The organism is Bradyrhizobium liaoningense (assembly GCF_018130955.1).
Lineage (GTDB): Bacteria > Pseudomonadota > Alphaproteobacteria > Rhizobiales > Xanthobacteraceae > Bradyrhizobium > Bradyrhizobium liaoningense_C.
Genome location: NZ_JAFCJM010000022.1, coordinates 57672 through 102387, shown reverse-complemented (window position 1 = coordinate 102387; position 44716 = coordinate 57672). Strand labels below are relative to the sequence as shown.

44 protein-coding genes are annotated in these 44716 nt (G+C 63.5%); 13 read left to right on the top strand and 31 right to left on the bottom strand.

What is annotated here, in order from left to right; all coding sequences use genetic code 11:
• Positions 1–134: 134 nt before the first annotated feature.
• Both JQ632_RS19960 and JQ632_RS19955 read right to left on the bottom strand, forming a co-directional pair.
• Positions 135–890 carry an outer membrane protein gene (locus JQ632_RS19960; RefSeq protein WP_212404277.1) on the bottom strand — a complete coding sequence of 252 codons (756 nt, stop codon included), beginning with the start codon at positions 888–890 and terminating at the stop codon, positions 135–137.
• A gap of 163 nt (positions 891–1053) precedes the next feature.
• Positions 1054–1323, bottom strand: a complete 270-nt coding sequence (locus JQ632_RS19955; RefSeq protein ID WP_212404276.1) for a hypothetical protein — start codon at positions 1321–1323, stop codon at positions 1054–1056.
• Between the two features lie 504 nt (positions 1324–1827).
• On the opposite strand from JQ632_RS19955, the gene JQ632_RS19950 reads away from it, so the two are divergent.
• Positions 1828–2244 (top strand): hypothetical protein, encoded by a 417-nt coding sequence (locus JQ632_RS19950; RefSeq protein WP_212404275.1) that lies wholly within the window; start codon positions 1828–1830, stop codon positions 2242–2244.
• 113 nt (positions 2245–2357) lie between these two features.
• Positions 2358–3422, top strand: coding sequence for a transporter (locus tag JQ632_RS19945; RefSeq protein WP_212404274.1), 1065 nt, complete (start codon positions 2358–2360; stop codon positions 3420–3422).
• A 67-nt stretch (positions 3423–3489) separates the two neighbouring features.
• On the opposite strand, the gene JQ632_RS19940 is transcribed toward JQ632_RS19945, so the two are convergent.
• On the bottom strand, positions 3490–4431 hold the full coding sequence (locus JQ632_RS19940; protein WP_212404273.1) for a tetratricopeptide repeat protein: 942 nt from the start codon (positions 4429–4431) through the stop codon (positions 3490–3492).
• Between the two features lie 104 nt (positions 4432–4535).
• On the opposite strand from JQ632_RS19940, the gene JQ632_RS19935 reads away from it, so the two are divergent.
• Positions 4536–4811: a GNAT family N-acetyltransferase gene (locus JQ632_RS19935; protein ID WP_212404272.1), complete on the top strand. Its 276-nt coding sequence runs from the start codon at positions 4536–4538 to the stop codon at positions 4809–4811.
• 60 nt (positions 4812–4871) lie between these two features.
• Here the strand turns inward: JQ632_RS19935 and JQ632_RS19930 are convergent, their stop codons facing one another.
• Entirely contained in the window at positions 4872–5270 is a 399-nt protein-coding gene (locus JQ632_RS19930; protein ID WP_212404271.1) for a DUF3597 domain-containing protein, read from the bottom strand.
• Positions 5271–5587: 317 nt separating this feature from the next.
• On the opposite strand from JQ632_RS19930, the gene JQ632_RS19925 reads away from it, so the two are divergent.
• Together JQ632_RS19925 and JQ632_RS19920 are read left to right on the top strand one after the other, a co-directional pair.
• Complete coding sequence (locus JQ632_RS19925) at positions 5588–6496, top strand: DUF2189 domain-containing protein (RefSeq protein WP_212404270.1); 909 nt, start codon at positions 5588–5590, stop codon at positions 6494–6496.
• 177 nt (positions 6497–6673) lie between these two features.
• Positions 6674–7498 carry a lytic murein transglycosylase gene (locus JQ632_RS19920; protein ID WP_212404269.1) on the top strand — a complete coding sequence of 275 codons (825 nt, stop codon included), beginning with the start codon at positions 6674–6676 and terminating at the stop codon, positions 7496–7498.
• Positions 7499–7561: 63 nt separating this feature from the next.
• Here the strand turns inward: JQ632_RS19920 and JQ632_RS19915 are convergent, their stop codons facing one another.
• Positions 7562–7825: a hypothetical protein gene (locus tag JQ632_RS19915; protein WP_212404284.1), complete on the bottom strand. Its 264-nt coding sequence runs from the start codon at positions 7823–7825 to the stop codon at positions 7562–7564.
• Positions 7826–8523: 698 nt separating this feature from the next.
• Here JQ632_RS19915 and JQ632_RS19910 point away from each other — a divergent pair.
• The 4 genes from JQ632_RS19910 to JQ632_RS19895 all read left to right on the top strand — a co-directional run bounded on the left by JQ632_RS19910 (position 8524) and on the right by JQ632_RS19895 (position 11985).
• The gene (locus JQ632_RS19910; RefSeq protein WP_140979519.1) at positions 8524–8676 is read left to right on the top strand and encodes a DUF1127 domain-containing protein; all 153 of its coding nucleotides are present in this window, start codon (positions 8524–8526) and stop codon (positions 8674–8676) included.
• Between the two features lie 127 nt (positions 8677–8803).
• Entirely contained in the window at positions 8804–10243 is a 1440-nt protein-coding gene (trmFO, locus tag JQ632_RS19905) for a methylenetetrahydrofolate--tRNA-(uracil(54)-C(5))-methyltransferase (FADH(2)-oxidizing) TrmFO (protein ID WP_212404268.1), read from the top strand.
• Positions 10244–10250: 7 nt separating this feature from the next.
• Entirely contained in the window at positions 10251–11345 is a 1095-nt protein-coding gene (locus JQ632_RS19900) for a serine/threonine protein kinase (protein ID WP_212404267.1), read from the top strand.
• A gap of 82 nt (positions 11346–11427) precedes the next feature.
• Entirely contained in the window at positions 11428–11985 is a 558-nt protein-coding gene (locus JQ632_RS19895) for a CAP domain-containing protein (RefSeq protein WP_212404266.1), read from the top strand.
• A 19-nt stretch (positions 11986–12004) separates the two neighbouring features.
• Here the strand turns inward: JQ632_RS19895 and JQ632_RS19890 are convergent, their stop codons facing one another.
• Genes JQ632_RS19890 through yajC form a run of 6 tightly spaced genes read right to left on the bottom strand, consistent with a single transcriptional unit; the run spans position 12005 to position 17642 of the window.
• The gene (locus tag JQ632_RS19890; protein WP_212404265.1) at positions 12005–13270 is read right to left on the bottom strand and encodes a threonine ammonia-lyase; all 1266 of its coding nucleotides are present in this window, start codon (positions 13268–13270) and stop codon (positions 12005–12007) included.
• Between the two features lie 45 nt (positions 13271–13315).
• Entirely contained in the window at positions 13316–14179 is an 864-nt protein-coding gene (locus JQ632_RS19885) for a phytoene/squalene synthase family protein (RefSeq protein WP_212404264.1), read from the bottom strand.
• Complete coding sequence (locus tag JQ632_RS19880) at positions 14176–14559, bottom strand: Mth938-like domain-containing protein (protein ID WP_212404263.1); 384 nt, start codon at positions 14557–14559, stop codon at positions 14176–14178. Before JQ632_RS19880 ends, JQ632_RS19885 begins: the two co-directional genes overlap by 4 nt.
• Positions 14560–14619: 60 nt before the next feature.
• A complete protein-coding gene (gene secF, locus JQ632_RS19875; RefSeq protein WP_212404262.1) occupies positions 14620–15639 on the bottom strand; it encodes a protein translocase subunit SecF in 1020 nt (339 codons plus the stop codon).
• 10 nt (positions 15640–15649) lie between these two features.
• A complete protein-coding gene (gene secD, locus JQ632_RS19870) occupies positions 15650–17248 on the bottom strand; it encodes a protein translocase subunit SecD (RefSeq protein WP_212404261.1) in 1599 nt (532 codons plus the stop codon).
• Between the two features lie 37 nt (positions 17249–17285).
• Positions 17286–17642 carry a preprotein translocase subunit YajC gene (yajC, locus tag JQ632_RS19865; protein ID WP_212404260.1) on the bottom strand — a complete coding sequence of 119 codons (357 nt, stop codon included), beginning with the start codon at positions 17640–17642 and terminating at the stop codon, positions 17286–17288.
• A 181-nt stretch (positions 17643–17823) separates the two neighbouring features.
• Between yajC and JQ632_RS19860 the strand changes: the two genes are divergently transcribed.
• The gene (locus tag JQ632_RS19860) at positions 17824–18795 is read left to right on the top strand and encodes an ATP-binding protein (protein ID WP_212404259.1); all 972 of its coding nucleotides are present in this window, start codon (positions 17824–17826) and stop codon (positions 18793–18795) included.
• 49 nt (positions 18796–18844) lie between these two features.
• On the opposite strand, the gene JQ632_RS19855 is transcribed toward JQ632_RS19860, so the two are convergent.
• The 8 genes from JQ632_RS19855 to JQ632_RS19820 all read right to left on the bottom strand — a co-directional run bounded on the left by JQ632_RS19855 (position 18845) and on the right by JQ632_RS19820 (position 30371).
• Entirely contained in the window at positions 18845–20335 is a 1491-nt protein-coding gene (locus JQ632_RS19855; protein WP_212404258.1) for an arylsulfatase, read from the bottom strand.
• Between the two features lie 126 nt (positions 20336–20461).
• Entirely contained in the window at positions 20462–21724 is a 1263-nt protein-coding gene (locus JQ632_RS19850) for a cation:proton antiporter (protein WP_212404257.1), read from the bottom strand.
• A gap of 84 nt (positions 21725–21808) precedes the next feature.
• Positions 21809–22843, bottom strand: coding sequence for an HAD family phosphatase (locus tag JQ632_RS19845; protein WP_212404256.1), 1035 nt, complete (start codon positions 22841–22843; stop codon positions 21809–21811).
• 86 nt (positions 22844–22929) lie between these two features.
• The gene (locus JQ632_RS19840) at positions 22930–24705 is read right to left on the bottom strand and encodes an arylsulfatase (protein ID WP_409363500.1); all 1776 of its coding nucleotides are present in this window, start codon (positions 24703–24705) and stop codon (positions 22930–22932) included.
• Positions 24706–24886: 181 nt separating this feature from the next.
• Positions 24887–26557, bottom strand: coding sequence for an arylsulfatase (locus JQ632_RS19835; RefSeq protein WP_212404282.1), 1671 nt, complete (start codon positions 26555–26557; stop codon positions 24887–24889).
• A gap of 127 nt (positions 26558–26684) precedes the next feature.
• Entirely contained in the window at positions 26685–27680 is a 996-nt protein-coding gene (locus tag JQ632_RS19830) for a formylglycine-generating enzyme family protein (RefSeq protein ID WP_212404255.1), read from the bottom strand.
• 536 nt (positions 27681–28216) lie between these two features.
• A complete protein-coding gene (locus tag JQ632_RS19825; RefSeq protein ID WP_212404254.1) occupies positions 28217–29611 on the bottom strand; it encodes a LysM peptidoglycan-binding domain-containing M23 family metallopeptidase in 1395 nt (464 codons plus the stop codon).
• A gap of 109 nt (positions 29612–29720) precedes the next feature.
• Complete coding sequence (locus tag JQ632_RS19820) at positions 29721–30371, bottom strand: protein-L-isoaspartate(D-aspartate) O-methyltransferase (protein WP_212404253.1); 651 nt, start codon at positions 30369–30371, stop codon at positions 29721–29723.
• Positions 30372–30637: 266 nt separating this feature from the next.
• Between JQ632_RS19820 and JQ632_RS19815 the strand changes: the two genes are divergently transcribed.
• A complete protein-coding gene (locus JQ632_RS19815) occupies positions 30638–31000 on the top strand; it encodes a response regulator (protein ID WP_212404252.1) in 363 nt (120 codons plus the stop codon).
• 2 nt (positions 31001–31002) lie between these two features.
• Here the strand turns inward: JQ632_RS19815 and surE are convergent, their stop codons facing one another.
• The 12 genes from surE to JQ632_RS19755 form a co-directional block, all read right to left on the bottom strand.
• Positions 31003–31770 (bottom strand): 5'/3'-nucleotidase SurE, encoded by a 768-nt coding sequence (surE, locus tag JQ632_RS19810; RefSeq protein ID WP_212404251.1) that lies wholly within the window; start codon positions 31768–31770, stop codon positions 31003–31005.
• 104 nt (positions 31771–31874) lie between these two features.
• The gene (locus tag JQ632_RS19805; RefSeq protein ID WP_212404250.1) at positions 31875–32348 is read right to left on the bottom strand and encodes a hypothetical protein; all 474 of its coding nucleotides are present in this window, start codon (positions 32346–32348) and stop codon (positions 31875–31877) included.
• A gap of 76 nt (positions 32349–32424) precedes the next feature.
• On the bottom strand, positions 32425–33753 hold the full coding sequence (serS, locus tag JQ632_RS19800; protein ID WP_212404249.1) for a serine--tRNA ligase: 1329 nt from the start codon (positions 33751–33753) through the stop codon (positions 32425–32427).
• Between the two features lie 140 nt (positions 33754–33893).
• On the bottom strand, positions 33894–34700 hold the full coding sequence (tatC, locus tag JQ632_RS19795; protein ID WP_212404248.1) for a twin-arginine translocase subunit TatC: 807 nt from the start codon (positions 34698–34700) through the stop codon (positions 33894–33896).
• Positions 34697–35245, bottom strand: a complete 549-nt coding sequence (gene tatB, locus JQ632_RS19790; RefSeq protein WP_212404247.1) for a Sec-independent protein translocase protein TatB — start codon at positions 35243–35245, stop codon at positions 34697–34699. The genes tatC and tatB overlap by 4 nt, the downstream gene beginning before the upstream one ends.
• Before the next feature lie 85 nt (positions 35246–35330).
• A complete protein-coding gene (locus JQ632_RS19785; RefSeq protein WP_212404246.1) occupies positions 35331–35567 on the bottom strand; it encodes a twin-arginine translocase TatA/TatE family subunit in 237 nt (78 codons plus the stop codon).
• Positions 35568–35733: 166 nt separating this feature from the next.
• The gene (gene scpB / locus JQ632_RS19780; protein ID WP_212404245.1) at positions 35734–36468 is read right to left on the bottom strand and encodes an SMC-Scp complex subunit ScpB; all 735 of its coding nucleotides are present in this window, start codon (positions 36466–36468) and stop codon (positions 35734–35736) included.
• Positions 36469–36489: 21 nt separating this feature from the next.
• Entirely contained in the window at positions 36490–37329 is an 840-nt protein-coding gene (locus tag JQ632_RS19775; protein ID WP_212404244.1) for a ScpA family protein, read from the bottom strand.
• The gene (nagZ, locus tag JQ632_RS19770) at positions 37326–38354 is read right to left on the bottom strand and encodes a beta-N-acetylhexosaminidase (protein ID WP_212404243.1); all 1029 of its coding nucleotides are present in this window, start codon (positions 38352–38354) and stop codon (positions 37326–37328) included. Before nagZ ends, JQ632_RS19775 begins: the two co-directional genes overlap by 4 nt.
• Before the next feature lie 52 nt (positions 38355–38406).
• The gene (locus JQ632_RS19765; protein ID WP_212404242.1) at positions 38407–39927 is read right to left on the bottom strand and encodes an SPOR domain-containing protein; all 1521 of its coding nucleotides are present in this window, start codon (positions 39925–39927) and stop codon (positions 38407–38409) included.
• 150 nt (positions 39928–40077) lie between these two features.
• A complete protein-coding gene (gene argS / locus JQ632_RS19760; RefSeq protein ID WP_212404241.1) occupies positions 40078–41868 on the bottom strand; it encodes an arginine--tRNA ligase in 1791 nt (596 codons plus the stop codon).
• A 10-nt stretch (positions 41869–41878) separates the two neighbouring features.
• Positions 41879–43087: a deoxyguanosinetriphosphate triphosphohydrolase gene (locus JQ632_RS19755; RefSeq protein WP_212404240.1), complete on the bottom strand. Its 1209-nt coding sequence runs from the start codon at positions 43085–43087 to the stop codon at positions 41879–41881.
• A gap of 124 nt (positions 43088–43211) precedes the next feature.
• Here JQ632_RS19755 and JQ632_RS19750 point away from each other — a divergent pair, with 124 nt between their 5' ends.
• Together JQ632_RS19750 and pyrF are read left to right on the top strand one after the other, a co-directional pair.
• Positions 43212–43541: an iron-sulfur cluster assembly accessory protein gene (locus tag JQ632_RS19750; protein WP_212404239.1), complete on the top strand. Its 330-nt coding sequence runs from the start codon at positions 43212–43214 to the stop codon at positions 43539–43541.
• 186 nt (positions 43542–43727) lie between these two features.
• Positions 43728–44633: an orotidine-5'-phosphate decarboxylase gene (gene pyrF / locus JQ632_RS19745; RefSeq protein ID WP_212404238.1), complete on the top strand. Its 906-nt coding sequence runs from the start codon at positions 43728–43730 to the stop codon at positions 44631–44633.
• Positions 44634–44716 lie beyond the last annotated feature (83 nt).

Below are 44716 nucleotides of genomic sequence, written 5' to 3'. Positions count from 1 at the left end.
GCGCTTCGCTAATCCTTCGCCGTCATCAGGCTGGATAGAGGACTTCCACCTCCAAGCTGTCGTTCATACTCGGCACACACAAAAAAGGCCCCGGAGGGATCCCCGGGGCCAGGTTGCTGGGTACCGAGATTGAACTAATAGCGCGCTGCGATCGGGGCCGTGTAGCCGCCGAAGCGATAGTTGAAGCGCAGGGTGACCATGTCCACGTCCTGGCTGACCCCGGTGCCCACGAGGGTGGCCCCACCGGGAGTAACCACGCCTGCGAACGACCTGTTGTCATGCCCCATCCACAGATGGTCGTATTCGATACCGAAGGACCAGTTCGGTGCGAAGCCATATTCCCAGCCGACACCCAAGGCGCCACCCCAGCGCGTGTGACCTGCCGAGGCCAGACCGACGCCGGTGACGTTGTTGAATACATCAAAGCTATTGTGCGTGACGGCCGCGCCACCCTTCACGTAGAACAGTGACGCGTTCCACGCCCAACCGAGTTGGGCCGTGAAGAGGCCAATGCCATCGGTTTTCCCTGTGGTTGAAATCAGCGGATCGATCAGGCTGACGCGCGTATTCTTGATGTCGGCCCAATCGCCCTGTGCTTCCAAGCCGAACACAAACTGATTGGTTTGCCAGCGATACCCGATCTGTCCGCCGACAAGACCTCCGGAGCGATCAGCGCAACCACCCGCGACTGTTCCTGCGAGCGTTACAAAATCCAAGCACTGGCGGCTTTGGCCCCATCCGCCGTTACCGCCGATGTAGAACCCGCTCCAGTTATAGATTGCCACGACCGGGGCCGGCGGCGGCGCCTTGACCGCCATGTCGGCAGCCGATGCAGGGGCAGCCAGGCCCATGGCTGCGACGCTTACAGCGGCAATTAGCAGTTTCCTCATGTGATTGTCTCCGTATCAGAACTTATTGTTGACCCACAACTTCTTGTGCACGGGAGCGTGCATAACTTCACCATGCCAATCGCGAGTTTAGTCGCGAGTCCTTCAAGCCCCCGTAACAAGATGGCAACACTCAATCGAAATCCGATCAGGGCATTTCCGGGGTTCATTCGTTGTCGGGAACCGGTGAGCCTTCGGCTGCGTCCTCGTGGCCTTCTGAAAGCCACAGGTGAAGGTGGCTGGACGGGATATGCCGCCGCGGCAGATGGGGATTGATCGTACCCGCAAAGACGATCAGTCCGTCCCCGACTTTTGAGCGCGCAAAGTTCTTGGCTTCATCTTCGGTTGCGAATGTTCTGGTTTCGCGCGGGCTTCGCCTTCTTTCGCGCAGACTGCGTGGACGACTCTCAAAAGTGACATACCAGGCTGGCGTCATCTCACGTGACCTCCGAACGCGTCGTCTCGCGGAGCTGGCTGACGAGCGCACTGGTCCCGCGGCCTGTTGCAGTGGAACCGCACTTGCCCGCGAAGGTTCCCACGTGGGCTTGCCCCTGGCGCGGTTGATCTTGGCGCGAGCCCAGTCCGGTATGCACGCTGTCCCTTTGATTTAGCTCAACGGTTGTCCGGTATTTGTCCGTCCGATGGGACATCGGTATTTGAACCGCAAGGAGAAGCACAATGATCCGACTAGCCATTGTGGGCTTCGCCGTCCTGGTTACAACCTCGGCCCAGGCAATAACACCTGCGCCGCTGGTCCAATCAGATCACATGATCACGCAAGTAGCCGTCGGCTGCGGCCCGGGCCGAACGCTCGTGAACGGTGTCTGCGTCGCACGCACCACCATCCGTCAGACCCGTCGAGCAGTCCGCCGGTGCGTCCGCTGGCAAGGAGGCGTCTGCGCTCTGTATGAATGAGGCTCCTGAGCATGCATCCGGAGGGATGCTGATGCTCATCGCTTGTCCATCTTGCTTTCTCAACAGTGCGCCGGCCCTCCAAGAAGCAAAACATGGAGCCAACGTGAAAGCCGCTTCACTGAGCGTATTCTGGCTTGCAATGCTTGGGATTTCCGCCGAGGTGCTCGCTGCCCCGTGCTCGTCCTATTACATTTCGGAAATCACTGTTGTATCGACGGTCGACATCGAGGCCGGGCGTGTACAGACTTTTGTCGGATTTGGCGCCTCGAAGGACGAGGCCGAAAAGAACGCCCTGGGGTCCTGCTCGCACATCCAGCTCGATCTCCAGACCTGCCTGGACTCAGATCGTCTCCTCAGTCGTAATGCTCCTTCGAACGAACCTAACGGTTCGCTGCATTTGAAGTACACGAAGGCGGTGAAGCGCGTCACAGGCTGCGATTAGCGCAACTTTCCAGCCTCGCGCTATTGTCCTAGATTTGTGCGAGTGCTCATGCACCCTTCGCACGAACTGTAACCTTGCTGGCCGGTTTCCGTTCTGGACAAAAGAGAACGCGAATGCAGTGCCTTGGATTCGACTTGGGGCACAGTTGTTTGGGACGGCTGCTGTTTGTTGGGGCGGTTGCAGCTCAGCTCGCGCTTTCCGGCCGCATTGCCAACGCCGATGAAGGGGGTGTGTCGTTCTGGCTTCCAGGGCAAGTTGGCAGTCTCGCCGCGGCGCCTTCGACGCCCGGCTGGACGCTAGACACTGTCTATTATCACACCTCCGTAGCCGCCTCCGGCAGCGTTTCCGCTTCCCGACAAATTGCCATCGGAAATCTTCCGGCAAACGCAAATGTCAGTCTGAATGCGAATCTGAGCGCGCGTGCCGATCAGGTCATCCTGGCGCCCACATACGCCTTTGCCAATTCAGTGCTCGGCGGCCAATTGGCGATTGGCATGGCCGGATCATTCAGTCGCGTCGACGCGCGCCTCGACGGGACTCTGACGGCCCAACTCGGTTCGGTCACCGCGACCCGCACGGGTACCATTTTGGATTCCTTCACGTCGGTTGGCGATCTCAGCCCGATAGTGACGTTGAAATGGGGGCAAGGCGTCCACAACTGGGTGATCTATGGTACGGGCGACATTCCTGTCGGAGCCTATGATCGGGGACGGCTCTCCAACATCGGGATTGGCCACGGAGCGGTCGATGGCGGCGGCGGATATACCTATTTCAACTCGGCAACAGGTCGAGAATTTTCCGCTGTCGCTGGCTTTACCTACAACTTCGAAAATCAACAGACAAAATACCAGAACGGCATTGATTTCCATTTCGATTGGGGAGCGTCGCAATACCTGTCAAAACAACTTTTCATCGGCCTTGTGGGGTATGCGTATCAGCAAGTTACCGCTGACTCCGGCCAACACCCTATCCTGGGACCCTTCAGGTCGCGCGTGATCGGCATCGGTCCGCAAATCGGCTACATTTTTCCGATCGGGAAGATGCAGGGATCTTTGAACCTGAGAGGTTACGGCGAGTTCCTCGCGGCCCATCGCGCATCCGGTTGGAATACTTTTCTGACGTTCGAGATCTCCGGCGCAACCCCGGAGATGCCGACCCGTCACACCCTGGCGAAATGAGCAGGAAAGCTGTCCGCGAGGTCGCGTCAATCAAGCAACGTGCGTGACGTCGTGAGTCATTTGCAGACTACATCGCCCCCTGCCGCTGCAACGATTCCCGTGCCGTCGACAGGTCCGGACGCAGCTCCAAGGCCTTCCTGAAATCCGCGATCGCGCCCTGCTTGTCGCCGAGGCGCATCTTGGCCTGGCCGCGGTTGTTCCAGGAGAACACGTCGGACGGATCGTATTGCAGCGCCTTGTCGTAATCGGCGAGGCCACCCTTGTTGTCGCCCTGATAGAGCCGGATCAGGCCTCGGTTGCGCCAACCGCGCGCATCCGTTGGCGCCATCCGGATGACCTCGCCATAATCGGCGGCAGCACGGTCGAGTTGATCGGAATCGCGATAGGCGTTGCCGCGGTTGATGAAGGCGAGCAGATCGGGGGCGAGCTTGATCTCCATCGTGTAGTCGGCGATCGCATGCGTCATATCGCGCTTGCGATAGTAGAGGAAGCCGCGGTTATCGTAGGCTGCGGCAAGCTTCGGATCGACCTTGATCGCCGCGTCGAAGTCAGCCAGGGCGCCGTTGATATCGCCCTTGTTGACACGAGCGTCGCCGCGATTGTTGTAGGCGAGCGCGAGCTTGGGATCGAGCTTGATCGCCTGGTCGTATTCGGTGATCGCGCGATCATAGTCGCGCTTGAAGGAATAGACGCGACCGCGGTTGTTGAAGGCGCAGGCATAGTCGGGAGCGAGCTTGATCGCCTCGTCGAGATCGGCGAGCGCGGCATCGAGCTCGCGCTTCTCGGTGAGCCCATGCCCGCGGTTGCAATAGGCGCCCGCGAGCCGGCGGCCGGTTTCACTCTTGGTATCGATCACCGTAGAGCAGGCCTTGACCCGCTCGTCGGGCGTGCTGGCGAGGCCGACACAGGCCTCCCACGCCGGGCCGCCCTCGGCCGCAGCGGGCGCGGACGCGGCGAAACTGAGCGCAAGAACGGCAAGCGACGCCAGATGGCCAATCGAGACACGCATTTGCCGGATATCTCCCCTGCGACGATGTCCGTTGGTCGCATCTTTCCAGAAGCGGGTTCATCCGCCTACATCGGGGTTGGAACGACAATCTCGGAAGGATTCGCATGTCGGCTGCCGTACGCGACAACAAGGACAAGAACCGCTTCGAGCTCGACGTCGGGAGCGAGGTCGCCTTTGCAAACTACCGGCTGACGCCGCAGGCCCTCATCATCACCCACACCGAGACGCCGCGCAGCTTGCGCGGCCGCGGCATCGCCTCGGAGCTGGTGAAGGGCGCGCTGGAGCTGATCCGGGCGGACGGCAAGAAGGTGATCGCGGGCTGCGGTTTTGTCGTCCACTACCTGCACAAGCATCCGGAGGATGCCGACCTCATCGCGTGACGCCCCAAACGCAAAAGGGCCCGCACGATGGCGGGCCCTTTCGACGAAGCGCGCTAACGCTTAGTGCTTGATCTCCGGCGGCAGCTTGCCGCCATTGGCCGCAAGCTTGGTCATGACCTGCTTGTGCAGCCAGACATTCATGCTGGCGGAATCGTTGGTATCGCCGGTGAAGCCGAGCTCCTTGGCGAGCTCCTTGCGCGCGGCCAGGCTCGAATCGATGTCGAGCGCCTTCATGAGATCGACAATGGAGGTGCGCCACTCCAGCTTCTCCTTCTTGGCCGCGACCGCCTTGTCGAGGATCGGCGCGACGTCGACGGTCGGCGCAGGCGCTGCCGCGGGAGCGGATGCCGGGGACGCGGTAGCGCCGGAGCTTGCGGGCGCGCTCGCGCCGCCCGCCGGCGCTGCCGCTGCCGGTTGGCTGCCGAAGATCGCGCTCATGATTTTTCCGAAAATGCTCATAGTTGCTCCCCAAAAAGGATCCGAAGGAAGGGCCTGAGTGGCACTCAATAGACCTGATTCTTGCGCAGACACACGACGCGTTGCACAGCATGAGCTTATCTGCGGCGAAATGACGACGAAATGACGAGGTTGCGCTGCGGCAACAATATTCACCCAACAGTGCAGGACAGCCCTCCGAATTGGGAGTACCGTTGAGTCTCAGTCCGCGATCCCGTCTGGAATTCGCGTCTGGTCTGGATCGCAATTGTCTAGGAAATGCGGCCGCTTGCGCCGTTTGTCGGCGCAGATGCGGCTGCGCGGCAAGGGAGCTAGCGACCATGGCGACACTCTACCAGGGCAATGTCCCCGGCATGGCCCAGTCCACTGAAGCGGCTGGACCAACCATCCGGACCATCCAACTCTCGGACCTCCACGACGCGCTGAAGCGCGGCTGGGAGGATTTCAAGGCGGTGCCGAGCCACGCCGTCATCCTGTGCGTGATCTATCCGGTGCTGGGCCTCGTCATCGCGCGCGTCGCGATGGGCTATTCGGTGATCCCGCTGCTGTTCCCGCTCGCCGCCGGATTCGCGCTGATCGGACCGTTTGCCGCGCTCGGACTATATGAGCTCAGCAGCCGCCGCGAACGCTACGAGGAAGCGAGCGCCTGGGATGCCCTGGAGGTGCTGCGTTCGCCCTCTTTCGGGGCCATGCTTGGGCTGGGCACGCTGCTGCTCGCCCTGTTCGTGACCTGGGTCGCTACCGCGCAAGCGATCTATATCGCGGCATTCGGTTATGAAGGCGTCACCGGCATTGGCGATTTCATCACGCGCGTGCTGACGACGCAGCAAGGCTGGTGGCTGATCATCGTCGGCTGCGGTGCAGGCTTCCTGTTCGCGCTCGCGGCGCTCTGCATCAGCGTCGTCTCGTTCCCGTTGATGCTCGACCGCCATGCCAGCGCCGGCGAAGCCATGGTCACCTCGCTCCGGGCGGTCGCGAAGAATCCGGTACCGATGGCGGCCTGGGGCCTGATCGTCGCGGTGCTGCTCGCGCTCGGAACCCTGCCCGCCTTCCTGGGCCTCGCGGTTGTCATTCCTTTGCTCGGTCACGCCACCTGGCATCTCTATCGCAAGGTGATCGTGTCGGATCCGAATGCCCGGCCGGTGCCGCCTCCGCCGCATCGTCCGCGCAAGCCGGCGGCCGACTTCCCGGCCAATCTGTTCCCCTGGCGGAATCGCACCGGAGAGTAGGTCACGTCATGGTGCTCCGCCGGCCGCTTGTCGACCGGCGGAAGCGTCCCACATCAATCCTTAACCCTGCCCGTGTTTCGGGCAGGTTCCACCGGCTCACGGGCCTTGTTTTAGCCGCGGTTGCTCCCAAGATGGCTGCGGCCGGTCATATCACTTTCAGGAAATCGATTCTTTCGAATGACCCCGACGTTTCATCGTCTTTCGCTCGCAGCCCTCAGTCTCACCGTCTCGATAGCCTTCGCCGGGCCAACGCTCGCCGCAACCGCATGCGGGTCGGGCAATTTCGATGCCTGGCTCGCCGACTTCAAGACCGAGGCCGCCGCCAAGGGCATCTCGCAGCAGGCGATCATGGCAGGTCTTGCCGGCGTGACGCTTGACCAGTCGGTGCTGCAGCGTGACCGCTCGCAAAAGGTTTTCAGCCAGAGCTTTGAGGAGTTTTCCGGCCGCATGGTGCCGCCGCGGATGACGCGCGGCTCCAACATGATGAAGCAATACGGCTCGGTGCTGTCGCGCATCGAACAGACCTATGGCGTGCCCGGCGAAGTGATCGTCGCCATCTGGGGACTGGAGACCGATTTCGGCGTCAACACCGGAAAGTTTCAGACCATACGCTCGCTGGCGACACTCGCCTACGACTGCCGGCGTGCCGAGCAGTTTCGCGGCGAGCTGATGGACGCGCTGCGCATCGTCCAGCGCGGAGATCTCGCCCCTAGCGAGATGAAAGGCGCCTGGGCCGGCGAGCTCGGCCAGACCCAGTTCATGCCGTCGTCCTGGATGAAATACGCCGTCGACTTCGACAACAACGGCCGGCGCGATCTCCTGCACAGCGCCCCCGACGTGCTGGCGTCAACCGCCAATTATCTCGCGAACTATGGCTGGCAGCGCGGCAAGGACTGGGAGCCCGGCGGTCCCAACTTCACGGTGCTTCAGCAGTGGAACAAGAGCGAGGTCTACGCCAAGACGGTCGCCAATTTTGCGACCCAGCTGTCGCGGGCCCCCTAAAAAAAGCGTTGGGCCGATCGCAGGAGCTGCGACCGGCCCTCCCTATAGCGTTTGCCTCTCCGCTTATTTGCCCATCGTGGCCTGCATCGCCTTGTTCAGATGCGCACCGCAGACGCCCATCTTGCCGTTGAGCAAAGCGTCCTGCGCGGCCGTGATTTCCTTGTTCGCGACCATCTTGCTGTCACCGTCGGGCATGTTCTCGATCGCCGTCTCGGTCTTTTCCAGATTGGCGCCGCTGCAACCGCCCACCGCATGCTTGGCGGCCTGCGCCGGCGCGACAGCGAACGTAACGGCTGCGATTGCCATAACCCCGAGTAACGTCTTCATCATGTTACTTTCCTTCTGTTCTTCGTTCTCTTCTTGGACAGCACCGACTCCATTGCCGGACTCTGCGCCAGGATTGTCCGCTACTCGCCGTAACATGTGAGAATGAATTCCCCGCGAGAACTACGTGATGTTGCGTGTCCCGCAGGGACGCATGCAGAATTTCTGATTTTCATTACAAGCTTGTAATCAGACCCCGGTGCACGCTCGGCGTGCTAGCGCCCATCAGAGTCCGGAGCCCCTGCTCCTGCCGGGCGTGCCGGGATACCGGACGGGCCGTGAAGCGGCGGAATCGGATGGGAGTCGGCGCTCTCCACAAAGTCGCGGCCGCTCTCTTGAAATGAATAATTATTCACTTATTCGACGGTGAGTTGCATGCGAATCGTGCATGGAAAACTTGGGATTAGGCGCTATTCGAAAACCTTGCCGGCCACGGAATGCGTCCTATTTTCTGCAAGAGATGGGACCAACTGAATCTATCATAAACCTGTGATTATTCGAGATTTTATTACTGCCTCGGGAGAGGCCCGCACATCCCTTGGGTGGGTGTGCCGAGAGGTTAATCGTTTCTTACCATCGTCATGCGTTTATCGCTTAGCTGCATCGCAACATCGGAACTTCCGCAGTGCAGCACATCCACCTATATTCATTTCAACGATGAGGCCGCCATCAAAGGCTGAATCGAACTACAGGAGACTACCATGTTGCTCTCGCTCATCCGCATGATCCACGCGTTCCGGGACTATCAGCGCAATGTTGCTGAACTCTCGCAGCTCAGCGATCGCGAGCTGGCCGATATCGGCCTCGATCGCTCGGACATTCCGCGTGTTGCAGCCGGCCAATACCAGGGCTGAGCCAAAAGCTCGTCCGACCGGACCAAGCCGATAGCGCCCGCCTCGTGCGGGCGTTGTCGTATCCAGTGGTTGGGAACGCCATCTCCGCGATTCCACTTGCCTTCGAAAAGCGCTACCTGTCGCGCCCATGACAGGTCCCAAGTCCGATACCAAGTCCCAAACCGTCCATATCGTTGGCGCCGGCCTTGCCGGCTCCGAGGCCGCTTGGCAGGTCGCCAAGGCCGGCATCCCCGTGGTGCTGCACGAGATGCGGCCGAGCCGCATGACCGAGGCCCACCGCACCGAGGGGCTCGCCGAGCTCGTCTGTTCCAACTCCTTCCGCTCCGACGATGCCGCCAACAACGCCGTCGGGCTGCTGCACGCCGAGATGCGCCGCCTGGGCTCGCTAATCATGCGCGCGGCCGATGCCAACCAGGTGCCCGCCGGCGGGGCGCTGGCGGTCGACCGCGAGGGCTTTTCCGCCGCCGTCACCAAGGCGCTTAGCGAGCATCCCCTGATCGAGATCGCTCGCGGCGAAATTGCAGGCCTGCCGCCGGCCGAATGGGGCAACGTCATCGTCGCGACTGGCCCCCTCACCTCGGCGCCGCTCGCCGACGCAATCCGCGCGCTGACCGACGAGAATGCGCTGGCTTTCTTCGACGCGATCGCCCCCATCGTGCATCGCGAGTCCATCGACATGTCGGTCGCCTGGTTCCAGTCGCGCTACGACAAGGTCGGCCCCGGCGGCAACGGCGCCGACTATCTCAACTGCCCGATGACGAAGGAGCAGTACGAGACGTTTGTCGCCGCGCTGATCGCCGGCGACAAGACCGAGTTCAAGGAGTGGGAGACGAACACGCCCTATTTCGACGGCTGCCTGCCGATCGAGGTGATGGCGGAGCGCGGTCCGGAGACGTTGCGCCACGGACCGATGAAGCCGGTCGGGCTCACCAACCCGCACGATCCCACGACAAAGCCCTACGCGATCGTGCAGCTCCGCCAGGACAACAAGCTCGGCACGCTCTACAACATCGTCGGCTTCCAGACGAAGCTGAAATACGGCGATCAGCAGCGGATCTTCCGCACCATTCCGGGCCTTCAGAATGCGGAATTCGCCCGCCTCGGCGGCCTGCACCGCAACACCTTCCTCAACTCGCCAAAACTGCTCGACGGGCAGCTCCGCCTGCGCGCCGAGCCGCGCCTGCGCTTCGCCGGCCAGATGACGGGCTGCGAGGGCTATGTGGAGTCCGCCAGCGTCGGCCTCATGGCCGGCCTCTATGCGGCGGCGGACGCCCATGGCGAGACGCTCGCGTCCCCGCCGGCGACGACGGCGCTCGGCTCGCTGCTCGGCCACATCACCGGCGGCCATATCGAGACCATCGAGCCGGGCACGCGCTCGTTCCAGCCGATGAACATCAATTTCGGCCTGTTCCCGCCGCTTGCGAGCGTCCCGACCAAGAAGCCCGACGGCACGCGGCTGCGCGGCAACGAGAAGACGGTCGCCAAGAAGCAGGCGATGAGCGCCCGCGCGCTCGCCGATCTCGATCGCTGGATCGCCGACAATTTACGCATTGCTGCGGCGGCGTGAGCCATTCATGAGCCTTCCGAACGACGACAGCGCCGTGCTCACGGCGCGCTGGACCGAGGGCGTGCTGCTCAAGCGCGACGTGTTCTCGACCGTCGAGCGCGGACGCTTCCGCTCCGAGAGCGGCGAGGTCGACGCGGTGCTGCGTCGGCTGGACGAAGTGCCGTGGTGGTCGTTCCTGCTCGCCCGCCATCTGTTCGCGCGCGAGAAGCATGCGCTGGCGCTCGCCAAGGGCCTCAATATCGGCCCCGAGCTACTCTGGGCCGGCCGGCGCGCGCTGGTGCGCGGCTTCGTCGACGGCGTGGCGCTGCACCTGGCGAAACCGCACGGCAACCTCGCCTATTTCCGTTCGGCCAAGGATGCGCTGCGCCGCCTGCGGCGCGCCGGCATCTGCCACAACGATCTCGCCAAGGAGCAGAACTGGCTGGTGGGGCGCGACGGCCGGGCCTATGTCACCGATTTCCAGCTCGCGGCCTGCTTTGCGCGGCGCGGCCGGCTCTATCGCATCCTGGCCTATGAAGACCTCCGGCATCTGCTTAAGCACAAGCGATCCTACGCGCCCGAAGCGCTGACGCCGCGCGAGCGAAAGATCCTGGCGAAGAAATCCTTCGCCGCGAGTCTCTGGCTCGCCACCGGCAAGAAGGTCTATCGCGCCATCACCCGAGGGCTGTTCAACTTCACCGACCGCGAGGGCGGCGGCCGGAGGCTCGTCAACGACGCGCCGGTGCTGATCGACCTCATCCGCAAGAACCCGGCCGTGCGCGACACCGCCATCGTGGCCTTCGCCGACCGCCGTTCCGGCGTCGGGCTCTACGCCTTTGTCGAAGCCGATCAAGCCGCGCTGGAGACCCAGCTCCGCGATCAGCTCACCGCGGCCAAGGGACCAAAGCCGCCGGAGCACATCCAGGTGGTGCACGCCTTGCCGCGCGATGCCGCCGGCAAGCCGCGCACGGAGATCTTGCAACTGGTCGCGATGAACCAGCTCGACCTGATCGAGCCGATGATGACAAGCGACCAGGACCGCGCATTCCTCAAGGACATCCTCGAGCAGCGCAAGAATTTGCGCGACCGCTTCAATTTCGAGGCTGACCTGCCGGCTAGCTAGGGCGCGGGCCCGCGCCTTGAAGCCTCCACATTGCCGGTGGAGAAGGGGCCGAGCATCACGGTGGACAATGGGCAACTGGGGGATGACACGTCGCGCGGTTGGCATGGTGATGGCAGGCCTTCTGCTGGCCGCCGCGCCTGCAGTGGCCGCGGAATCGCCGGCCGAGCAGATTTCCAGCTTCCGCCAGAAGCACGGCGAGCCCCGCGTCGTGCGCGATGCAGCACTCGACCGCATCGCCATGGATCAGGCCCGTGCGATGGCCGCCAAGGACGATCTCAGCCACGATGCCCTCGGCCCGTTCAACCGGCGCGTCGCACCGGCCGGCGCGGGTCGCGCTGCCGAGAACATCGCCTATGGTTACGAGAGCTTTGAGAAGACGCTGGGCCAGTGGATCGACTCTTCCGGGCACCGCAAGAATCTCCTCCTGCACAACGCCTCCCGCGTCGGCATTGCGAGCGCAAGGAATGCAAGCGGCAAGCGCACCTATTGGGCGATGGTGATCGCCGGCGACTACGAGCCGAAGCCGGGCAAGCGCAAGAAGGAAAAGGAGCCGCTCGTCGCCGTGAAGCGCGACGCCGCTCCCGCAAGCCAGCCCAAAGCCAGCACCTGCCACATCAAGCTGCTCAGCCTCTGCATCTGAGGCAGGGCGGCCGCGCTGCTCAGGCGCAGCGCACGCTCAATCCGGAGGCACCGAGCTTGGCCATGACCTCGTCGAGATGCGCGGCATCGCGGGTCTCGATGACGAGCTGGAGCAGCGTCGCCTTGGCCGGCAGGTCGGAAAAGGTCCGCTGATGTGAGACCTCGATGATGTTGGCGCCGGCTTCGGCGAGCAGCGCCGCGACCGCGGCCAGTTGCCCGGGCCGGTCGGGGATGTCGAGCGAGAGCTGGGTCAGCCGCCCCTCGCGCGCGAGCTCGCGGGTCAACACCGAGGCGATCAGCCGCGTGTCGATATTGCCGCCGCTCAGCACCAGGCCGATTTTTTGGCCGGCAAAACGCGACGGGTCCGACATGATCGCGGCAAGGCCGGCCGCGCCCGCGCCCTCCACGACGGTCTTCTCGATCGAGATCAGGGTCGCGACCGCGCGCTCGAGCTCGGCTTCATTGACGAGCGCGATGTCGTCGACGAGGCGACGCACGATCTCGGTCGTGATCTTGCCGGGCGATTTGACCGCAATGCCCTCGGCCAGCGTGTCGCCGCGCGCCGGCAGATTGCCGCCGTGGATCGCGTTGTACATCGACGGATAGAGCCAGGCCTCCACCCCCATGATCCGCAGCGACGGCTTGAGCGAACGCGCCGCAATCGCCATGCCGCTGATCAATCCGCCGCCGCCGATGGGAACGACGAGCTCGTCCAGCTCCGGCACCGCCTTCAACATTTCGAGCGCAACCGTGCCCTGCCCCGCGATCACAAGCGGATCGTCATAAGGATGGACGAAGACCATGCCGCGCGCCTGCCCGTGCTCACGCGCGAACTCCGCGGCCTCCTCCAGCGTCGCGCCCGTGACGATCACCTCGGCACCGTGATGCCGCGTGTTCTCGATCTTCACCATCGGCGTGCCGACCGGCATGACGATGGTTGCGGGAATGCCGAGGCGCTTCGCGTGATAAGCGACGCCCTGCGCGTGGTTTCCGGCGGACATCGCGATCACGCCACGCCGGCGCTCCTCGTCCGACAGGGCGGTCAGGCGGTTGAGCGCCCCGCGCTCCTTGAAGGACGAGGTGAACTGAAGGTTCTCGAATTTGAGCCAGATGTCGCAGCCACAGATGTTGCTGAGCGTGCGGCTGTAGCTGCAGGGCGTCTCGACGATGGCGCCGCGCACGGTCTCGGCCGCGGCATGGAGGTCGGCAAGCGTCACCGGCAGGCCGCTCAGATCGACTGAGGATGCTAGCGTCTCTGACGTGACGGTTCGGGTTGCTTCGGCCATGGGACAGCATAGAGCATTTGGCCGTCGCGAGCGATATGACGACGGCTATTTGGTAAATTCACGCGACCGTGACGCGCGCCACAGGGTCCATAGGGTTGCCAGCCGCGATGCGGGCTGCGGCAGGAAGGGATTGCGGTCGGCACGGGTCAGGCGTGCGAGGTCGCGACGCACCAGAGATAGCGGCAGGAACCCGCGCCGCGCCGCAGGCGGCACCTCGGCCAGCAGCGATTGTGCGGTCGCCAGATGTTGCCGCGCCTCGCCGCCGAGCGCTTCGAGGGCCGCCCGGAGCGTCGGCGCGTCATTGCCCGCGAACACCTCCTCCATGCCGCTGCCATGGCTGTCGAGAAGCTGTTGCGGCACGAACAATTGGCGGTGCGCGGCATCGCGCGGCAGGTTTGCCAGCACCTGAACCATGCCCTGCGCGAGGCCGGCATGCCGGGCCAGATGCTCGGCCTCAGCCGACGGCTGCGCCAGGATTCGCGCCGCCTGCGCGAACAGCGCCGACGAGGTTGCGGACAAATAACCCTCCAGCGCCGCAATCGTCGGCATCGGATCGTTGTAGAGGTCGAACTGGTGCTCCTCGCACAGGCGCGACAGCGGTTCGACCGGCAGATCGTAGTCGCGGATGGCGCGCAGGAGCTCGGCCGCGACGGGATTGCCCTCCGCGCTGCCATGCGCATGGCCGGCCAGCATGTCGGTCCACCACTGCATCCGGATCTCGCCGGGCAACGGCTGGGTCACCTGGTCGCGGACGCGCACGATCTCGACGTTGAAGGCATAGAGCGCGAGCAGCGCACGACGCTCCGTCGCGGGCACGAACAGCGTCGAGGCATAGCGCGGAAAATCGTGGCTGCGGACGAGGTCGGCGCAGAACGCGGCCGCGTCGGCGGTCGGGTTTGCCGCGGTCATGGCACGGCGATCAGGGCGGCCGCGACGCGCCGGCGCTCGCCGATCATGATGTTGTAGGTGCGCACGGCGGGGCCGGTCTGCATCGTATCAAGCACCACCCTCACCGCCTTCAGCGCCTGGCGCAGCTCCGGCGGCGGCAGCCAGATCCCGGTTCCCGTGCCCACCAGCAAGGTGTCGATGCTGTTGGCGGCCGCAAACACCTTGTCGAGCGAATAGCGGTCGATCTTCGCAGGGTCCGTCACGTCCCAGGCCCAGATCGCATCGGGCAGGCAGAGCAGCGATCCCCGATGCGACATGCCGGCAAAGGCAAAACCGCCCTTGCCATAGGCGTCGATCGGCGCCGAGCGCGGGAAATGCGGAGCGTTGGGATCGCCTGCCATGGGGTTGGTCCGACTATTCTCACTGCCCTCGCGAACGCGCGCGAGGGCATGCGGTTCGGATCATGGCCGATTTTTCTTCGCCGGCGTATCCGTTTCCGCCGCTTCGGCGCGCTGGCTGTGGACGCCGAGATAGATCAGGATCGGCGCCGCGATGAAGATCGAGGTGTAGGTGCCGACCAGCACCACGCCGAACATCATGACAGCGGTGAAGCTGTGGATGGCGTGTCCGCCGAACAAGAGCAGCGCGAGCAGCGCCAGCGTCACGGTGACGTGGGTGATGATCGAGCGCGACAGCGTCGAGTTGATGGACTCGTTGAGAAGCTGCGGCATCGGCATCTTCTTGTAACGGCGAAGCATCTCGCGGATACGATCATAAATGACCACCGTATCGTTGAGCGAATAGCCGAGAATAGTCAGCAGCGCCGCGATGCTGGTGAGGTCGAAATCGACCTGGCTGATCGACATGAAGCCGATGGTGAGCACGATGTCGTGCACGTTGGCGATCATGGCGCCCAGCGCGAACTGCCACTCGAAGCGGAACCAGAGATAGATCAGGATGGCGACGATCGCGAGCATCAGGCCGAGCATGCCGTAGGCCAACAGCTCGCCGGCGACGCGCGGGCCGAGCACCTCGAAGCGGCGGTACTCGACGGAATCGCCGAGTGCGGAACGGACCTTCTGCACGGCCACCTGCTGGGCGGCGTCTCCGCCGGGCTGCTCCGCAACACGGATCAGGACGTCGGCGGGGCCGCCGAACTGCTGCAACTGGACTTCGCCGAGACGCAACGCTTCCACCGCGGTGCGCATCGCGGCGATGTCGGCGGTACCTGACTTCGCTCTCACCTCCAGCAGCAAGCCGCCGCGGAAGTCGATGCCCAGATTCAGGCCGTGGGTGAAGAACAGCGTGATGGCGACGATCGACAGCACCGCCGAGATCGGAAAGCTGATACGGCGGAAGCGCGTGAAGTCGAAATGCGTATTGTCGGGGACGATGCGCAGCGACGGCAGCAGGCCGAGCGCCGCGACCACGGTGAGGACGGCAATGAGGATGCCAAGCCCGATGAGAACGTAGTGAGTCACAATCAGGCTCCTAGATCGGCACGCTCTGCGGCCGCTTCCACCGCACCCACCAGGCCACGATCAGCCGGGTCAGCGTGAAGGCGGTGAACACCGTGGTGATGATGCCGATGCCGAGCGTCACGGCAAAGCCGCGCACCGGGCCGGTACCGATGTAGAACAGCACTGCGGCGGCAATGAAGGTTGTGATGTTGGAATCGAGGATGGTCGCCAGCGCCCGCTTGAAGCCGGCGTCGATCGCCGAGATCGCGTTGCGGCCGCCGCGCAGTTCCTCACGGATGCGCTCGTAGATCAGCACGTTGGAGTCGACGGCGATGCCGACGGTGAGCACGATGCCGGCGATACCGGGCAGCGTCAGCGTGGCGTTGAGCAGCGACAACAGGCCGAAGATCATGGCGACGTTGATGGCCACCGCGATATTGGCGAACACGCCGAACAGCCGGTAGGTCAACAGCATGAACACGATGACCAGGATCGAGCCGACGTAAGCCGCAAGCTCGCCCTTCTCGATCGAGTCCTGGCCGAGGCCCGGACCGACGGTGCGCTCTTCCACGACCGTGAGCGGCGCCGGCAGCGCGCCGGCGCGTAGCAGGATCGCGAGATCGTTGGCCGATTGCACGGTGAAACTGCCGGAGATCTGGCCCTGGCCGCCGGTGATCGGCTCGCGGATCACGGGCGCCGAGATCACCTTGTTGTCGAGCACGATCGCGAAGGGCAGCCCGACGTTCTCTTGCGTGGCCTGCGCGAACTTGCGTGCCCCCGACGTATTGAACTTGAAGCTGACGACCGGCTCGCTGGTGCGCTGGTCGAAGGTCGCCTGGGCGTCAATCAGGTCGCCGCCCGCCACCAGCACCTGCTTCTTGACGACGTAGGGGGTCGGCGGCGGAGACGCGCTCATCAGGAGCTCGGACTCCGGCGGCACCCTGCCCTGCTGCGCCTGATCCGGCGGCACGGACGTGTCGACCATGCGGAATTCCATCTTCGCGGTCTTGCCGAGCAATTCCTTCAGACGGGTCGGGTCCTGCAGGCCCGGCACCTGCACCAGGATGCGGTCGTTGCCCTGGCGCTGGATGACGGGCTCGACGGTGCCGAGCTCGTTGACGCGGCGTTCGACGATCTGGATCGATTGCTCGATGGTCTTGCGCATGCGCTCGAGCATCGCGGGCTGCGGAATGCTCAGCCGGATCAGGCCGCCGGTGGCGTCCGTCACCTCGAGGTCGCGTTGACCGCTGGACCCTATCAGACCGCCGAGCGGCTGCGGGAGGTCGCGCAGCTTGGCCAGCGCGGCCTGGCTGTCGGTGTCCTTGACCCTGACCTCGACGAAATCGCCGCGGGTCACGAGCCCGGTATAGCCGATCTTGGCTTCGCGCAGGACGCGACGGACGTCGTCGCGAACCTGGTCCAGCTTTTCCTTCTTCACATAGTTGGAATCGACCTCGAGCAGCAGATAGGAGCCGCCCTGAAGGTCGAGGCCGAGCACGAGGCGGCGCTGCGCCCAGGCGGGCCAGGTCTTGACCTGCGCTTCGGGAAAGAAGTTCGGGACCGCGCAGAGGCACACGATCAACGCCGTCAGGATGATCCCCAGCGCCTTCCACCGCGTGAAATACAACATCGCTTGAACCTGTCAGATCAGGAGAATGCGAGAACGATCAGCTTGCGGCGCTGTCGTCCTTGGCGCTTTCTTTGGCCGGCTCGCCCTTGGCGCGCACGCCGGAGATCATCTGGCGCATCTGGCGCACCCGCACGCCGTCGGAAATCTCGAACTCGATCTGGTCGTCGTCGACGACCTTGGTGACCTTGCCGACGAGGCCACCCGAGGTCACGACGGTGTCGCCGCGGCGGATGTTCTTCACGAGTTCGGCATGGTCCCGCACCTTCTTCTGCTGGGGGCGCAGAATCAGGAAGTACATGATCACGAAGATCAACGCGAACGGCAGAAGCGACATCAACATGCTGTTGGTATCGCCTGCGGCCGCGGCCTGGGCATAGGCAGGGGTAATCAGCATTCGAACAATCCTCGTGAACGGGAGAAGGCCGGTCCCGCCCCCAAGAGGCGACCGGTTCGGTCAAATTTCGCGCGGACTATAGCGGCCATTGCCCCAATTGCAACGCTGCCAGACCCCCGATTTGGCCACCTTGCGGCGCGTCCCAAGGCCCGATAAGGCTGCTTTCTCAGGAACTTCGGACATGCCCAGAAAACCAAGCAAAACCACGGCTTCCAAGCCCGCCAAAAGGCTTGCCAAAAAGCCTGCCCGCGTCGCGGCAAAACGCCCCACGACCGCGGCCTCCGACCCCTCGCAGGCGCGCATCGTCCGCGCGCTGGAGACGATCGCAGCGCACCTGTCGGCCCCGACTCAATCAGGCCCCGCCCCCGAATCCTTCGACCGTGCCGACGCCTTCGTCTGGCACCCGGACGGACGCCTGTCGGCGGTGCCGCGGGTCAGCCGGGTCGAGCTCTTCCTGCTCAAGGGCATCGACCGGATGCGCGACATCCTGATCGAGAACACCGAGCGCTTCGCAGGCGGCCTCCCGGCCAACAACGCCCTGCTCTGGGGCGCGCGCGGCATGGGCAAGTCGTCGCTGGTGAAGGCGGCGCACGCCAGCATCAACGCCGACCGCAAGCCGGCCGACAAGTTGAAGCTGATCGAGATCCATCGCGAGGACATCGAGACGCTGCCCGCGCTGATGGAGCAGCTTCGCGACTCCGCCTACCGCTTCATCGTGTTCTGCGACGACCTCTCCTTCGATGGCAACGACGCCTCCTACAAGTCGCTGAAGGCGGTGCTCGAAGGCGGCATCGAGGGCCGGCCCGAGAACGTGATCCTCTACGCCACCTCCAACCGCCGTCACCTGCTTGCGCGCGACATGATCGAGAACGAGCGCTCGACCGCGATCAATCCCGGCGAGGCCGTCGAGGAAAAGGTCTCGCTGTCGGATCGCTTCGGCCTGTGGCTCGGCTTCCATCGCTGCAGCCAGGACGAATATCTCGCGATGGTGCGCGGCTATTGCGGCCATTTCGGCATCGAGATGGATGATGAGGCGCTGGAGCGCGAGGCGCTGGAATGGTCGACCACGCGCGGCTCACGCTCGGGCCGCGTCGCCTGGCAGTTCGTGCAGGAGCTCGCGGGCCGGCTCGGCGTGAGGCTGACGGCGACGTAGCGGTCGGATCGCAACTCAGTTTCGGCTGTCTTCCCCCGAAGGCGGGGAATCAAGGGCGCGCGCGCATAAGAACCGGCTCTGCCGGCGTGTAGGGATCTGGGGTACCAAGTTTGATCGGAGGGTACTTCTTGAAGCTCGCTTCCAGTTCTCCGATGATTCTCACTGCGGGATCAGCCACCCAGGAGTTTTGCGCGGCAACATCGCGCTCCTCCTTCCGGTCGGTCAGAAGATTGATGATTCTCGGCAAGGGCAATTTCTGCGGCGTGGCGTACATACTTTCCTGCCAGATCAAATGGAATTTCCAGTTTCGCCATTTGACGGCTGACAGCCGGTCGGCCACGTAGGCGGGGAACCCTTCGCGGTTAGAGGCCTCCTGCTTGCCCAAAAAGAAATTTAGCTGATCCACGCCGTCAATCGCGCGATCCGTAGGGACCTCTGCGCCACCTACCCGCGCAAGCGTCGTGAAGAGGTCGACGATGTGAACGATTTCGTTGCTGATACGGCCCGCCGGCACCTTGCCGGGCCAGCGAATGATGAACGGTGCCCGCAGTGAACCTTCCATCGCCGTGAAGTAAGTTCCGCGCCAAGGTCCGCTGTCACCCTCCCAGGGGTTGGTTGCCTCCGGGCCATTGTCGCTGGCGAATATCACAAGCGTGTCATTTTCGATGCCTGCTTGCTTGATGGCATCGAGGATTTGCCCGGTGCGGTAGTCCATTTCGGCCAGGCAATCGGCCCAATCGCCGTTGCCGGTTTTGCCCGCGAACTCAAGATTTGGAAGCGTCGGCATGTGAACCTGCGCGAACGGAACGTAGGCATAGAACGGCTTGCCTGAGCTCGCGTTGCGCTTGATGAACTCCACTGCACGGCTGGTGATTTCCGCGTCCATGGAGCGGCGGTGATCCACATCCAGCACAGCGACCTGTCGAGGTTTATCGCCCTTGCGTTCTTCATAGATATGTTGGGGGTGAACGACTCCCGCATTCCAGCCCTGCCTGTTTCCGACCGACGGCCACATGCTTTTTGTCTCGTCGAGGGATGGCCACATCGCCTCGTCATACGTACGCGGGATGCCGTACCACTCGTCGAAGCCCTGATTGGTAGGCATCCGGTCTTCGGCGCTACCGAGATGCCATTTGCCCCACATCCCGGTCGCGTAGCCCTGCCCCGACAACAGCTCCGCGGTCGTGATCTCCCACTGTGTTAATCCGTCGGGGATGCCGCCGATCGGAACTTCGTACGTGCCGGAGCGGATGGCAAAGCGCCCCGTAAGCAGGGCCGATCGGGACGGCGTACACTGCGCCTCAACATTGAAGTTGAGCAGGCGCGTGCCCTCACCGGCGAGCGCGTCGATACGTGGCGTGGGCGCGCCGCGGAGGATTCCGCCGCCATATACGCCCAACTCGCCATAGCCCAAATTGTCCATGAGAATAACAACAATGTTGGGCTTCTTCGGCTGCTGCGTCGCGGCGGGCACGCCCGCAATCGTCACGGCGACGAGCGAAGCCAACGAACCGAGCCAAAGGCGTTTGTTCACGTGCATTTTCCAACTCCTTAGTTGGCCATCCGCCGCATCTTGCTGTCAGCTCAATCAACCATCATGGCGATCCGTCGGCTATGAATCTTCCGCGGCGGGACGCGCAAGATTGCGCAATCAAAATCGCCAGCGTTACGTTTGGTGCGGACCCGATCGACGATCAATGCCAGCTCGGGGGGTGTCAGTCGTCAGACGAGACGCAAACCGCTCAGTCAACACCGGACCGAGGACTGATGTTGCGAACACAAGCACCAGCACGACATTGAGCATTCGATCGTCGAGCAGCCGTTGACCGGCCGCTCCGAGCGTGTCATGCGCGACCAGTGTCGCGGCCAGCGTGGCGGCAACTTGTGGCAGCGTGAGCGACCAGATCGTGAGCTGTTCATTCCGGTTGTAGCCAAACGCGCGCCCCACCGCCCAGGCGGCTATCCACTTGCCGACGAGCAGGGCACCGATGATGCTGGCAACGAGCAAGAAGTTGTCGAAAATTCCGTAAACAAAGTTGATCGGGTTGATCAGGAATCCGGTAACGACAAAGAATATCGGAATGAACAGCGACTTACCTAGAAACCCTAGCTTGGCACTTGCAGGCGCGTCTCGTGCCGAGGCGTTGATGGCGAGCCCCGCAAGGAACGCACCCACGATGCCCGGCAGCTGGATCGCATCCGCAAGCACGCCCGCGACGGCCATGATGCTTAGCATGAGCACAAAGTAAGCGTCCTCCTCATTCTCGACTCGCTTGAGTATATAGGCACCGAGGCGGCTCAGGCCGAACAGGACCAGCACGATATAGCCGCCGATCTCGGCCAGCAGCAGCGCCAGACCGGACGGAGAAAAACCGGTCGTGTAAATCGAGACGCAAATAGCGAACACCACGAGCGACAGAGTGTCGGACATCACCGTGGCACCCACCGCTACCGTCACCGGCTCCAGGCTGCCCAGGCCGAGCCGGCTCACTATGCTTAGCCCTAGCAGCGTGTGCGAAGCCAGCAGCGACCCGATCACGATCGCCGGAATCGCGGTGTAGCCGAATGCGAGCCCAACGATGGTGCCGAGCACCAGAGGAATGACGGTCGTGGCGATGCCGAGGGCAATCGAGCGGTTTCGGGCGCGCCGAAACAGCTCAAGATTGATTTCCAGGCCCGCAAAAAACATCAGCAGCAGCTTGCCCAATTCGGCCAGGAAATCTGCAATCGGTCGGACCTTGCCAAAGATGTCCAGAACATACGGCCCAACTAAAACGCCGCTAAGCAGCAGACCTACAGGTACAGGAACATGCAATCGGCGGCAAAGCCGGGGGATGATGACAAGCATGACCATCCCCACCGCGAACTTCGCGAGCACCGGCATGGTGAAGAGGTAATCCCGGAGGAAGCTGATCGTGTTAGACAGCATGTTCCGACGGCGCCTCCTCTCCAGCGAGCGCGTCCATGCGTGGAGTTCGGGTCAATCAACCATCACGTTGACCGGACTCGGACGTCAATCGAAGGCAAAGATCCGCTTCCAGTCCTTCTTCATGTCGACCAAGGTCCACCTGTTCACCGCTGCGGCGTCCAGCGCCACATCGAGCTTGCCGAAATGTGATTGGCGATCGTAGGCATATTCACGTTCCGCATCGGTATGGTGGACGATCAGGCCGAACCGCGCGCCACTGGCGCCGAGCGTCGTCCATTGCAGCATTTCGAGATCGCCGTCGGAGTTGCCGAAGGCGGCGATCGGACGCCGGCCGATGTGCTCGTTGATACCGATCGGCTTGCCCGTCTTGTCGTCGATGAAGTTGATGTCGGGTAGCCGGAACAGCGTCGGCGCACCGTCCTTCATCTCAAATCGGGTCTTGATCGACGATCCCACGACCTGTTCCGGCGGCACCCCGTAGATCCGTTCGGTCCAGGGCCGCATGAACTCGATGCCCCCACCCGACACGATGAAGGTCTTGAAGCCGTTGGCCCTGAGATAGGCAAGCAGTTCCAGCATCGGCTGATAGACGAGCTCAGTATAAGGGCGCTTGAAGCGACGGTCGCGCGCGGTCGCGAGCCAGTCGGTCACGATTTTTTCGAACTCTGCCGTCGTCATGCCGGCATGAGTTGCCGCGATGATCTCGACCAATCCCTTTTCGCCGGAAGCCGCCAGCGCCTTCAGATCGTTGTCGAGCACCGCTGCGAATGGCTGCTTGGTCTTCCATTCCGGATGCATGGGCGCCATGGCCTTCACGCGGTCGAGTGCGAAGGCCAGCTGTATGTACATTGGCTGCTCGATCCAGAGCGTGCCGTCATTGTCGAAGGTCGCGATGCGCTGGTCGACCGGGACGAAGAAGGGCCCGCCTTGCGTTGTGACCCGCGCGACAAAATCGAGGATCGAGGCCTTGGTCGCTCCCTCGCTCCAGGACGGCAGCGGATCGCGTTGCGCTTGAGCTCCCGCCGGGGTCGAACGAAGCGAGGCAGAGAGCAATGGAAGCGAAGCCAGGGACGAGAGCAAAATGCGACGGTTGATGCCAAGTGGCCAGCGTGAAGCCATAATGAATCCCTCAATGGACTGAGGTTTGTTGTGACACCAAAGCGGCGCCCCAATACGGGGCGCCCTATCTGCGGGTTTGCGAGTAGCTACTGTCCCTCGCGGTGTTTGATCATGTCTTCGATCTTCTTCTTGACAGCATCGAGGTTGAAGGAAGCCGGGTCCTGCATCGGCGGATAGTCGACCGCCGTCAACGCGAGCTTCTCGACATACTGCTGCACCAGGACGAAGCGCCAAAACTCACGGGCGAAGAACTCGTTCATGTAGCCAGGGGACCCGGTGTTCAGCGACTCGCCACGCATGATCGACAACCTCTCGAACGGATCCTGGCGGAGATTGGTCAGGAGGGGCATGTCCGTGGTGACTTTTTCGCCCGGCCAGCCCCAAGGTTGCGCGAAGAACGTGAACTTCATGTCGTCCAAGCGAACCGCGCCCAGATGCGGGCCGCCGAAGTAGAAAAGCTCGCGTCGTTTGGATGGTCCCTTACCAGTAAGGAGATCCATCTGATTGTAGCCATCGAGATGATTCTTGTAGCTCCGCTCGCCGAGCTTCACGCCCTTCAGCAACTGATTGGTGATATCAGGGTTGCCCGCCGCGGCCATCAGGGTGGGGAACCAATCGAGGCCGGAGAAGATTCCGTTCTCGACCGTGCCCGGCTTGATCTGGCCTGGCCACCGGATGATGCACGGTACGCGGAAGCCACCTTCCCCGACGGTGCCCTTGGTGTTCTTGAATGGCGTCATGCCACCATCCGGCCACGTGAATACTTCCGCGCCGTTGTCGGTCGTGAAGATCAAGATGGTATTGTTGGCCTCGCCGATGTCGTCGAGATGCTTCATCAGTGCGCCGATGCTGTCATCCATCTGCGTCATGCCGGCTTCCTCAAGACCATAGTTCGTCTGGCTGTTCTGCATCGAGCTGTACTTCTTGGAGAGAAACGTCCAGACGTGCATGCGCGTGGTATTGTGCCAGACGAAGAACGGCTTGCCCTCCCTCTTGGCTTTGGACATGAAGTCGGTGGAAGCCTTGACCAACACCTCGTCGAAGGTCGTCATGTCGTATTTTGGCTTCAGGAACGGCAAGTCGTGCATGTTCGGCACGTTCGACATGTCGGGGAACGGCGGCAGAGGGCCTTCATCGACGATCCTCTGCTTGCCGATTTTGCCCCAACGCGGCATCTCGGTCGAATCCTCCGTGTCGGTCGCAAAGCTGTGGATCACGCTGCGCGGGCCGTAGGTGTTGTAGTATTTCTCGTCGACGGGGAACGAGTACCAGTACGGGTCCGACATCGCGTCGAGGTGGTACAGGTATCCGAAGAACTCGTCGAAACCGTGCAGGGTCGGGAGATACTTGTTGAGGTCACCGAGGTGGTTTTTGCCGAACTGCCCGGTGGCGTAGCCTTGTTCCTTCAGGGCAGTCGCAAGCGTTGCCGCCTGTGCCGGGATGCCGACGTCGGCACCGGCCTGGCCCACGGTCGTCAGCCCGGTTCGGATCGGCAGCTCGCCGGTGATGAAGTTCGCCCGGCCCGCCGTACAGCTGGCTTCGGCGTAATAGTCCGTGAACATCATGCCTTCAGACGCCAGCTTGTCGAGGTTCGGTGTCTTCCCCGACATGATTCCCCGGTGGTAGGCGCCGATGTTGAACCAGCCGACATCGTCGCCCATGATGACGACGATGTTCGGCCGCCGACCGGCCGGTGCGGCCGGTTGTTGTTGTGCTTGCGCTGTGGTTGTCAGCCCGACAGCCGTGAGCGCCGAAGCGGCCACAAGCGAACTGCCGGTCAGCAGCAGATCGCGGCGTTTCATTCCGCCGCCCGATTGCGGCGCAACGTCGTGGGATTCTTCTGGCGGAAGCTTGTTACTCATGACGTGCTCCTCTCCGTTGTGATGCAATTGGTTCTGTTCGCTTGATGCATCGGAAGCCGAAATGGCTTGTGGAGGTGCCGACCGGCCCGCGCGGGCCGTTATCACTTTGCTCGCAATTCCGTTGGCGGGCGCCCCCCATCGTGGGGCGCCCGCTTCGTCAGATCACGTTCGTCTCACGCAGCTAGTCGCTGCGGCCGGCCGTCTTGGCCTGCTTGATCTGCTGTAACACCTGGTCGAGGTTGTAGCTCGCCGGGTCCTGCAGCGGCGGGTACGCGATATAGCTCTCGAGTTCCTTCAGCCACAGGGCCTGGCCGATGGGCAGCATGTTCCAGTCGTAGACGTAGGCTGTAGAAGGGGAGCCGATTACGCCGCCCATGCCCATGAGTGTCTTGTATTGTGCACCAATGGAGGTCTCGAACGGGTCTCGCTTGATATTGACGACCTGGGCCCAGTGATAGGGAAGCGCTCCGGAAATAAAGCCCTGCGGCGCGTCGGACACCATCGTGAAGTAGATCTTCCAGTTCTTGTAGCGGACCGCCGACGGATCCTTGCCCGAATAGTAGAAGAAGGTATCGCGCGCCGACTTTTCCGAACGCCCTGAAAGGTATTCGGTCTGATCGACGCCATCGAGCGTGGTCTTCACGATGCCGGGATATTGGCCGGCCTCGATGCGCTTCTTGAGCGCGTCTCCCTTTGCGCCGCCGGCGATGTTGACAAACGTGGGCAGCCAGTCGAGCGCTGCGAAGATGTCGTTCTTGATGGTACCGGGCTTAATGACCCCTGGCCAGCGAACGAGCGCCGGAGCGCGCATGCCGCCTTCCCAGGTGCTCAGCTTGCCGCCCTTGAACGGAGTGGTGCCGCCGTCTGGAAAAGTGATGGTTTCGGCGCCGTTGTCGGTCGTGAACACGATGATCGTGTTGTCGAGCTGACCCATGTCCTCGAGCTTCTTGAGCACATAGCCGATGTTGTCATCCATCTGCTTCATGCCGGCCTCGTTGAGGCCCCAGTCCTTGCCGCCTTGCTCGCCGACCATGGCCGCGTACTTGTCATTCAGCACGGTCGTGATGTGCATGCGCGCAGGGTTGTACCAGACGAAGAACGGCTTGCCCGTCGTCTTCGGATCGTTGCGATCGATGAAGTCGATGACCTTGGCCGAGATTTCCTCGTCGACACCCTTCGATCGCTCGAGTGTCAGCGGGCCCTGATCAACGCACTGCTGAGTCCTGGATGTACCATCCGACTTGCACGACAGAACGTTGCGCGGGGGCGTCAGGCAGATCGTCGTCTTCGGATCGACCGCGCCCGGCACCTCCGGAATGCCGGGGATCGGCGTATTCTTGCAGGGCGGGGCAACCGTCTGCTGGCTCGGAGTCTTGTTGATGTCCGGGAAGCTCACGCCCTGCATGGCGTCGAGGTGATACAGGTAGCCCCAGTATTCCTGGAAGCCATGCGCGGTCGGCAGCGCGTCGGTGTGATCGCCGAGATGGTTCTTGCCGAACTCGCCGGTGTTGTAGCCGAGATCGAGCAGGAACTTGGCGAGCGCCGGGGTGCCGGGCCGCAAATAGGACGGGCTGCCGGGCAGTTGCGGAGGAATCATTCCCGTTCGTAGCGGATGCATGCCGGTGAAGAAGGCATTGCGACCGGCGGTGCAGCTCTGCTCGGCATAGTAATGCGTGAAGATCGCGCCTTCGTTGCCAATGCGATCGATGTTGGGCGTCTCGCCGACCATCAGGCCGCGATGGTAGATGCTCGGCTGGTACAGGCCGATGTCGTCACCCATGATGAAGAGGATATTGGGTTTCTGTGCCGGTTGTGCGGTCGCCGGCGTGCTGGCTACCCCGGACAGCGACATCAATATCGTCGCGCCAAGCAGCGAGGCGCAGAACCTCTTGTACAAACCAGGTGTCTTGCGTGGCGGCGTTGCAATAAAGGGCGGCTTGTCGGGCAATATGGAACTCAGCATGGTCACGCTCTCCTGTTTATGATGCATCAGAGGCTCCTCGCCTGATGCACCGAAAGCCAAGATGACTCGTGGATGTGTCGACCGGCTCCGCATGCCGCGCAGCCGGCCGGTAGCGCCGGCAGTAATTCGGCGCGCACAAATGCGAGCCGCCTTTGATGACCTTGCGTGGAATCTTGACGTTGGTCGTTCTTGGGTCGTAGCTATCCGCTTCACAGCCGCCGCGCGGATTCTGGGGAATGCAGCAGGTCTTTGGTGCGTCGGCTTCATGCCGAGGCGAATACCAGTCTGACGTCCATTCCCAGACGTTGCCGATCATATCGTGCAGCCCGTATCCGTTCGGCGGAAATGCGGTGACCGGCGATGTCCGTTCGTATCCGTCGTCCCTGGTGTTCTGGCGTGGAAATTCGCCCTGCCAGGTGTTGGCCATGTGACGGCCCTCGGGCGCAAATTCATCTCCCCATGCGAACTCGGCGCCGTCCAGCCCGCCGCGCGCAGCGAATTCCCATTCCGCCTCGGTTGGCAAATCCTTGCCGGCCCATTTTGCGTAGGCGAGCGCATCGCTGAAGGCCACATGCACGACGGGATGATCATCCAGCCCACGGATGTTGCTCCCGGGTCCATAGGGATGCCGCCAGTCCGCGCCTTTGGCGAAGGTCCACCACTGGCTGAAGTCCCGGAGACTGACCGGATACGCGGGCGGAGAGAACATCAGCGAACCCGCGTAGATCATATGCGGGAGTATTCCGGGATAGTCCTTTGGATCGGGCACGATCTCGGCAACGGTGACGTGGCCGGTAGCCTTGGCGAACGCCTTGAATTGCCGGTTCGTCACTGGATGGCAATCCATCCAGAACGCATCCACGGTAACGCGGTGGACCGGCGCCTCCTCCGGATAGTGCCGATCCGAACCCATGCGAAACGTGCCGCCCGGCACGTACAGCATCCCCTCACCTGCTGGATGCTGGAGCGATTGTCCGGAATCAGGCGACGATTTCGTATCAGCCAGTTTCATGCCGATCTCCCGACCGTGCGTCATTGGCCTGCGCTGCCACGGAAACGGAACGCCACTCTTCCAGGTTGATCTAGATCAATTGCTCCATTTGGGTCATTCACGACGGCGCTGGGTCGCTAGCCATGTCCCCTGCGCCATCGAAACCGAAGCAGATTCAGCACACTAGGACATCGCACCGGCAGCCATCGGCTACTTTGCATGGGGTTGTTTTTCGATAATTTGATTGTCCGGTCACAAAAGAGTCATACGCGACGAACTCAGCGATTTTGAATGGATCGGGATTCAGAGAGCTTGCCGGAAAAGAAGGAGCAAGCACAAACCTTCCGCCGGAGCGAAATCGCATGAACACGATCTGCTTCCGGCGTTCGACAAATTTTTGCTAATCAGAAATTGAGCTACGTGCTAATCTACGCCACGGTGCACGGCAGTCGCCTCTGGAATACTGGATCGCCCGCTCCAGTGCGCAAGTGCACACAGGGCGGGCGATGACAGCGTCTTTGCGGCGATCGCGTGGCCCTACTCTGTGGGCTCGCGCCTCACGCCCCGTTCAGGAATTGAAGCGGGTCAACCGGATTAGATCCTTTACGGATCTCGAAGTGGAGCTGCGGCGACGCCACCTCACCGGATTGACCCGACTTGGCAATGATCTGGCCGCGTTTGATAGTGTCCCCGCGCTTCACCATCAGCTCACTCGCATGGGCATATGCGGTGACGTAGCCGTTGGAGTGCCGAACCAGGATCAGATTGCCGTAACCCTTCAGCTCGTTGCCGGAATAGGCAACGACGCCGTCTTCAGCCGCCTTGACCGGCGTACCCTCGGGCACCGCAACGTTGATGCCGTCATTGGACTTGCCGTTGGTCTTGGCGCCGTAGCCCGTGACGACCTTGCCGCGCACGGGCCAGCGGAAGGTCGGCAGTGCGCCGGTCGTTTCCGCAGCCTTGGCCGGAGCCTCGGCGGCAGGCTTTTCCTCGATATTGGTGGTGGCCTGGGCAAGCCGCGCGCTCTGCTGCGGCGCGGGCAAGGCCGCAACCTTCATGGCCGGCGCGGGCGCAGCCGCAGGCGGCTGCAGCGCGGCAGCGACGGGCGCAGCCGCAACCGGTGCAGGTGCTGCGGCGGGTGCAGCCAGCGCGGCGGTCTTGCCGCCGGGCACGGTCAGCTTGGTGCCGAGCTTGAGCTTGGCCGATGGCTCGAGGCCATTGGCACGTGCGAGCTCGGCAACCGACACATGGTTCTTGCGGGCGATGCTGGCGAGCGTGTCGCCGCGGTTGACGAAGTGGGTGCTTGATAGCGCGGCAACGGGTTTTGCGGCGACCGGCGCCGCCATGACCGGGGCCGCCGCAACCGGCGCCATCGCGGGCGCAGGCGCTGCTGCCGCCGCCTGATGCGGAATGATCAACTTCTGGCCGGGCGACAGGACGCGCGGGCCCTTGTAGCCGTTGGCGGCAAGGATCGCCGCGGGCGTGACGTGATAACGCTTGGCGATCACGTCGAGCGTGTCGCTGGTACCGACGATGATCGTGGTCCCGCCTGCCGGACGCGCGGCCGCAACCGAGCGCGGCGGCACGGCGCCGGTGGCTTCAAGTTGCGGCTGGGCCGGCGGCGTGTAGGAGCCGACCCCGCGACCGCCTCCGGACACTCCACCCGCCACCGGATAGGACTGCGGCGCAGAGACCGCCGGCGGCGGCAAGGGCTGCGACTGGTAAGCCGGCGCCTGGGTCTGCGGCCGCGCATATTGCGGCAGCTCGCGCTGGACGGGCTGCTGCTGCACCGCGCCAGTCGATTCCTGGGACGCAAAGGGATTTGAGAAATTTTGCTGGGAGAGCCGCGACGACATGTCGGCGCTGCACCCCGCGAAACCGAACGAGATCAGCGCCAGTACCGCGACCTGCGGCACGCGGCGCGAGTAAAGCAACTCGGCTACAGCGGACATGGTTACTCACTCGTACGCAACAGAACTGGTCTTTTAAGTAAACACGCGCCGAGTAAATAACGGCTTAACCCTCCCAATAAGGTGTTGGTGGCACAACCGATCCGGAAACTTAGAGCTCGCGGGCCACGCCGGGCAGCGCCGGTACGAAGCGGACGTCGACGAGTTCCTTGCGCTCGATGCCGGTCTGCGAGCGGGTCAGGCGGACCAGCGTCTGGACCCCCTGATGCGGCCCGACCGGCGCGATCAGGACGCCTCCGACCTCGAGCCGCTCGATGAGGTTGTCCGGGACCCGCTCCATCGCGGCCGTGACGATGATCCGGTCGAAGGGGCCGATATTGGCGGGCAAGTTAAGGCCGTCGCCCAGCATCACCTCGACATTGTGACAGCCGAGCTTCTCGAGCCTGGCGCGCGCGACGTCAGCAAGCCTGCGGTAGCGCTCGACCGTCAGCACCTGCCCGGCAAGCCGCGACAGCACCGCCGCCTGGTAGCCCGACCCCGCACCGATCTCGAGCACGCGATGATGCTTTCGGACCTGGAGCTGCTCCGTCATATAGGCGACGACGAAAGGCTGGCTGATGGTCTGGCCGCAGGCGATCGGCAGCGCGCTGTCACGGTAGGCATCGCTCCGGTCGGCGTCCTCGACGAACAGTTCGCGCGGCACCTCTTCCATGGTGCGCAGCACCGACTGGTCGCTGATCCCGCGGCGTCTCAGCGTGAGCTGAAACATCATCTTTTCCGGCGGATGCTGATTGCTGGCCATTTTACACTTGTTTTCGTCTTGCTTTGGAGCTTCCCCAGGGGACGAACGACGTTTGCGTCGCAAAGTCGAGAGACGTCTGTCGTAGCCTGTCGGAATCGGTGTTCCGGCTCAGGAACCCATGATAATCTAGGGCTACGGCGATTGACCACAATCTGTGTGCGTAGGACAGCCGTAACCGTCATGGCAGATTGGGTTCGTCCAAACGCGCATTGCGTCGTATGCCTATATCTGCGAACGTTTCACGGGACGGGCAAGGACTCAACTGGATGACTGCGACCGGCGGTTCTGTATTCCTCGTTGAAGACGAGGTCATGATCAGGATGATGGTCGCGGACATGCTGGAGGAGCTCGGCTACAAGGTCGCAGCCGAGGCCGGCGACATCGCCGAGGCGATGCGGCTCGCCCAATCCACCGAGTTCGACTTCGCCATCCTCGACGTCAACGTCAACGGCAAGGTGATTTCGCCGGTCGCCGACGTGATCAAGGCCAAGGGCCGTCCCTTCATCTTCGCAACCGGCTATGGCTCCTCGGGCCTGCCCGAGCAGTATCGCGACCGGCCCGCCCTGCAAAAGCCGTTTCAGCTCGACGCGCTCGGCAAGACCATCGAGTCCGCGCTCCGCGGCGGCTGACCCTATTTCAGGGTCTCGCCGAGCGCTTCCGAAAAGGCTTCATCCGTGCGGTCGAGACGAAGCGGCGTGACCGAGATGTAGCGCTCCCTCAATGCGGCGAGATCGGTGCCTTCGGCCGGCAGATCCATCATCGCGGCGCGCTCAAAGCCGATCCAGAAATAGGGATTGCCACGGCCGTCGCGGCGCTCGTCGATCCTGAGGAAGCCGAGATTGCGCTTGCCCTGGCGTGTCACGCGGATGCCGGCAACCTGCTCCGGCGCGCAGGCCGGGAAATTGACGTTGATGACCGTGTTCTTCGGCACGCCTGCCGCCAGCACCTTGCGCAGGATGTCGGGGCCGAATGTCTTCGCCGTGTCCCACAGCGGCTGATCGCGGGTGTCGATGCTGAACTCCTGCGACAGCGCAAACGACGGCAGGCCCAAAATGGTGCCTTCGAGCGCGCCGGCAATGGTGCCGGAATAGACCACGTCCTCGGCGACGTTGCGGCCCTTGTTGACGCCGGAGAGCACGACGTCGGGCATCGTCGCGCCCAGGATGTGCCGCGCGCCCATGATCACGCAGTCGGTCGGCGTGCCCCGCACCGCAAAGTGCCGCGGGCCGACCTCGCGCAGACGCAAGGGATCGTTCAGCGACAGCGAATGCGACACGCCGGACTGGTCGAGCTCCGGCGCCACCACCCAGACGTCCTCCGACAGGGCGCGCGCGATCTCCTCCACGACCTTGAGGCCTGGCGCATGAATGCCGTCGTCATTGGTGCAGAGAATGCGCATGTGCTTCGATTCCAAGAGCCTGCATGTGGGGCGGGGTTGGGGCCGTCTTATCCCCCTCCGCCCGATCAGGCAAACCCGGGAAGCCCCCCGGGGGGAACCGCTGCTCAGCGGCGGATGCGCCATTGCGGCAGGAAGCGCGCCAACCTGCCTTCCGCCCGCAATTGGAGAGGCGGCCGGACCGGCGGCGGCGAGACCTTCGGCGCGACCGGCGGGGGAGCGGGGATGTTGGCCGGTTCGAGCTTTGACAGCATGGCAAGGAGGCTCCCCTCCTCGGCGCTGCCGTTGACCCGCACCGCTTCAGCCGTGCGAGGCGCAGACGGCACCGGAGCAGGCTTCGCGGCGACCGCAATCGATGCGGCCGCTTGCGGGTGACGCGTACGCGCCACCGTCAGCGCCTTGTCGAAGTCTTCGGCATTGATGCCGGGTTTTGCGCGCCGGCTCTGCACGAAGTCGTCGTCCCAGAGCCGGGCGACCTCGATGTCGAGCACGCCGCGCAGTCGCTGGTCGACGGCCTGGATGCCGAACCCGGTCACGGCCCATTGTCTGCCGACCCAGAAGATGTCGCGATGCAAGGCCATGGAAGGGTCGGCTCAAACTCTCGGGCAGGCCGCAGGATAACCGCCCGCCCGATCTTCGCAACCGGAGATCCGGGCCCTAGCTGCGCGTGATCGCCTTCAGCCCGCCCATATAGGGCTGGAGCACCTCGGGAACCGCGATCGAGCCGTCATCCTGCTGATACGTCTCCATCACAGCGATCAGCGCGCGGCCGACTGCCGTGCCGGAGCCGTTCAGCGTATGGACGAAACGCGGCTTGCCGTCCGGCCCGCGCGAGCGCGCATCCATGCGCCTGGCCTGGAAGTCGCCGCACACCGAGCAGCTCGAGATCTCGCGGAACGCGCCGCCCTCGCCCTGCCCGGGCATCCAGACCTCGATGTCATAGGTTTTTTGCGACGAGAAGCCCATATCTCCGGTGCAGAGCGTCATGACGCGGTAATGCAGGCCGAGCCGGCGCAGCACTTCTTCGGCACAGGCGAGCATCCGCTCCAATTCGTCCTTGCTGGTCTCGGGTGTCGCGATCGAGACCAGCTCGACCTTGGTGAACTGGTGCTGACGGATCATGCCGCGCGTATCGCGGCCGGCAGCGCCGGCCTCGGCGCGGAAGCACGGCGTCAGTGCGGTGAGCCGCATCGGCAATTGCTTCTCGTCGAGAATGGATTCGCGGACGAGATTGGTCAGCGCGACCTCGGCGGTCGGAATGAGGCCGAGCCGCTCGGTCCGCAGCCGCTCGTCGGGCGTCAGCAAGAGCTCGCCTTTGAGAGCCCAGAACTGATCGTCCTCGAATTTCGGCAATTGTCCCGTGCCGAACATCACCTCGTTGCGCACCAGCAGCGGCGGGTTGACCTCGATATAGCCGTGCTCGGTCGTGTGCAGGTCGAGCATGAATTGCCCGATCGCACGTTCGAGCCGCGCCAGCCCCCTCTTCAGCACGACGAAGCGCGCGCCGGAGAGTTTTGCCGCCGCCTCGAAATCCATGTCGCCGAGCGCGCCGCCGAGATCGTCATGCGGCTTCGGCGCAAACGCGTAGTTGCGGCGGTTGCCGAACACGTGGCGCTGCACATTGCCGTGCTCGTCGCGGCCGTCGGGCACCTCAGTGAGCGGTAAATTGGGGATCGCCGACAGCTCCTTTGCGAGCTCCTCGTCCGCGGCCTTCGCGGTAGCTTCAAGCTCGGGCATGCTTGTCTTGAGCTCGGCCACTTCAGCCATCAGCTTGGCCGCGCGGGCCTCGTCCTTCGCCTTCTTGGCGTCGCCGATCTCCTTGGAGGCCGCGTTGCGCCGGGCCTGGGCCTGCTCGGACGCCAGGATCGCCGCGCGCCGCTTCTCGTCGATCGCCAAGAGCGACGCCGACAACGGCTTCAGGCCCCGGCGGGCGAGAGCGGCGTCGAAGGCTTGCGGATTATCGCGGATCGATTTGATGTCGTGCATGGCTGATTTCCCGTCATGGCCGGGTTTATCCCGGCCATCCACGTCTCGCCGCCTTAGACCAAGTCGTGGATGCCCGGGTCAAGCCCGGGCACGACGAATCATCGGCCGACCTGCGCAATAATAATAGGCTGAAACCCGCCCTACTCCGCCGGATTGGCGCTGGATGACGCGCCGCTCGAGGCCTGCGCGGCCGCCGCCTTCTTCTCCACCATCGACACCGCGATGATCGAGCCCTCGTAGAGCGCGAGCAAGGGGATTGCCAGCGAAGCCTGGCTGAGCACGTCAGGCGGCGTCAGGACGGCCGCGATGATGAAGGCAATGACAATGAAATAGCGGCGCTTTTCGCGGAGCATTTTTGCGGTGATGATGCCGATGCGGCCGAGCAGCGTCAGGATCACCGGAAGCTGGAAGGCGATGCCGAAGGCGAAGATCAGCGACATCATCAGCGACAGATATTCGCCGACCTTGGGCAGGAGCTGAATCTGCGCGGTCTCGTCACTGCCGGCCTGCTGCATGCCTAGCGAGAAGCGGATCAGCATCGGCAGCACGACGAAATAAACCAGCGCCGCCCCCAACACGAAGAAGAACGGGGTCGCGACAAGGTACGGCAGAAAGGCCTGCTTCTCATGCTTGTACAGGCCGGGCGCCACGAACTTGTAGATCTGCGTCGCGACGATCGGGAACGAGATGAAGCCGGCACCAAACAGCGCGAGCTTGAGCTGGGTGATGAAATACTCCAGCAGCGCCGTGTAGATGAATTTCGAGTTCTCCGGCCCCGCCACCCATACGAACGGCCAGACCAGCACGTTGTAGATCTGCTTGGCGAAGAAGAAGCAGAAAATGAAGGCCACGCCAAAGCCGAGCAGCGCCTTGATCAGCCGCGAACGCAGCTCGATCAGGTGATCCATCAGGGGCGCTTTACTGGCCTCGATATCGGCGTCGGTCATGACGCTTTGGCATCCTTCAGCGCCTCAGCTGGCGCGGTATCCTGTGCCACGGAAGCCGGCTGAACCTCGCGGACGATCGCGAGCGGCTCATCGGCCGCGGCATGTGCCTCAGCTTCCACGAAAGTAGCGGGCGTGGGCGCCTCCGGTGTTGTCGGCGTGGCCGGCGCTTCGCTTGAAGTCGCCGGCGCTTCGCTTGAGGTCGCCGGCGGCTCGATAGCGGGCGTCGAAGACGACGCCTCCGCAGGCTTGTCAATGTCGTCGATGCGCAGGGAGTCGCTGACGTCCTTCTGGAGCGCGGTCATGACGTTGCCGCTCGTGAAGCCGGTGGCGACGTCCTTGACCTCGTCGAAGCTCTTCTTGAGCTCGGCCATCTCGGCCTCGCGCATCGCTTCCTGGAACTGGCCCTGGAATTCGCTGGCCATCTTGCGGGCCTTGCCCATCCACTGGCCGACCATGCGAAGAACGCCCGGAAGCTCCTTCGGGCCGATGGCAATCAGCGCGACAACCGCGATGACGACCAGTTCACTCCACCCGATGTCGAACATGAAGTCTTCCGTTCACGCATGCCGCTGACACGCCCAATCCTTCCACCGCAGGATCGGGCCGCGCCTCACGTCTGCTGTCTTTGACTCAGACGGCCTTGCTGCCGACGTCCGTCCGCGCCGCTGTCGGCGCCCCGGTGTGCTCGATGGACTTGGCCGGCTCGGCGGGCTTGTCGGCGGCCTTGTCGTCGTCCTGCATGCCCTTCTTGAAGGCCTTGATGCCCTGAGCCACGTCGCCCATCAGATCCGAAATCTTGCCGCGGCCGAACAGCAGCAGGACCACTGCGATCACCACGATCCAGTGCCAAATGCTAAGCGAACCCATCCTGCAACCCTCCAAACGCGTTTGGCTGGCGCCCCAGCCTGATCTCCCCGAAACCTAGGCTTCGCGGGTGTCAAAAACAAGGACCAAGGGAACGCCAATTCGCTGTTGGCACTAGGTAATATCGCTAGTGTTAACCTGTCGCAGGGTGCGGCAGAACGGGCCGATATCAGCCCTCCCCGCCCTCGTTGCCGCCCTCTTCCGGCGTCTCCGGCTCGACCGCAGGCGCCAGCGCCAGGTCGAGGTCGCCGGGTTCCAGCGGATCCTCGTCCTCACGCAGCGCCGGGTCGTCCGACGGGGTCGGCACGCTGAAGCCGGTGGGCAGCCGGGAATCCAACAGGCCGGTGCCCTTCAGCTCTTCCAGGCCCGGCAGGTCGCCGAGCTGTTCCAGCGTAAACTGCGACAGGAACGTATCTGTGGTCCCGAAGGTGAGCGGACGGCCCGGCGTCTTGCGCCGGCCGCGCGGCTTGATCCAGCCGGTCTCCAGCAGCACGTCCAGCGTGCCCTTCGAGGTCACGACGCCGCGGATCTCCTCGATCTCGGCTCGCGTCACCGGCTGGTGATAGGCGATGATCGCCAGCACCTCGATCGCCGCGCGCGACAGGCGGCGGGTCTCGGTGCTCTCGCGCGTCATCAGCCAGGCGAGATCGCCGGCAGTACGGAAGGTCCATTTGTTCGCGACGCGCACGAGGTTGACGCCACGCGTGGCGTATTCGGCCTGCAATTGGGCGAGCGCGGCTTTGACGTCGACGCCATCGGGCATCCGCTTGGCAAGCGTTGCGGTATCCAGCGGTTCGCTCGACGCAAACAGCAACGCTTCGAGAAGCCTCAACTCTTCGGGACGTGCCTGGGGCTCGTTGTCCATCGGCTCGACCTCTTCAACCCGAACTTCCGCCAAGGCCATGGCAACTTCTCCTTCTTGCACTTAACTCACCGGCGCATCAGGCGCAGGAACTGCGCCTGGCACCGGTTGATGCCGCCCCTTCCGGAAATAGAGGGGCGCAAACGCCTCTTTCTGGTTCAGCTCCAACTGGCCTTCCCGCACGAGTTCGAGTGCGGCGGCGAAGCTCGAGGCAAACACGGTGGCGCGCTGCGAGGGATCGGCGACGTAGCGCATGAGGTAGTCGTCGAGGCAGCCCCAGTCTTCCGATTCAGCGAGGCTGCCGACGAGCCGCTCCAGCGACACGCGCGCTTCGACGAGCGACCACACCGTGCGCTTGGCGAGATGCACGCTCGCCAGCACGCGCGACTGCCGCTGCGCGGCGTAGGCGGTGAGCAGGTCGTACAGCGTCGCCGTATATTTGGGATGCTTGACCTCGGCGATCTGTTCGGGCTCGCCGCGCGGAAAGATGTCGCGCAGCAATTGCTGCCTGTTCATCAGCCGGTTGGCGGCTTCGCGAATGGCCTCCAGGCGGCGCAGGCGGTTGGCAAGCGCGGTCGCCATCTCCTCGGCGCTCGGCCCCTCCGCGCTCGGCGGCTCCGGCAGCAGCAGGCGCGACTTGAGGAAGGCGAGCCAGGCCGCCATCACCAGATAATCGGCCGCAAGCTCCAGGCGGATTTTTCGCGCGGCTTCGATGAAGTGCAGATACTGGTCGGCGAGCGCCAGGATCGAGATCTTTGCGAGATCGACTTTCTGATTCCGCGCCAGCGCGAGCAGCAGGTCGAGCGGGCCCTCATAGCCCTCGACATCGACGACCAGCGCCGGTTCGCCCTCGGCGAGCTCGGCGGGCCGCCCGGTTTCAAACGATAGGATTTCTGCGGTCATGCGGTTGCCGTGTTCGCTCTTGCGATCAATGCGTCGAGTTCGGTGCGCGCAGCGACCCGGTCGAGAGGCTGCGGGATCTTGCGCGCCGCGAGCGCCCGGTTGGCCCGATCCAGCGCCTTCCCCGTCAGTTCCGGCGTTTGGCTCGCGACGTCACGCATCTCGTCGATATTACCGTTGCAATGCAGGACCATGTCGCAGCCGGCCGAAACGATGGCCCGGGTCCGCTCGGCAATGGTTCCCGCCAATGCATTCATGGACACGTCATCACTCATCAACAAACCCTGGAACCCGATCGCGCCGCGAATCACCTGCTCGATCATTGTCGCAGATGTCGTCGCCGGATGGGCGGGGTCGACCGCGCTAAACACAACATGTGCAGTCATGGCCATCGGCAGGTCCGACAGCGGCTTGAACGCCGCGAAATCGGTCCGCATCAGCTCGTCGCGGGCCGTATCGACCGTCGGCAGCTTGAAATGGGTGTCCGCCGTCGCCCTTCCGTGGCCGGGAATGTGCTTGAGAACCGGCAGTACGCCGCCCTGTTCCAATCCCTCGGTTACGGCGCGCGCGATGGCCGCGACTTTTGCAGGCTGCGTTCCATAGGCACGGTTGCCAATCACGGCATCGGCGCCGGCCACCGGGACATCCGCCAGCGGCAGGCAATCGACGGTGATCCCGAGATCGGCCAGATCGGCCGCGATCAGGCGCGCGCTGAGCCGCGCCGCTTGCAGGCCCAAGGCCGAATCAGTGTCGTACAAAGCCGAGAAAACGGCACCCGCCGGGTAGACCGGCCAATGCGGGGGTCCCAGGCGCTGGACCCGCCCGCCTTCCTGGTCGATCAGGACGGGAGCGTCGGGCGCGCCAGCCGCATCGCGCAATTCGCCAACAAGGGCAGCTACTTGCGTCGGCGTTGCGACATTCCTCTTGAAGAGAATGAAGCCCCATGGCCGTTCGGCACGGATGAACGCCCGCTCCTCGGCGGTCAATTCGGGTCCGGATACGCCGGTAATGAAGGCCCGCGTGGTCATCAGCGCCGATTATCCGTACCCCGCTAGGGGGTCAAGGAAACCGCGGAATATTCTACGGGATAAAGCACTGACCGCCGGCGCCCTTCAGCTCGGTGCAGAACTGCACGGCTTCCTGACGTGTCCGGTACGGCCCGACCATCGCCCGGTACTTGACCTTGCCATCCGCGAGATCGACCCGCTTGATCACCGGTGAGCGCGACCCGAGCACGGAGGCGTACTTGCCCTGCGCCACGCGGAACGCGTCGCGTGCGGCGGACTCGCTGTCCTGGGACGCAATCGACACGAGATAGCTTCCCCCGCCCGCTTCAGGAGCAGCGCTTGGTGCAGGCGCGATCTGCGTCGGGTTGGTCGCGGCCATCCGGGTCGACGGCGCTGCAGCTGGCTGGTCGGCCTGCGGCGCCAGCGACATCGGCTGGTTGGCGCTGGCGTTGGCCGAGGTCGGTGGATTGCGGGATGCGGCCGGCGCAGGTGCGGCCTTGGGTGCAGCCGCCTGCTTGGCTGCAACAGCACCCTGCGGCGTGGTGCCGTCGGTCTGATCGCCTTTCACCGCCAGCGTCCTGATGCGGCGCGGCTCGTTATTGGGCAGCGTCCCGTTGTTCGGCGCTGCACCGGCGGTCGGCGGCGGCACGGCAGACGGCGAGACGCTCGCAACCGGCGGCGGATTGGCATTCTGGTTCAGCGGCGGAAACACGACGCGCGGACCGCCGGACTTGGCGTTGACGTCGATCGGCGCTTCCTCGCGCGGCACGATCTTCTCGGTGCCATCGCCGGTCACCATGCGATCCGGCACCTTCGCCGTACTGTCGTTCGGCACCGGCACGATCTTGGTCGGCGAGTTGTCGGCCTTGATGATCGGCGGCTCGCCGCTGCGCGGCGATCCCAGATAGGTCTTGTAGGCGAAGGCACCGCCGGTGCCGACCACCGCGAGCGCCAGGATGGCCGCAACGGTGATCAAGCCGCCACGCTTCTTCTTCGGCGGCTCCTGGTCGAGTTCGTCCTCGGGATAGTCGCTCTGATAGGCGTAGGGATCGTCCGGATAGGACGGGTCGCGCTGATAGTCCTGGGCGCCTGCTTCAAGCTGGCCGTACAGCGCATCGTCGTAACGTGACGGATCGGGCTGCGCGTCCTGCTCCGCATGGGGCTGCGGCTGCTGATGATAGTCGGGCTCGGGCGCGGCGGGCTGGGTGGCATAGCGCTGGAGCGGATGCACCGGGCTGACGGCGGGCTGATAATCCTGTTGCTGCGGGAGCGGTGCCGGCTGAGCCTGCACATTGGCACGCCGCATCCACGCCGGCGGTCCGGGCGGCGGCGGTGGCGTCTCTTCGTAGCTGTCCTGATAGTCCTGCGCGGCGTAGCCGTCCTGCGCATAGTCCTGTGCCGGCGGCTGATAGGGTTCTGGCGCGGGAGGTGTCGGGGCTCGCGCCGCCGGACGGGTCTGGCTCCCGAACGGATCGGTCTGTCCGATCAGGCGCGCAAGCTCGGCCAAGGGATCGTTATCCGCCCGCCCATGCTGATCGCCGCCGCGACCATAGTCATCGGAAGGCAACGGTCTGTTCTGATATCGATCGGCCATCGTGATGATGCGTCCCTTCGGGAAAGCCACCCAGTCACGAGGACTTCAAGTGGCCTTCACCCACAAGGCTTTCAACCAAGTCGCATAACGTAAGCGATCCGGCTTCTGCCGGTTACCCCTCGAAGTCCACTTCAAGTAGTTCGCCCCAAACTACCGCATCTCGTTCGGGGCATGGACGCCGAGAATGGCGAGGCCCGATGCCAGGACCGAGACGACGCCCTGGACCATCGCCAGTCGCGCCTTTGTAAGCTCTGCATCATTATTGATAATGAAGCGTAAATAGGGCAAATCGCGCCCCTTCGTCCAAAGTGCATGAAATTCGCTGGCTAAATCATAGAGATAAAAGGCAATTCGGTGCGGCTCGTGGGCCGCGGCCGCGGCTTCCAGCGTCCGCGGATAAATTGCGAGACGCTTCAAGAGATCAAGTTCCGCAGGGTCCGACAGCCGTTCCAGCGCCGACTCACTGAGCCAGGCGATGCGCGCGCCTGCCTCCTCCGGCAGTTCCGGAAAAACCTCTGCCCGGGCGTTGCGGAAGATCGAGTGGCCGCGGGCGTGGCCGTACTGCACGTAAAACACCGGATTGTCGCGCGACTGCTCGATGACTTTTGCGAGGTCGAAATCGAGTACCGCGTCGTTCTTCCGGTAGAGCATCATGAAGCGGACGGCGTCCTTGCCGACCTCATCCACCACCTCACGCAAGGTGACGAAGTCCCCGGAACGTTTGGACATCTTCACCGGCTCGCCGTTGCGCAACAGCTTTACGAGCTGCACGATCTTGACGTCGAGCGCGGCCGTGCCGGAGGTGGTCGCCTTCACCGCCGCCTGCATGCGCTTGATGTAGCCGCCATGGTCGGCGCCCCACACGTCGATCATGTCGGCAAAGCCGCGATCGAACTTGTTCTTGTGGTAGGCGATGTCGGACGCGAAATAGGTGTAGGAGCCGTCCGACTTGATCAGCGGACGGTCGACGTCGTCGCCATAGGCGGTGGCCCGGAACAGAAGCTGCTCGCGATCCTCCCAGTCCTCGACCGGCGCACCCTTCGGCGGCGGCAGGCGGCCTTCGTAGATGTCGCCCTTGGCCTGCAGTAAAGCGATGGTCTCGGCGACCTTGTTGTTGCCGGTCTCGATCAGCGAGCGCTCGGAGAAGAAGACGTCGTGGCGGATGTTCAACGCCGCGAGATCATCCTTGATCTCGTCCATCATCATCGCGATCGATTTGGCACGCACGACCGGCAGCCATTCGGCCTCGCTCATCCCGCGCAGCTTGTCGCCGTGCTCCTTCGCCAGCGCCTCACCGACCGGCTTGAGATAGTCGCCGGGATAGAGCCCCTCCGGGATCGCGCCGATGTCCTCGCCGAGCGCCTCGCGATACCTGAGGAACGCGGAGCGCGCGAGCACGTCGACCTGCGCGCCGGCGTCGTTGATGTAATATTCGCGCGTGACGTCATGGCCGGCGAACTGCAACAGGCTCGCCAGCGCGTCGCCAAAGACGGCGCCGCGGCAGTGGCCGACATGCATCGGCCCGGTCGGATTGGCCGAGACGTATTCGACGTTGACCTTGGAGCGGCCGCTCAGGCGGCCATAGTCGGGCCCCTCGCGCAGCACCGTGCCGAGCGCTTCCGCCCAAGCGGACGGCTTCAGCGTCAGATTGATGAAGCCGGGTCCGGCGACGTCGACCTTGTCGATCAGGGCGTCGCTGCGCAGCTTGGCTGCGATCTGCTCGGCGAGATCGCGCGGCTTCGCCTTTGCCTCTTTCGCAAGCACCATTGCGGCGTTGGTCGCCATGTCGCCATGGGTGGCATCGCGCGGCGGCTCGACCACCACGCGCGCGAAATCGGTCCCCTCCGGCCAGCCGGATTCGGTCGCAAGCGCACGGCAGACGGCGTGCACGCGTGCGAGCACGTCGGCGAAGAGATGCAGGGATGAGGATGTGTCGGCCATAGGCCGCCGCCTAACGCAAATCCGGGGTCAAGTCAAAGAGCCGCTGGTGCTCGGTCAGGGCGAAACGGTCGGTCATTCCGGCAATGAAATTGCCGATCCGGCGCGCCCGGTCCGCCTCGGTATCGGCTTCCGCGCCGACCAGCCATTCCGGCGGGAGTTCGCCGGGCGATTGCTGGTACCGGGCGAACAGGTCGAACAGTATCTGCTCGGCGTCGGCCATCACCCGAACCACCCGCTTGTGGCGGTACATGTGCTGATAGAGGAACGCCTTGATGGCAGCCTCCTCGCCGGCCGCGGCCGCGGGAAAGCCGATCAGCGCCCGGCCCTGCTGGCGCACGTCCTGGGCCGATTGCGGCTTGACCGCCGAAAGGTTCCGCTCGGCCTCGGCAAATACCGCTCCGATGAAATGCGAGATCAGCTCGCGCACCAGCTCGGCTCCGCGCCTGTCGTCATCCAGATCAGGATAATGCGCGCCGATCGCGCCGATGATGTCAGCCATCAGCGGCATGACCTTGAGATCGTCGATGCGGAACAGGCCCGCCCGCAGGCCGTCGTCGATGTCGTGGGCGTCATAGGCAATGTCGTCGGCGACGGCGGCGACCTGTGCTTCCAGCGAAGCAAAGCTCCAGAGCTCCAGATCGTAGGTCTTGTCGTAACCGGCGATGCCGACCGGCACGCCATGCTCGCGATAGCGGCCGACAGGCGCGCCGGCCCGATCCGTCAGCGGGCCGTTGTGCTTGACGATGCCTTCGAGGGACTCCCAGGTCAGGTTGAGGCCGTCGAACTCGGGATAGCGATGCTCCAGCGAGGTGACGACGCGCAGGGTCTGGGCGTTGTGATCGAAGCCGCCAAAGTGCTTCAGGCAGGAGTCCAGTGCCCGCTCGCCGGCATGGCCGAACGGCGGATGGCCGAGATCATGGGCGAGCGCCAGCGTCTCCGTAAGGTCTTCGTCGAGCCCCAACTGCCGGGCCAGCGCCCGCGCGATCTGGGCGACCTCCAGCGAGTGGGTCAGCCGCGTCCGATAGTGGTCGCCCTCGTGGAACACGAAGACCTGGGTCTTGTACTTGAGCCGGCGGAAGGCGGTGGAATGGATCACCCGGTCGCAATCCCGCCGGAACGGGCTCCGGGTCCGGCTCGGCGGCTCCGCGACCAGCCGGCCGCGGCTGCGATCGGGGTCGCAGGCATAGGGCGCGCGGGGGGCAGCCATTCCGACAGACACAGCGAATTTAGTCCCTATCCATTTGATTCCACGAACCGACGCACTTAACTATGTCGGGAGCGGGATACCAAATGAATTGGGCACGTGAATTGGGTATGACGCGGGCCCGACCGGAGAGACTGCAATGACGACTGCCGTAACGATCAGCGACCGCGCCGCGCGCCGGATTGGGGAAATCCTCAAGGGCGAAGGCGGTGGCGCGATGCTACGGATTTCGGTCGAGGGCGGCGGCTGCTCCGGCTTTCAGTACAAATTCGACATCGAGCGCGCGAGGGGCGACGACGACCTCGTGATCGAGCGCGACAATGCGGTGGTGCTGGTCGATTCCGCCTCCCAGCCGTTCCTGGAGGGGTCCGAGGTCGACTTCGTCGACGACCTGATCGGCGCCTCGTTCCGGGTCAACAACCCGAACGCGACAGCGTCCTGCGGCTGCGGCACCAGTTTTTCGGTCTAGCCCCGATCCAGAATTTGAAAAACAACCCCATGCAAGTAGTCGGCACGATGCAGTTCGGGCCTTACGAAAAACTTTGACACGTCATCCTCGATGACGTCGTAAATCCAACTCGGGGACAATATTCGCATCCATGTAGACCCGCATCGGGCGATCAGCTATCCGAAGGAGCGTTGTGGAGGTTGATGGATGTCAGGCAGGACCTGGACCAACATCGTTGAAAGCAATGTCCTCTCCTACGGAGAGATAGTTCTGGGTGTTGATCCCTATCTTCCGGACGTCCCGGTCGAGTTCGAACCAGACGACGGCGGCAATGATTGGCTGGTGCGCTATCTCGATTTCGTCCTTGCAGCCACGATCGGACGAATCGGTTTCGTCAAATTCCAGTCGGCCTATTTCGAGGCCTACGGCCTTACCGGATTGAGCGCCTTATCGTTTGCGATGAAGCGGGCACGTGCGGCCGGCCTGGGTGTCATTCTTGATGCCAAGCGGGGCGATATTGGATCGACCGCAGCCGCCTATGCGCGTGCTTATCTCACGCCGGCAGCCGACGGGGGCAGCGGTGATTTTGAGGCTGATTGCTTGACCATCAATCCCATGATGGGTCCTGATACGTTAGAGCCATTCCTCGAATGCGTTCGCAGATATGGCAAAGGCCTGTTCGTTTTGTGCCGCACGTCCAATCCCGGTGCCGGTTGGCTGCAGGATCGAATGACAGGCAATCGCTTCGTTTCAGATCGGCTCGCCGATTTGATTGCGACAATTGGCAGCGATTGTGGGCAGGACTCACGCCTCAGTCCTGTCGGAGCAGTGATCGGAACGACAGCTCCACAGGAAGGAAAGCGGCTCCGCCTGCTGCTGCCAAACGCAATCATACTTGCTCCCGGGCTCGGACCGCAGGGAGGAGACCCCGCGGCGCTGAATGCACTGCGCGGTTCCCGGCCGGGAGATCTTCTGGTGCCGGTCTCTCGCGGCCTGTTGCGAGCGGAGGATCGGTCTATTTCCCTCGATGACTATGAAGTCCTCATCAACGCGCGTCTCGACCAACTGAAGGCAACGATTGCTCCAATGCCCAGCTTTAGTGCGACCGCTTGACGTCCGTCCGGCAGGCCGTGCGTGCCGTGGGAGGCAACCGCGTGGACTAGGACAGCGCTTGATAGCGCCACAGCGAGGCAGGA

Coding starts and splice junctions, on each gene's coding strand:
- JQ632_RS19960 (WP_212404277.1), bottom strand. CDS start 890: ATGAGGAAACTGCTAATTGCCGCTGTAAGCGTCGCAGCCATGGGCCTG.
- JQ632_RS19955 (WP_212404276.1), bottom strand. CDS start 1,323: ATGACGCCAGCCTGGTATGTCACTTTTGAGAGTCGTCCACGCAGTCTG.
- JQ632_RS19950 (WP_212404275.1), top strand. CDS start 1,828: ATGCTGATGCTCATCGCTTGTCCATCTTGCTTTCTCAACAGTGCGCCG.
- JQ632_RS19945 (WP_212404274.1), top strand. CDS start 2,358: ATGCAGTGCCTTGGATTCGACTTGGGGCACAGTTGTTTGGGACGGCTG.
- JQ632_RS19940 (WP_212404273.1), bottom strand. CDS start 4,431: ATGCGTGTCTCGATTGGCCATCTGGCGTCGCTTGCCGTTCTTGCGCTC.
- JQ632_RS19935 (WP_212404272.1), top strand. CDS start 4,536: ATGTCGGCTGCCGTACGCGACAACAAGGACAAGAACCGCTTCGAGCTC.
- JQ632_RS19930 (WP_212404271.1), bottom strand. CDS start 5,270: ATGAGCATTTTCGGAAAAATCATGAGCGCGATCTTCGGCAGCCAACCG.
- JQ632_RS19925 (WP_212404270.1), top strand. CDS start 5,588: ATGGCGACACTCTACCAGGGCAATGTCCCCGGCATGGCCCAGTCCACT.
- JQ632_RS19920 (WP_212404269.1), top strand. CDS start 6,674: ATGACCCCGACGTTTCATCGTCTTTCGCTCGCAGCCCTCAGTCTCACC.
- JQ632_RS19915 (WP_212404284.1), bottom strand. CDS start 7,825: ATGAAGACGTTACTCGGGGTTATGGCAATCGCAGCCGTTACGTTCGCT.
- JQ632_RS19910 (WP_140979519.1), top strand. CDS start 8,524: ATGTTGCTCTCGCTCATCCGCATGATCCACGCGTTCCGGGACTATCAG.
- trmFO (WP_212404268.1), top strand. CDS start 8,804: ATGACAGGTCCCAAGTCCGATACCAAGTCCCAAACCGTCCATATCGTT.
- JQ632_RS19900 (WP_212404267.1), top strand. CDS start 10,251: ATGAGCCTTCCGAACGACGACAGCGCCGTGCTCACGGCGCGCTGGACC.
- JQ632_RS19895 (WP_212404266.1), top strand. CDS start 11,428: ATGACACGTCGCGCGGTTGGCATGGTGATGGCAGGCCTTCTGCTGGCC.
- JQ632_RS19890 (WP_212404265.1), bottom strand. CDS start 13,270: ATGGCCGAAGCAACCCGAACCGTCACGTCAGAGACGCTAGCATCCTCA.
- JQ632_RS19885 (WP_212404264.1), bottom strand. CDS start 14,179: ATGACCGCGGCAAACCCGACCGCCGACGCGGCCGCGTTCTGCGCCGAC.
- JQ632_RS19880 (WP_212404263.1), bottom strand. CDS start 14,559: ATGGCAGGCGATCCCAACGCTCCGCATTTCCCGCGCTCGGCGCCGATC.
- secD (WP_212404261.1), bottom strand. CDS start 17,248: ATGTTGTATTTCACGCGGTGGAAGGCGCTGGGGATCATCCTGACGGCG.
- yajC (WP_212404260.1), bottom strand. CDS start 17,642: ATGCTGATTACCCCTGCCTATGCCCAGGCCGCGGCCGCAGGCGATACC.
- JQ632_RS19860 (WP_212404259.1), top strand. CDS start 17,824: ATGCCCAGAAAACCAAGCAAAACCACGGCTTCCAAGCCCGCCAAAAGG.
- JQ632_RS19855 (WP_212404258.1), bottom strand. CDS start 20,335: ATGCACGTGAACAAACGCCTTTGGCTCGGTTCGTTGGCTTCGCTCGTC.
- JQ632_RS19850 (WP_212404257.1), bottom strand. CDS start 21,724: ATGCTGTCTAACACGATCAGCTTCCTCCGGGATTACCTCTTCACCATG.
- JQ632_RS19845 (WP_212404256.1), bottom strand. CDS start 22,843: ATGGCTTCACGCTGGCCACTTGGCATCAACCGTCGCATTTTGCTCTCG.
- JQ632_RS19840 (WP_409363500.1), bottom strand. CDS start 24,705: ATGAGTAACAAGCTTCCGCCAGAAGAATCCCACGACGTTGCGCCGCAA.
- JQ632_RS19835 (WP_212404282.1), bottom strand. CDS start 26,557: ATGTCGCTGTCCGGGGTAGCCAGCACGCCGGCGACCGCACAACCGGCA.
- JQ632_RS19830 (WP_212404255.1), bottom strand. CDS start 27,680: ATGAAACTGGCTGATACGAAATCGTCGCCTGATTCCGGACAATCGCTC.
- JQ632_RS19825 (WP_212404254.1), bottom strand. CDS start 29,611: ATGTCCGCTGTAGCCGAGTTGCTTTACTCGCGCCGCGTGCCGCAGGTC.
- JQ632_RS19820 (WP_212404253.1), bottom strand. CDS start 30,371: ATGGCCAGCAATCAGCATCCGCCGGAAAAGATGATGTTTCAGCTCACG.
- JQ632_RS19815 (WP_212404252.1), top strand. CDS start 30,638: ATGACTGCGACCGGCGGTTCTGTATTCCTCGTTGAAGACGAGGTCATG.
- surE (WP_212404251.1), bottom strand. CDS start 31,770: ATGCGCATTCTCTGCACCAATGACGACGGCATTCATGCGCCAGGCCTC.
- JQ632_RS19805 (WP_212404250.1), bottom strand. CDS start 32,348: ATGGCCTTGCATCGCGACATCTTCTGGGTCGGCAGACAATGGGCCGTG.
- serS (WP_212404249.1), bottom strand. CDS start 33,753: ATGCACGACATCAAATCGATCCGCGATAATCCGCAAGCCTTCGACGCC.
- tatC (WP_212404248.1), bottom strand. CDS start 34,700: ATGACCGACGCCGATATCGAGGCCAGTAAAGCGCCCCTGATGGATCAC.
- tatB (WP_212404247.1), bottom strand. CDS start 35,245: ATGTTCGACATCGGGTGGAGTGAACTGGTCGTCATCGCGGTTGTCGCG.
- JQ632_RS19785 (WP_212404246.1), bottom strand. CDS start 35,567: ATGGGTTCGCTTAGCATTTGGCACTGGATCGTGGTGATCGCAGTGGTC.
- scpB (WP_212404245.1), bottom strand. CDS start 36,468: ATGGCCTTGGCGGAAGTTCGGGTTGAAGAGGTCGAGCCGATGGACAAC.
- JQ632_RS19775 (WP_212404244.1), bottom strand. CDS start 37,329: ATGACCGCAGAAATCCTATCGTTTGAAACCGGGCGGCCCGCCGAGCTC.
- nagZ (WP_212404243.1), bottom strand. CDS start 38,354: ATGACCACGCGGGCCTTCATTACCGGCGTATCCGGACCCGAATTGACC.
- JQ632_RS19765 (WP_212404242.1), bottom strand. CDS start 39,927: ATGGCCGATCGATATCAGAACAGACCGTTGCCTTCCGATGACTATGGT.
- argS (WP_212404241.1), bottom strand. CDS start 41,868: ATGGCCGACACATCCTCATCCCTGCATCTCTTCGCCGACGTGCTCGCA.
- JQ632_RS19750 (WP_212404239.1), top strand. CDS start 43,212: ATGACGACTGCCGTAACGATCAGCGACCGCGCCGCGCGCCGGATTGGG.
- pyrF (WP_212404238.1), top strand. CDS start 43,728: ATGTCAGGCAGGACCTGGACCAACATCGTTGAAAGCAATGTCCTCTCC.